44 protein-coding genes and 1 pseudogene are annotated in these 57,396 nt (G+C 70.4%); 29 read left to right on the top strand and 16 right to left on the bottom strand.

Annotated elements, in window-relative coordinates:
• The 12 genes and pseudogenes from V8688_RS13480 to V8688_RS13425 form a co-directional block, all read left to right on the top strand.
• A pseudogene (locus V8688_RS13480) lies at window positions 1-210 on the top strand (mammalian cell entry protein); the annotation flags it as partial.
• On the top strand, window positions 207-1,229 hold the full coding sequence (locus tag V8688_RS13475; protein ID WP_218717840.1) for an MlaD family protein: 1,023 nt from the start codon (window positions 207-209) through the stop codon (window positions 1,227-1,229). The pseudogene V8688_RS13480 and the gene V8688_RS13475, both read left to right, overlap by 4 nt.
• Window positions 1,226-2,239, top strand: a complete 1,014-nt coding sequence (locus V8688_RS13470; protein WP_218717839.1) for an MCE family protein — start codon at window positions 1,226-1,228, stop codon at window positions 2,237-2,239. The genes V8688_RS13475 and V8688_RS13470 overlap by 4 nt, the downstream gene beginning before the upstream one ends.
• A complete protein-coding gene (locus tag V8688_RS13465) occupies window positions 2,239-3,339 on the top strand; it encodes an MCE family protein (RefSeq protein ID WP_342800926.1) in 1,101 nt (366 codons plus the stop codon). Before V8688_RS13470 ends, V8688_RS13465 begins: the two co-directional genes overlap by 1 nt.
• A complete protein-coding gene (locus V8688_RS13460; RefSeq protein WP_218717837.1) occupies window positions 3,336-4,454 on the top strand; it encodes an MCE family protein in 1,119 nt (372 codons plus the stop codon). Before V8688_RS13465 ends, V8688_RS13460 begins: the two co-directional genes overlap by 4 nt.
• Window positions 4,451-5,635 carry an MCE family protein gene (locus V8688_RS13455; RefSeq protein WP_342800925.1) on the top strand — a complete coding sequence of 395 codons (1,185 nt, stop codon included), beginning with the start codon at window positions 4,451-4,453 and terminating at the stop codon, window positions 5,633-5,635. The genes V8688_RS13460 and V8688_RS13455 overlap by 4 nt, the downstream gene beginning before the upstream one ends.
• A gap of 12 nt (window positions 5,636-5,647) precedes the next feature.
• On the top strand, window positions 5,648-6,310 hold the full coding sequence (locus V8688_RS13450) for a hypothetical protein (RefSeq protein WP_342800924.1): 663 nt from the start codon (window positions 5,648-5,650) through the stop codon (window positions 6,308-6,310).
• A gap of 68 nt (window positions 6,311-6,378) precedes the next feature.
• On the top strand, window positions 6,379-7,578 hold the full coding sequence (locus V8688_RS13445) for a TetR family transcriptional regulator (RefSeq protein ID WP_342800923.1): 1,200 nt from the start codon (window positions 6,379-6,381) through the stop codon (window positions 7,576-7,578).
• Window positions 7,579-8,054: 476 nt separating this feature from the next.
• The gene (locus tag V8688_RS13440; RefSeq protein ID WP_342800922.1) at window positions 8,055-9,722 is read left to right on the top strand and encodes an FAD-dependent oxidoreductase; all 1,668 of its coding nucleotides are present in this window, start codon (window positions 8,055-8,057) and stop codon (window positions 9,720-9,722) included.
• 92 nt (window positions 9,723-9,814) lie between these two features.
• The gene (locus V8688_RS13435; RefSeq protein WP_342800921.1) at window positions 9,815-10,885 is read left to right on the top strand and encodes a lytic murein transglycosylase; all 1,071 of its coding nucleotides are present in this window, start codon (window positions 9,815-9,817) and stop codon (window positions 10,883-10,885) included.
• Between the two features lie 121 nt (window positions 10,886-11,006).
• Window positions 11,007-12,467 (top strand): alpha-L-fucosidase, encoded by a 1,461-nt coding sequence (locus V8688_RS13430; RefSeq protein WP_342800920.1) that lies wholly within the window; start codon window positions 11,007-11,009, stop codon window positions 12,465-12,467.
• Complete coding sequence (locus V8688_RS13425) at window positions 12,467-13,120, top strand: TetR/AcrR family transcriptional regulator (protein WP_342800919.1); 654 nt, start codon at window positions 12,467-12,469, stop codon at window positions 13,118-13,120. Before V8688_RS13430 ends, V8688_RS13425 begins: the two co-directional genes overlap by 1 nt.
• Here the strand turns inward: V8688_RS13425 and V8688_RS13420 are convergent.
• Window positions 13,068-13,667, bottom strand: coding sequence for a TetR/AcrR family transcriptional regulator (locus tag V8688_RS13420; RefSeq protein WP_342800918.1), 600 nt, complete (start codon window positions 13,665-13,667; stop codon window positions 13,068-13,070). The genes V8688_RS13425 and V8688_RS13420 overlap by 53 nt on opposite strands.
• 248 nt (window positions 13,668-13,915) lie before the next feature.
• Here V8688_RS13420 and V8688_RS13415 point away from each other — a divergent pair, with 248 nt between their 5' ends.
• Together V8688_RS13415 and V8688_RS13410 are read left to right on the top strand one after the other, a co-directional pair.
• Window positions 13,916-14,350 carry a hypothetical protein gene (locus V8688_RS13415; protein WP_342800917.1) on the top strand — a complete coding sequence of 145 codons (435 nt, stop codon included), beginning with the start codon at window positions 13,916-13,918 and terminating at the stop codon, window positions 14,348-14,350.
• Window positions 14,351-14,404: 54 nt separating this feature from the next.
• On the top strand, window positions 14,405-15,847 hold the full coding sequence (locus tag V8688_RS13410; protein ID WP_342800916.1) for an amidase: 1,443 nt from the start codon (window positions 14,405-14,407) through the stop codon (window positions 15,845-15,847).
• A gap of 6 nt (window positions 15,848-15,853) precedes the next feature.
• Here V8688_RS13410 and V8688_RS13405 read toward each other — a convergent pair whose 3' ends face one another.
• The 7 genes from V8688_RS13405 to V8688_RS13375 all read right to left on the bottom strand — a co-directional run bounded on the left by V8688_RS13405 (window position 15,854) and on the right by V8688_RS13375 (window position 22,802).
• Window positions 15,854-18,070 carry an acyl-CoA dehydrogenase gene (locus tag V8688_RS13405; RefSeq protein ID WP_342800915.1) on the bottom strand — a complete coding sequence of 739 codons (2,217 nt, stop codon included), beginning with the start codon at window positions 18,068-18,070 and terminating at the stop codon, window positions 15,854-15,856.
• Window positions 18,071-18,072: 2 nt separating this feature from the next.
• Entirely contained in the window at window positions 18,073-18,951 is an 879-nt protein-coding gene (locus V8688_RS13400) for an SDR family oxidoreductase (RefSeq protein WP_218717826.1), read from the bottom strand.
• Window positions 18,938-19,834 carry a MaoC/PaaZ C-terminal domain-containing protein gene (locus V8688_RS13395; protein WP_342800914.1) on the bottom strand — a complete coding sequence of 299 codons (897 nt, stop codon included), beginning with the start codon at window positions 19,832-19,834 and terminating at the stop codon, window positions 18,938-18,940. The genes V8688_RS13400 and V8688_RS13395 overlap by 14 nt, the downstream gene beginning before the upstream one ends.
• Window positions 19,831-20,271, bottom strand: coding sequence for an SRPBCC family protein (locus V8688_RS13390; protein WP_218717824.1), 441 nt, complete (start codon window positions 20,269-20,271; stop codon window positions 19,831-19,833). Before V8688_RS13390 ends, V8688_RS13395 begins: the two co-directional genes overlap by 4 nt.
• 31 nt (window positions 20,272-20,302) lie before the next feature.
• Window positions 20,303-21,493 (bottom strand): lipid-transfer protein, encoded by a 1,191-nt coding sequence (locus V8688_RS13385; RefSeq protein ID WP_316574576.1) that lies wholly within the window; start codon window positions 21,491-21,493, stop codon window positions 20,303-20,305.
• Window positions 21,494-21,718: 225 nt separating this feature from the next.
• Window positions 21,719-21,907, bottom strand: a complete 189-nt coding sequence (locus tag V8688_RS13380; protein WP_218717822.1) for a hypothetical protein — start codon at window positions 21,905-21,907, stop codon at window positions 21,719-21,721.
• Window positions 21,908-22,007: 100 nt separating this feature from the next.
• The gene (locus tag V8688_RS13375) at window positions 22,008-22,802 is read right to left on the bottom strand and encodes an MHYT domain-containing protein (protein WP_342800913.1); all 795 of its coding nucleotides are present in this window, start codon (window positions 22,800-22,802) and stop codon (window positions 22,008-22,010) included.
• A gap of 399 nt (window positions 22,803-23,201) precedes the next feature.
• On the opposite strand from V8688_RS13375, the gene V8688_RS13370 reads away from it, so the two are divergent.
• A complete protein-coding gene (locus V8688_RS13370) occupies window positions 23,202-24,083 on the top strand; it encodes an aminoglycoside phosphotransferase family protein (RefSeq protein ID WP_342800912.1) in 882 nt (293 codons plus the stop codon).
• A 76-nt stretch (window positions 24,084-24,159) separates the two neighbouring features.
• On the opposite strand, the gene V8688_RS13365 is transcribed toward V8688_RS13370, so the two are convergent.
• Complete coding sequence (locus V8688_RS13365) at window positions 24,160-24,378, bottom strand: hypothetical protein (protein WP_218717821.1); 219 nt, start codon at window positions 24,376-24,378, stop codon at window positions 24,160-24,162.
• A 148-nt stretch (window positions 24,379-24,526) separates the two neighbouring features.
• Here V8688_RS13365 and V8688_RS13360 point away from each other — a divergent pair, with 148 nt between their 5' ends.
• From V8688_RS13360 to V8688_RS13350, 3 genes are all read left to right on the top strand, one after another.
• The gene (locus V8688_RS13360) at window positions 24,527-25,201 is read left to right on the top strand and encodes a response regulator transcription factor (RefSeq protein ID WP_218717820.1); all 675 of its coding nucleotides are present in this window, start codon (window positions 24,527-24,529) and stop codon (window positions 25,199-25,201) included.
• Window positions 25,189-26,472, top strand: a complete 1,284-nt coding sequence (locus V8688_RS13355) for a HAMP domain-containing sensor histidine kinase (RefSeq protein WP_342800911.1) — start codon at window positions 25,189-25,191, stop codon at window positions 26,470-26,472. Before V8688_RS13360 ends, V8688_RS13355 begins: the two co-directional genes overlap by 13 nt.
• A gap of 81 nt (window positions 26,473-26,553) precedes the next feature.
• Window positions 26,554-27,198, top strand: coding sequence for a dihydrofolate reductase family protein (locus V8688_RS13350; RefSeq protein ID WP_218717818.1), 645 nt, complete (start codon window positions 26,554-26,556; stop codon window positions 27,196-27,198).
• Between the two features lie 43 nt (window positions 27,199-27,241).
• Here V8688_RS13350 and V8688_RS13345 read toward each other — a convergent pair whose 3' ends face one another.
• Entirely contained in the window at window positions 27,242-27,811 is a 570-nt protein-coding gene (locus V8688_RS13345; protein ID WP_218717817.1) for a TetR/AcrR family transcriptional regulator, read from the bottom strand.
• 123 nt (window positions 27,812-27,934) lie between these two features.
• Here V8688_RS13345 and V8688_RS13340 point away from each other — a divergent pair, with 123 nt between their 5' ends.
• Window positions 27,935-30,400, top strand: a complete 2,466-nt coding sequence (locus V8688_RS13340; RefSeq protein ID WP_342800910.1) for an FAD-dependent monooxygenase — start codon at window positions 27,935-27,937, stop codon at window positions 30,398-30,400.
• 6 nt (window positions 30,401-30,406) lie between these two features.
• Here V8688_RS13340 and V8688_RS13335 read toward each other — a convergent pair whose 3' ends face one another.
• Window positions 30,407-31,609, bottom strand: coding sequence for a glycosyltransferase (locus tag V8688_RS13335; RefSeq protein ID WP_342800909.1), 1,203 nt, complete (start codon window positions 31,607-31,609; stop codon window positions 30,407-30,409).
• Window positions 31,610-31,622: 13 nt separating this feature from the next.
• Window positions 31,623-32,912 carry a glycosyltransferase gene (locus V8688_RS13330; RefSeq protein ID WP_316574567.1) on the bottom strand — a complete coding sequence of 430 codons (1,290 nt, stop codon included), beginning with the start codon at window positions 32,910-32,912 and terminating at the stop codon, window positions 31,623-31,625.
• A 41-nt stretch (window positions 32,913-32,953) separates the two neighbouring features.
• Here V8688_RS13330 and V8688_RS13325 point away from each other — a divergent pair, with 41 nt between their 5' ends.
• A complete protein-coding gene (locus V8688_RS13325) occupies window positions 32,954-33,958 on the top strand; it encodes a Gfo/Idh/MocA family oxidoreductase (RefSeq protein ID WP_342800908.1) in 1,005 nt (334 codons plus the stop codon).
• Here V8688_RS13325 and V8688_RS13320 read toward each other — a convergent pair.
• From V8688_RS13320 to V8688_RS13310, 3 genes are read right to left on the bottom strand one after another with little or no spacing between them, the layout of a single operon-like run.
• A complete protein-coding gene (locus tag V8688_RS13320; protein ID WP_342800907.1) occupies window positions 33,941-35,005 on the bottom strand; it encodes an alpha/beta fold hydrolase in 1,065 nt (354 codons plus the stop codon). The genes V8688_RS13325 and V8688_RS13320 overlap by 18 nt on opposite strands.
• Window positions 35,002-37,527 carry a thioester reductase domain-containing protein gene (locus tag V8688_RS13315; RefSeq protein WP_342800906.1) on the bottom strand — a complete coding sequence of 842 codons (2,526 nt, stop codon included), beginning with the start codon at window positions 37,525-37,527 and terminating at the stop codon, window positions 35,002-35,004. Before V8688_RS13315 ends, V8688_RS13320 begins: the two co-directional genes overlap by 4 nt.
• Window positions 37,524-47,591: an HAD-IIIC family phosphatase gene (locus V8688_RS13310; protein WP_342800905.1), complete on the bottom strand. Its 10,068-nt coding sequence runs from the start codon at window positions 47,589-47,591 to the stop codon at window positions 37,524-37,526. Before V8688_RS13310 ends, V8688_RS13315 begins: the two co-directional genes overlap by 4 nt.
• A gap of 172 nt (window positions 47,592-47,763) precedes the next feature.
• Between V8688_RS13310 and V8688_RS13305 the strand changes: the two genes are divergently transcribed.
• The 5 genes from V8688_RS13305 to V8688_RS13285 all read left to right on the top strand — a co-directional run bounded on the left by V8688_RS13305 (window position 47,764) and on the right by V8688_RS13285 (window position 51,457).
• Complete coding sequence (locus tag V8688_RS13305) at window positions 47,764-49,092, top strand: cytochrome P450 (RefSeq protein ID WP_316574563.1); 1,329 nt, start codon at window positions 47,764-47,766, stop codon at window positions 49,090-49,092.
• A gap of 85 nt (window positions 49,093-49,177) precedes the next feature.
• A complete protein-coding gene (locus V8688_RS13300; RefSeq protein ID WP_218717809.1) occupies window positions 49,178-49,456 on the top strand; it encodes a hypothetical protein in 279 nt (92 codons plus the stop codon).
• A 50-nt stretch (window positions 49,457-49,506) separates the two neighbouring features.
• On the top strand, window positions 49,507-50,580 hold the full coding sequence (locus V8688_RS13295) for a magnesium and cobalt transport protein CorA (protein ID WP_342800904.1): 1,074 nt from the start codon (window positions 49,507-49,509) through the stop codon (window positions 50,578-50,580).
• Window positions 50,571-50,858 carry a hypothetical protein gene (locus V8688_RS13290; protein ID WP_342800903.1) on the top strand — a complete coding sequence of 96 codons (288 nt, stop codon included), beginning with the start codon at window positions 50,571-50,573 and terminating at the stop codon, window positions 50,856-50,858. The genes V8688_RS13295 and V8688_RS13290 overlap by 10 nt, the downstream gene beginning before the upstream one ends.
• Window positions 50,859-51,055: 197 nt before the next feature.
• Window positions 51,056-51,457, top strand: a complete 402-nt coding sequence (locus V8688_RS13285) for a hypothetical protein (protein WP_218717806.1) — start codon at window positions 51,056-51,058, stop codon at window positions 51,455-51,457.
• 186 nt (window positions 51,458-51,643) lie between these two features.
• Here the strand turns inward: V8688_RS13285 and V8688_RS13280 are convergent, their stop codons facing one another.
• Complete coding sequence (locus tag V8688_RS13280) at window positions 51,644-52,294, bottom strand: TetR/AcrR family transcriptional regulator (RefSeq protein ID WP_342800902.1); 651 nt, start codon at window positions 52,292-52,294, stop codon at window positions 51,644-51,646.
• A 98-nt stretch (window positions 52,295-52,392) separates the two neighbouring features.
• On the opposite strand from V8688_RS13280, the gene V8688_RS13275 reads away from it, so the two are divergent.
• From V8688_RS13275 to V8688_RS13260, 4 genes are all read left to right on the top strand, one after another.
• Window positions 52,393-53,787, top strand: a complete 1,395-nt coding sequence (locus V8688_RS13275; RefSeq protein WP_342800901.1) for an NAD(P)-binding domain-containing protein — start codon at window positions 52,393-52,395, stop codon at window positions 53,785-53,787.
• Window positions 53,784-54,701 (top strand): alpha/beta fold hydrolase, encoded by a 918-nt coding sequence (locus tag V8688_RS13270; RefSeq protein ID WP_342800900.1) that lies wholly within the window; start codon window positions 53,784-53,786, stop codon window positions 54,699-54,701. The genes V8688_RS13275 and V8688_RS13270 overlap by 4 nt, the downstream gene beginning before the upstream one ends.
• A 31-nt stretch (window positions 54,702-54,732) precedes the next feature.
• Entirely contained in the window at window positions 54,733-55,950 is a 1,218-nt protein-coding gene (locus V8688_RS13265; protein ID WP_342800899.1) for a helix-turn-helix domain-containing protein, read from the top strand.
• 219 nt (window positions 55,951-56,169) lie between these two features.
• Window positions 56,170-57,396, top strand: a 1,227-nt coding sequence (locus tag V8688_RS13260) for an acyl-CoA dehydrogenase family protein (protein ID WP_342800898.1), incomplete at its 3' end; no start/stop codon positions are given.

Raw genomic sequence — 57,396 nt, 5'->3', positions numbered from 1 at the left:
ATTCCCGGCCTGCCCGCCATCCCGGGAATCACCGCGCCCGCCGCGGCGACCGATCAGCCCCCGGCCGCGCAGCCGCGCAGCCTCACCGGCGTGGCCGCGGTGTCGGCGCTGGTCGGCGGGCGGCCGAACTTCACCCAGCTGCTGCTGCTCGGCTCGATCATCGGCACCGTTCCCCTCGTCCCCGACACCGAAGGTGGCCTGCGCCAGTGAAATACACCAAGCCACTGATCGGCTTCAGCTTCTTCGTGGTGCTGACCACCGTGCTCACCTACACCATCTGGTCCACCCTGCAACGCAGCGTCGCGGGCGAGACCAGCTCGTACTCCGCGGTGTTCACCGACGTCCTCGGGCTCCGGGTGGGTGACGACGTCCGCATGGCCGGCGTCCGCGTCGGCCGGGTCGACAAGATCGACTTCACCCCCGAGTACACGGCCGAGGTCGACTTCCGCATCGAAGCCCGCCAGCACCTGACCGACACGACGAAAGCCCTGGTCCGGTACCAGAACCTGATCGGGCAGCGCTATCTGGCCCTGGCCCCGGGCGAGGGCGCGGGCACGGTCGTCCCCGTGGGTGCGCAGATTCCGCTGGACCGCACCGAGCCCTCGTTCGACGTCTCGACGCTGCTGTCCGGATTCGAGCCGCTGTTCAGCGTCCTGCAACCCGACCAGATCAACTCGCTGTCGGAAACGCTCATCCAGGCGTTGCAGGGCAACGAGGTGTCGCTGGCGGCGCTGATCACCCAGGCCGCCCAACTGGCGAGCACCTTCGGTGAGCGCGACCAGATCCTCGGCGACGTCCTGAGCAACCTCAGCTCGGTCCTGGCCGGTCTGGCCAAGCGCAGTGGCGAACTGGAAACCCTGATCACCCAGACCCGCAGCCTGATGGACGGGTTGTACGCCGAAGGACAGTCGTTGAAGAGCTCCGTGGAACGCGTCGCGGGCGCGACGAACTCCCTGGTCTCGCTGATCGGCGAGGTCAAGCCCGGCCTGGGCGCCGCGCAGCGCGACGCCACCACCGGTGTGATGATGCTGCTCTACAACGGCGCGGCGCTGGACCGCGGCGCGGTCGAGCTGCCCGACTTCCTCAACGGCGTGGCCCGCTTCACCAGCTACGGCACCTACGGCAACGCCTACATCTGCCGGCTCGACGTCTCGCTGTGGGGTGTGGTGCTGCCCGAAGGCCTGTTCTCCCAGGTCGGCGGCAACTCGCAGTCGGGGGTGTGCCGATGATGCGGGCACGAGTTCCGGAGTTCTGGCGGCGCAACCGCTACCTGCGTCTCGGCCTGTCCGCGGCGCTGGCGGTGGTGCTGTTGCTCGGTGGGTCCAGCCTGCTCGCCCAGGTCCGCCTGGGCGACAAGACGATCGACGCCGAATTCGCGCAGGCGGCCGGCGTGCGGCCGGGCGCGACGGTCGACATCGCCGGCATCGAGGTCGGCGCCGTCCAGGCCGTGCGGCTGGTGAACGACCGGGTGGAAGTCGCGCTGCGAATCCGCGGCGACATCCGCCTCGGCCCCGACGCGCGCGCCGCGATCAAGATGTCGACGATCCTCGGCCGCCTGCACATCGAGCTGACCCCGGGCAACGGAAAAGGGCTGCCCGGCAACCGCATCGCGCTCGACCACACCTCGGTGCCGTACAACCTGAGCAAGGTCGTGCAGGATCCGAAGTACACCTCCTCGTTCGAGCGCATCGAACGGATCGACCCGACCAAGCTGCGCACGGCACTGGATGTGCTCAACACCCAGCTCGGCGACTCCCCCGCACTGGCGGTGCAGGCCCTCGACAGCATCGGCGCGCTGGCGCAGGTGATCAACAGCAGGCGCGACGAGGTCGACACACTGTTGAAGAGCATGGACCAGGTCTCCCAGCTGGTCTCGGACAATCGCAACAGCGTGCTCCTGCTGCTGACCAGGGGTGAGGCCATCGGCGCCGCCGTCCAGCAGCGCCAGACCCTGCTCACCCAATTGCTCGACAATGTCGCGGCCATGTCGAAACTGCTGCAGGACATGGGCATCGAGAACAACGGCGAGCTGGGTCCGTTGATCCAGAACCTCAACACCATGGCCGACGGGTTGACCAAGAACAAGGAGAACCTGGACCGGCTCTACGAGATCGCCCCGGTCGCGCTGCGCCAGTTCAACAACGTCGTCGGCAACGGGCCCTACGGCGAGATCTGGGCGCCGTGGATCTTCCCGGACAACTGGCTGTGCTTCGCGCAAGCCGTACAGGGGTGCAACTGATGAACACACGACACACGAGCAAGCTGGCGGCGGTGTGCCTGACCGCGCTGCTCGCCTCGGGCTGCGCACTGCTGCCCGACAGCGTGACCGGGCTGGGCGATCGGATGGTCAGCCAGCAGAAGCGGATCAGCGCCGACTTCGAGAACGTGGCCGGGCTGTACCCGGGCAACGAGGTCTCGGTGCTCGGCGTTCCGGTCGGCGTCGTCGATTCGGTGACCCCGCGGGGCGGCTACGTGGAGGTGGTGATGTCGGTCGACCGGGATGTACGGATCCCGGCCGAGGCGATGGCGGCACTGGTCTCCCCGCAGCTGATCACCAACCGGCACGTCGAACTGGCCCCCGCCTACACCGGCTCGGGTCCCGAACTCGCCGACGGCGCGCATCTGCCACTGGCGCGCACCAGGACACCGGTCGAGCTCGACCGCATCCTGGCCAATTTCGATCAGCTCGGCGAAGCGCTCAAAGGTGGGAACGAGACCGGCCCGATGGCGAGCCGGATCCTGTTCCCGCTGCTCGACGGCAACGGCGACCGGCTACGCGAAACCCTCGACGAGCTCTCCGCGGCGTTCGAGGTGACCTTCGCCAACAAGGACCAGATCGCCAACACCATCGTCGAGCTCAGCGAGATCACCCAGATCATCGCCGAGAACGACCAGACCGTCCGGGATTTCAGCGGCCGGATCACCGAGCTGATCGCGCTGTTCGGCCAGCAGTCCCCCGGCTTGCAGGCGGTGCTCACCCAGCTCGACGACTTCATCACCAACACCTCCTCGGTGCTGGGCCAGAACCAGGACCAGCTCGCGGGCGCGCTCACCAAGTTCGTGGCCATCGCCGCCCAGATGCGGGCCAACGCCCGCAATCTCACCGAGGTCGTCGATGTCGCGCCGCTGCTGTTCCAGAACGTCGACAACGCGGTCAGCCGGGAACGCCAGGCACTGCGCCTGCACGGTCTGCTCGACAAGATCGTCCTCGACAGCGAGGCACTGTCGCTGTTCTGCGAGCGCGTCCAGATGCGTCTCGACGGCTGCCGCACCGGAAAGATCGCCGATATGGGCCCGGATTTCGGGCTCACCGCCGCGCTGTTGGGACTGACGAAATGAACCTCCGCTCGGCACTGGCAGCCACCCTGTGCGCCGCCGCCGTCGCCTCGACGAGCACCGCGTGCTCGATGACCGTGGCCGACCTGCCCATGCCCGAACCCGGCATCGGCGGCCCCGGCTACACCCTGCACGCCACCTTCCGCGACGCGCTGAATCTGCCCGATCGCGCCCACGTCAAGATCGGTGGAACCGATATCGGTGTCGTCACCGGCATTTCGACGACCTCGTTCCTGGCCGATGTCCAGATGCAGATCCGCGCCGACATCCAACTGCCCCAGGGCACCACCGCGGAGCTGCGCCAGGCGACGCCGCTGGGCGACATCTTCGTCGCGATGACACTGCCCAGCGCCGAGGCCGCCGGGCCACCGCTGCGGGAGGGCGCGACCATCGGTGCCGAGTACACCGCCTCGGCGGCCTCGGTGGAACAGCTGATGATCTCGATCTCCATGCTGCTCAACGGTGGTGGGCTCAACCAGGCGGCGCGGGTCACCGCCGAGCTGGACTCGATCTTCGCGGGCAAGGCGCCGCAGCTGCGGCATCTGGTCGGCGAGATGACCTCGGTCATCTCCGCGCTCAACCAGCGCACCGGCGACCTCGACGCCACGCTCGGTGGCTTGTCGGTGCTGACCGGTGAATTGGCGAGGCGCAAGACCGAACTCGGTGCCGCCGCGGACAGTTTTCCGCAGCTGATCGGCCTGTTCGCCGAGAACAATCAGGCCATCGTCGATCTGATCAACCGGGTCGCGATCACCATGGACGCGCTCGGCGATTTCAGCGCGACCAACGGGCCGCAGTTCGTCAGTCTCTTCCAGAGCATCCAGAACCTCATGAACGGTTTCTCCCAGATGGGCGACGACCTCACCGGCACGCTGAACGGCTTCCACGCGCTGTACCCGTCGCTGACCGACAGCCTGCGCGGCCCGAGCCTGTCCGTTGCCGCCACCCTGTCCTACCTCGATGTCGGCGCGCTCACCGACCCCACCGGCAGCCGCTGGCCCGAGGCCGGCGACGTGCCCGCGTTCCTGGGCAGCCTCGCCGAGGTCATCGCCAAGGTGATCGGCCGGGTCACCAGTACACCGCAGGCTCCGCAGCCGCAGCAGGAGGGACCCCGATGAATCCACCGTTGTGGCAATGGCTGGTCCGCCGTCGCGTCGCGGTCGCCAACCTCGGGCTGGTCGTGGTGCTGATCATGGGCAGCCTGTACCTGGGCGGCGCGGTCCTGCGGTTCGATCCGACCCGCACCCGGTTCGACGTCACCGTGGAATTGGCGACCTCGGGCGGTCTGACCACCGGCAGCGACGTGACCTTCCGTGGCGTGCGTGTCGGGCGCGTCGGTGACGTCCGCGTCGCGGGCGACGGGATCGCCGCGGTCGCCGAGATCGACGGCAACACCCGGATTCCGGTGGGCGGCACCGTCGCCGTGGCCCGGTTGTCGGCGGCTGGTGAGCAGTACCTGGACTTCCGTCCCGCCGGCGAGTCCGGGCCGTTCCTGGTCGACGGCGCGGTCGTGCGCCGGGCCGACACCGCGGTGCCGGTCCAGATGCAGTCGGTGCTGGGCAATATGAGCGGGCTCGTCGCCGGGATGAATCCCCAACGGCTCACCGTCATCGTCGACGAGCTCGACAAGGCCCTGGCAGGCGGCCCGGACGGGTTGCGCAACATGATCTCCGGGCTCAGCCGCGCCATGGCGGGCCTCACCGATCTGCTCCCGCAGACCGAACAGCTCATCCGCAATCTCGAGGTCATCGCCGCGACCACCTCGCACGCGCAGCCCGATCTCGGCACGCTCACCGCCTCCGGTAGCGCGCTGTTTCGCCAGTTCACCGCCGCCGACGCCGAATTGCGGCACCTGCTCGAGCAGGGACCGGGCCAGCTCGCCACCTTGGGCGGCTTCGTCTCCCGCACGCAGAACCCGATCACCGATCTGGTGACGAACCTGGTCGCCATCACTCGGGCGGCCAAGCTGCGCCAGCCCGCCATCGAGGCGCTGTTCCCGTCGCTGAGCCGCTTCGCCGAGGCGGTCGGCGTTCCCGCCCACGACAACATGTACTTCACGATGGTCGATCCCTGGCCGCGCCCGACCTGCGACTACGACACCGTGCCCGTGGTGGCCACCACCCCGACCACCGACACCAGGGTGCGTCTCTACAACTACTGCGTCACCGACAATCCGGCGCTGCAGATCCGCGGCTCGGCCAACGCGCCGCGCCCCGCCGGTCCCGACAACGGCTCCGGTCCCCCGCCCGGCGCCACCGGTAACGAGCTGTCCCAGCCCTCGGTTCCGGCACCTCGATAAGGAGTCACCGCGATGAGCAACGAACCCACCCCCACCGACGAATCCCCCGTCGAGGACGCCACGACGACCGGCACCAGCACGGCCGCCACGGATACCGGCTCCGAAAAGCCCCCTGCCGAAGCGTCATCCACTCCGATGGCGGCCGGGTGGTCCTCGCGCTGGCGCGCGATCGACCGCAGGCAGCTCGGCCTGCGCGGTGCCGCGGCCGTGCTGCTGGGTGCCTCGCTGGCGGCCTCGGTGTTCCTGTTCTTCGAGAATCAGAGCAGCAAGGACCTGCTCGCGGCACAGCAGCAGGCCCGCGAAGCCGCCTGCCACTACGGACCGGTGCTGGCCGACTACGACAGCAAGAAACTCGACGCCTACTTCAAGGCGGTCCTCGACGGCTCGACCGGTGACTGGAAGAAGCAGTTCGAGGCCACCAGCGGCGAACTGCGCGAAGTGCTCACCCAGGGCGAGGTCACCTCGAAGGTCACCGACACCCAGTGCGCGATCCGCACCGGCGACGAGAACTCCGCCGAGGCGATCGTGGTGATCGGCCAGACCATCTCCAGTCTGGGCACCGAGCACAAGCCCAAACCGGGCCAGCTGTCCATGGTGCTGCGCCTGCACAACGACAACGGCCGATGGCTGGTCGAGAAGGTGAACTCCCCGCTGACGACAGCGCCCGCCCAGTGACCGAACCCGGCGCGCTATCCCCCCGGCACCGTGGCACGTCCGCGCGTGCCGGCGCCCCGTCCTCGGACGTGCCCGCGCGCGCCGTCCGGCGCAGGCCGAAGAACCGCCGGGCGCAGATCGCCGCGGAATCGGCGGCGGCGTTCGGCGCGCACGGTTACCACGGTGTGAGCATGGACGACATCGCCCGTCGCCTCGACATCAGTTCCACCGCTCTGTACCGGCACTTTCCGAGCAAGTACGCGCTGTTCCGCGCCGAGCTGCTGCGGCTGTCCGGCCTGGCGCTGCGGGCGGTCGAGCTCCCCGAGGAGGCGGCGGGCTGGTCGCCACGGCGGCGCCTCGAGCACGTGCTCGCCGCCATCGTCGCCGCGACCGTCGCCAACCGGCCCACCGCTGCCCTGACCCGCTGGGAACGCCGCTACCTGGAACCCGAGGACCACCGGGAATTCAGCGCTCAGTTCGCGGTGGCCATCGCGAGCCTGCGGGCACGCATCGGCGAGGTCAGGCCGGAACTGGACGGGCACGATCGCGCGGTGCGCGCGGTGTCGATCTTCGCCGTGATCAGCAGCATCGGCGACCACCACGCGACAGTGCCCGCGAAAACCCTCGCCGCTCTGCTCGGTGCGGTGAGCTGGGCGGTGATCGACGCCGACCTCACCGGTTCGCCGACCGGCACGCGCGTGCGCCGGGCCGCGGAACGGCCGCCGCTGTTCAAGCACGAGGTGCTGCTCCACCGGGCGGTCGAGTTGTTCCACGAGCACGGTTATCCGAATGTCAGCGTGGAGGACATCGCCGCTGCCGCCGATCTGTCGTCGGCGTCGGCGGTCTACCGTTACCACCGCAGCAAGAGCGATCTGCTGGTGGCGGCCTTTCGCCGCGCGGCCGATCGGGTGTCGGCGGCGATCCGGCCCGCGACCGCCGCCGCGACGTCGCCGGCCGCGGCGCTGGGCACGCTGATCGCGCTGTACGTCTCGGGGTCGTTCGACGAACGCGCGCTGACTTTCGTCTACTACGCGGAATTCCGGCACGTGGACCAGACCGACCAGGTGACGCTGCGCCATCTCCAGCAATTGATCGTCACCGAGTGGGCGCGCCTGGTGGTGGCGGCGCGACCGGAACTGTCGTTGGGCGAGGCGCGCATCCTGGTGCATGCGGCGTTCAGCCTGGTCGTCGATCTGGGACGGACCTTCGGCGACGACGGAATCTGCCCGCAGGACACCGTGATCGCACTGCTGGAGGCCGTCCTGCTCGGCCGGCCGCTGCCGCACTAGCCCGACCGCCTGTCCGGTGCGCGGCGTCCGGAGCTGCACATCGACTCCGAACGCCGCGCTACTCGATCACCCGTTCCCCGCGACAGTGAGTTCGCTGGGCTGTCGCGGACGACGCGTGAGGGAGGCACGACGCGCGAGCACGCTGTGGCGAGGGGTTGATTCCGCCACGCACGTCGTCGCCGAGCATCTCGAACGATACCTCGAGTTGTCAGAATTGTCAGCAACTTATGTTCCGACGTCAGGTGATCTGGACATTTGTTATATCGACCAATTCCGGCCTACAAAGCCAGAATCATCATTAACATAAGGAAGGGGTATCGACACCCGGCAACGGCGCGCACACGTCGAGGACGGCTGGGCAGACGACTGGACGAGACATGGGATTCAACTGGCAGTCCCCGCGACGCGGATTCCGGAAATCGACCGCCGTGGGCGACATCTCGACCGCCTGGACCGTACGGCCGACATGGCGCCGGGTGACCGCACCGAAGGGACGCACCGTCGCGGTCTTCGGCGCCGGGCTCGCCGGACTGACCGCCGCGCACGAACTCGCCGAACGCGGCTTCGCGGTCACCGTCTACGAACGGCTCGGCACGGCGGGCGGGCAGTGCCGCAGCGTCTACAGCGACCAGGCACTGCCGGGCGAACACGGCTTCCGCAGCTTCGTCGACCGCCACCGCGGCCTGGCCGACACCCTGCGCCGTATTCCGTTCCGCGGCAACCGCAACGGCGTCCACGACAATCTGGTCCGGCTCGAGGCGGCGATGATCGCGGGCGTGGGGCGCGGCAATCCAGCCGTCCCGCTGCCGGTTCCGGTGCCGTCCGGTCAGATCCCGATGACGCCACGGCACTTCGCGGATTCCTTCGCCTCGGTGTTCGGGACGCTGTTCCGGTTGCCCCCGCACGAGGCGCTCTTCGCCGCCGAGCGGCTGGCGGTCTACGTCTCGAGCTGCGAGGAACGCCGACTCGGCCAGTGGGAGCGGATGAGCTGGACCGATTTCGCCGGCCTGGACAACGCGTCGGCCGAGTACCGCCGCTTCCTCGGTGACGGTTTCCTCCGCGCGCCGGCGTCGACGATCTCCCGCGACTGCAGCGCGCATGCGGTGGGGCTGGTCGGCGAGGAGTACCTGTGGTCGCTGTCGAACCTCGCCGACGGCGGTGCGATCCGGGTGCTCGACGGGCCGACTTCGGAGACGTTCATCGATCCGTGGGTCACCCATCTGCGCTCCCTCGGTGTCACCTTCGCTTTCGGCGCCCGATTGTCGGGCTTCGAGACCGACGGCGCGCACCTGCGCGGCGCCACGGTGATCGACCACACCGGTGCCGGGCACCGCGTCGAGGCGGACTACTACCTCTGCGCGATTCCGCCGGACAAGGCGGCGGCGGTGTTCTCCGACGAGCTTCTCGCGATCGATCCCCGGCTCGCGAACGTGTCGCGGCTGCGGTCGGCGGCGATGGTCGGCATCCAGTTCTTCCTGCGCAGGCGGACCGATCTGGCGCGGGGACCCGTCACCTACCTCGACTCACCGTGGGGACTGACCTCGATCAGCCAGGCGCAGTTCTGGCGGACACCGGTCGGCCGCTACGGCGACGGCGGGGCGGCCGACGTGCTGTCGGCGATCATCGCCGACTGGACGGCCCCGGGCATGGTCAACCGCAAGAGCGCCGCCCAGTGCAGCCCCGCCGAGATCGCCGCGGAGACCTGGGCCCAGCTCACCGCCCACCTCGACGGGATCGGTGGCGAACCGCTCACCGACGACCTGCTGCATTCGTGGATGATCGATCCCGCGCTCCGCGATCCCGGCACACCGGACGTGGCCCACGACGGCACCGGGTTCGTCCCGACGCCCGGCTCGTGGGCCGACCGGCCCGACGCGACCACTGCCGTCGACAACCTGTTCCTGGCCGGCGACTGGATCCGGACCCAGCGCAATGTCGCGTGCATGGACGGCGCGAACGAAGGCGGGCGGCGGGCGGCGAACGCCGTGCTGCACGCCGGCGGTTCGGCGGCGAGCCGGGTCCCGATCACGCCGCGATTCCGGATGCCGCTGTGGGAACCGCTCGAACTGGCCGACAGCGCGCTGTACCACGCGGGTCGGCCCCATGCCTTCGACCTGATCGACCGCAGATACCCGGTGCGCTGATCACGTCAACCTCCGGCCGGCGACCGGCCGACTTCGCCCATTCCCGATTCCAGGCGGCCCGTTTCGCGGCCGCGAAAGGTGCCCTCCTCATCATGCGCTCCGCTCCTCTCGCCGCGACCACGATCCTCGCGGCCGGGCTGCTCGTCACCGGTTCGGCCCGCGTCGCCGCGCCGGTGGTTCCCGAATTCGTCGCCGCGCCGAGCACTGTCGAGTCCTCGCCGAGCGAGTCGACCGTCGTCGGACTGCTGGCGCCCACCCCACCCCCGCCCCGCAAGCTGCGGACCGCGACGCCGCCGCGCGAACCGATCGCTGTCGCGTCGACCGACGTCGCCGACGGGGTCGGCACCGCCGTCGGGCTCGGCATTCCCGAGATCGTCCTCGCCGCCTACCGCAATGCCGAACTGTCCCTGCAATCCTCGACGCCGGGATGTGGCGTCAGCTGGCATCTGCTGGCCGGGATCGGCAAGATCGAGTCCGACCACGCCGACCGGGGAAACACCGACACCGCGGGCACCACGCTGCGCCCGATCCTCGGACCGGCCCTCGACGGCACCCTGCCCGGCAACGAGGTGATCCCCGCCGCCGACGGCGGATTCGTGCGGGCGCTCGGCCCGATGCAGTTCCTGCCGAGCACCTGGAGCCGCTACGCCACCGACGGCAACGGCGACGGAACGGCGGACCCGCACAATGTCTTCGACGCCACGGTGGCCGCGGCCCGCTACCTGTGCGCCGACGGCACCGATCTGCGTGATGCCGTGGCGCGGCAGCGAGCGGTGCTGCGCTACAACTATTCGGCGGCCTACGCGGCCGACGTCCTGGGCTGGTCGGAGCGATACCGCACCGGCGGGGCTGCGGTGCGTGTCGAGGTCGTTCTCGACCCGGTCACACCCACGCGGCCACCGGTGGATCCGGCTCCCGAAACACCCTCCCCCGCAGCGGAATCCCCACTGGCACTCGAACCGATGACACCGGCCCCGGCCCCGCCGCCTGAGCCGGTGATCCTCGTGTCGCTCCCGGTGATCGGCGCGATCGAATGCGGGATCCTGTGCGGCCCGCAGCCCGCCGACACCGACCGTCCACCGGCCGACCCCGACCCGACCCCGGGTCCGCAGCTCACCCTGCCGCTGGGCGTGGTGATCCCGCTGCCGATGCCGCAGGGCTGAGTGGGAAGCCGCGATGAACGCGAGCCCCCGAGCCGAGCGAACGAGGATTTCCTGCTCGGGTATGCTGATTTTTGCTTACCTGAGCAAGGCCGAGCGCACCGCGCGACACCGAGGAGTGCCGATGAGCTACGCACCGCCCAGGCACTCCCTGGCGCCGCGCCCGGTCCCGCCGTGGTTCCGCGACGCCGAACTCGGCATCTTCGTGCACTGGGGTCCGTACTCGGTTCCGGCCTTCGCGGCGCCAGGGACCGCGGACTACACCTCGTTCATGCGTGATCTCACCACCGGCGCGACAACCGCGGACCGGATCCCGTACGCCGAGTGGTATCTCAATTCGATGCGGGTTCCCGGGTCCCCCACCGCGATGCATCACGCCGCCACCTATGGTGCGGACTTCGGCTACACCGACTTCCAGCCCCGGTTCGACGCGGCCGCGCGAGCGGTCGACGTCACCGACTGGGCCGACCTGTTCACCGAAGCGGGTGCCCGATACGTCGTGCTCGTAGCACGCCATCTCGACGGATATCCCCTGTGGCCGACAGCTATCGGCAATCCGCACATGCCGTCGGACTACCGTTGCTCCCGCGATCTCGTCGGCGAACTGTCTGTGGCCGTGCGGCAGCGGGGTCTGCGGATGGGCCTCTACTATTGCGGCGGCATGAACTGGACCTTCCGGACCACGCCGCTGCGGACCATGACCGACCTCATTCGCCATCAGGCCCTGGGCCCCGGCTACGCGCGCTACGCCACCGCGCAGTGGCGCGAGCTCATCGACACCTACGCGCCCTCGATCCTCTGGAACGACATGGGCTGGCCGGCGCAGGTGGATCCGCACGAGATCATGGCGCACTACTACGACACGGTGCCCGACGGTGTGGTGAACGATCGCTGGATGCGCCCGAAGCTGCCGGGAAACCGGTTCGCCCGTGCCGCGTACCTGCGCTTCCTCGAGCTGGCGCTGCGGGCGATGGGCGCGCTCGGTAGGCCGATTCCCGACCCGCCCAAGGACTTTCACTACGACTTCGCGACCCACGAATACGCCGTCCCCGCCGCGGCGCCCTCGGGTGCGTGGGAACTGACCCGGGGCCTGGGCCGGTCCTTCGGGTACAACGCCGCGGAGACCGCCGCCGATACACTCACCGGGGTCCAGGCGATCCACCTGCTCGTGGACGTGGTCGCCGCCGGCGCCAATCTCCTGCTGAATGTCGGCCCCGACGGCGAGGGACGGATTCCCGAGCTCCAGCGCGAGCCGCTGCGCGCCCTCGGCACCTGGCTCGGGCGCAACGCGGAGGCGATCTACGACACGGTCGCCGGGGACCGGACCGCCACCACCACGACCGACGGGCACGCGGTGCGCTTCACCCGTCGCGGCGACACGGTGCACGCGATCGTGCTCGCCGACCAGCCCGTCGGCCCGATCACCCTGCGCGAGCTGACAATCCCCGACAGCGCCACGGTCGGCCTGGTGGGCGGGCCACCGGCGTTGACCTGGAAGCGACGCGAGGGCGACCTGCTCGTCGAACTGCCGGCCGGGGCCGCGCCGCAACAGCACGCCTTCACGCTCGCGATCACGGGGTGGTGATGACCGGGTCGGGACGTCGCGACGTGCGCACCGTCACCGAGCAGGCCCGGCGCGCCCAGATCGTGCGCGCGGCCATCGATACCATCGCCGAAACGGATTACGCGCGTTCTTCTTTCGCGGCGATCGCCCGCCGGGCCGGACTCAGCAGCACCGGGATGATCTCCTACCACTTCCGGGACAGACAGGACTTGATCACCGAGGTGATGCGAACCATCCTGGCCGACTTCACCGCCTTCGTGGTGGCCCGCACGGAGCCGGGCACCGCCGCCGACCAGCTCGCCGGGTTCCTCGCCGCGAACAGCGCGTTCCTGCGCGAGCACCGTCACCATCTGGTCGCGATGCTGCGCATCCAGTCCGCCTCCACCGACAGCGCGATCCTGGGCGAGCTCGCGGCCGCGGATCGGGCGAAGCTGGCCGACCTGCTGGCCCGTGGTCAGCGCGACGGCGAATTCCGGGCCTTCGACACCGACATGATGGCCGGGTTCGTGCTGTCCCTGCGCAACGGCGTGATCGCCCGCGTCGCCGCCGAACCCGACTTCGACCTCGCGAGCTGCACCAGCGAACTGCTCGCCGCGGTCCGGGCTGCCACCACGGCGGTTGTCAGTCCTCGGCCGGCGGCGCCACCAGATCGGCCATCGGCGTCAGCGGATTGAGCATCACACCGACCTGGCGCAGACTGCTGTCCACGATCGCCCAGATGGCCCCCTGCAGGTAGGACGACAGTTCGGCGGCGTCCATCGGTTGCATGGAGCGGCTCAGCCAGCGGTTCACACTGCCGTCGACGAAGCCGACCAGGCCGAAGGCCATCGGCTCGGCGATCGTCACCGGCGCGGACTGGGCCCGCAGCGCGTTCTCGAACACCTCACGGACGGTGCCCGCGATCGCGATCTTGGTGCCGGAGACGATCGGTGAATTCGGCCGCTTCTCCGCCGCCGACCCGGCGCCGAGGAAGTAGTGCAGCCGGGGGTTGGCGGCGATCCAGCCCACGTAGGTGTCGACCGAGCGCGCGATGGCCTCGGCCACGGTGCCTTCGGGATTGAGAGTCGGGGCGAGCACCGCCATCAGGTCGTCGACGATGCGGGCCCGCAACTGTTCGTCGAGGTCCTGGCGGTCCTTGAACAGCCGGTACAGCACCGACCTCGGCACCTCCGCGAGATCGGCGATCTCCTGCACGCCCACCGAGGCGCCCTGCCTCTGCACGGCCGTCAGCGCCGCCGTGAGAATCCGGTCCCGACGCTCGGCGCGGTGCCGGTCCCACCGACTGGCCCGGCCATCAGCGCGCTGTGCGGTCACATTCCTCCCATCGGGCACCGGATCGGGGCGATCCGGCCCGGACAGTATCCCAGCCGGGTCCGGTACCCGGCCGAGGCGGACTCGGGACAGATCCGTGGCCATCGGCGATCCTGGTGTGGTCGGGGACGAACGCCGACGGAGAGGACCCGATCGATATGACGACCGCGTCGGCCGTGATCGCCGCAGCGACGTTCTGCTGGCTGGGCATGGTGCTGGCCATCTCGTTCCTGGAGGCACCACTGAAATTCCGGGCGCCGGGGGTGACCGTGCCGATCGGGCTCGGCATCGGCCGGCTGGTCTTCCGCGCGCTCAATATCGCCGAACTCGTCCTCGCCATCACGATTCTCGTCGCCATCCTCCTCGACACCCCCGGCACGGCGGCGACCCGGACGCTCACGGTGGCGATGGTCGTGTTCGCCGTCCAGGTCGCGATCGTGCGCCCGCGCCTGACCCGCCGCAGCGACGCCGTGCTCGCCGGCCTCGACGCACCGCGATCGCACAGCCATCACGCCTATATCGCGCTCGAGGTCGCGAAGGTCATCGCCCTGCTGATCGGCGGCATCCTGGTCTTCGCCCACAGCGTGCCCTGAACGGCCACCCGACAACAGACAGTCGAGTTGACATCGTGCGTAATACTGTAACGCATGAGTTCCAGTCCGGTCGAGACGACGATCACCGACGAGTCCGCCCTCGGCCTGGCTGCCGCGATCCGCACGGGTGCGGTGCGCGCCCGCGCTGTGGTCGATGCCCACATCGCCGTGCTCGAACGGTTCGCTCCCGCGACGAACGCCGTCGTCGTCGAGCGCTACGCGGCCGCGCGCGCCCAGGCCGACGCGGCCGACGCGCACCTCGCGACCGGCCCCGCGACGCTGCCGCCGCTGTTCGGTGTGCCGATCACCGTCAAGGAGTCGCTGGCCGTGGCCGGGCTGCCCAATACGGCGGGGGTCCTGGCCCGCAGGCACGTCCGGCCGACCGCGAATGCCACTGTGGTGCACCGTGTTCTGGACGCCGGTGCGATCGTGCTCGGGTTGACCAACACCGCCGAGGGCTGCATGTGGATCGAGACCGACAACCGCGTGTACGGACGCACCAGCAATGTCCACGACCGGACCCGCACGGCGGGCGGGTCCTCCGGCGGCGAGGGCGCGGCGGTCGGCAGCGGTGGATCGCCGCTGGGCCTGGCCACCGATACGCTCGGGTCCATCCGCATTCCGGCGTTCTGCAACGGCGTCTTCGGGCATCGTCCGTCGACCGGCCTGCTGCCGACCACCGGCGCCTGGCCCCCGCCCTACGGCGTCGCCGCGCTGTGCGCGAACGGCCTGATCGCCCGCCGCGCCGACGATCTGCTGCCGCTGCTGCGCATCATGGCCGGACCGGACGGTATCGACCCGCTGGCGCGGGACATGGCACTCGGCGACCCCGCGACCACCTCGCTGCGCGGGGTGCGGGTCGTGCTGCTCGACGGGGCGTTCGCGCCCGGCGTCGGCCGCGAAGTGCTCGCCGCCCGCGATCGCGCGGCCGCCGCGCTGGACAACGCCGGCGCCGAGATCGTCCGGGTCCGGATGCGATCGCTGCGCATGATCGGACTGTTCACCGCGATGGTGCTGGCGAAGGAGACCGGCATCAGCTTCGCCGAGATCATGCGCGGTGAGGGTGCCGACATCCTGGCTCCCCGACAACTCGTCGACCCACGCGGCGACCACACCCTGCCCACCCGGCTGCTCGCGCTCGGCGAACTCCTCGCCGCCCGCGTGCCCGCCGGCCCCGCGCGCCGGATCACCGGCGCCGCTCACGAGGCCGCCGCCGAGATCGCCGAGACCATCGGTGACGGTCTGCTCCTGCATCCCACGCTCACCTCCGTAGCGCCGCGCCACGGCCACACCACCGGCCGGCCGTGGCACACCGACGCGGTCGCCCCCTTCAGCCTCGCCGGGCTGCCGGTGACGCAGGTGCCGCTGGGCCGGGGCGCCCACGGTCTGCCGCTGGGTGTACAGGTGGTCGCGGGTGCGGGCCGCGACCACCTGTCGATCGCCGCGGCGCTCACCCTCCAGGACGCCTTCGGCGGGTGGGTGCGGCCACGGCTGTGACCGCGCTCAGGCGGTCACCGACGCGTCCCGGGGCAGGCCGAGCATCCGCTCACCGATGACATTGAGCTGCACCTCGGTCGTGCCGCCGTAGATCGTGGTGGCGCGACCGGCGATCAGCTGTTCCATCGCGTGGTCGCTGCGCTCGCCCGGCACCGACACGACACCCGCGACCCCGAGTTCGGCGACGACGAACTCCGAGATCGCCTGTCCCAGGCCCATTCCCAGCAGCTTGCCGACGCTGGACGTGGTGGACACGTCGATGCCGGAGAGCTGTTTGAGCACCACCCGCGACCCGATCACGTCGACCGCCCGGCTCTCGGCCATCAGCTCGCCGACGTGGTAGCGCGCCACCGGCGAGAGCTCCCGGCCGATCGCGAACCGCAGCAGGTCGGTATCGGTGGCGTAGGCCTCCATCTTCTGACTCAGCGCCACCCGCTCGCCGGCCAGCGTCGTGCGGGCCACGTGCCAGCCGTCGTCGACCGCGCCGACCACGTTCTCGTCGGGGATGAACACATCATCGAGGAACACCTCGTTGAACAGCGCCGAACCGGTCATCTCCCGCAGCGGTCGGACGGTGATGCCCGGTGTCGACATGTCCAGCACGAAATAGGTGATGCCCTCGTGCTTGGGCTTGTCCGGGCTGGTGCGGGCGATCAGCATCGCCCAGTCCGCGAACTGCGCGACCGTGGTCCAGATCTTCTGACCGCAGATGCGCCAGCCGCCGTCGACCTTGGTCGCCTTGGTGGTCAGGCTCGCCAGGTCCGACCCCGCGCCGGGCTCGCTGAACAGCTGGCACCACACCAGTTCGCCGCGCAGCGTCGGCACGACGAGTTCCCGCTTCTGCCGTTCGTCACCGTGCGGGACGATCGCGCCGACCGCCCAGGTGCCCATCAGCAGCTGCGGCATCGGGATGCCCGAGGCCTTGATCTCCTGCGAGATCACCACCTGCTCGAGCGGGGTGGCCGACCGGCCGTAGGGGCGCGGCAGATGCGGCAGGTTCCAGCCGCCGTCACCGAGGGCGACCAGTTGCTCGTCCTCGTCGTCGATCGCGGCGATCACCGCCAGTTCCGCGCGGATCGCGGACCGGATCTGTTCGGCCTCGGCGGGCAGTTCCAGATCGCTGGACAACGTCGCACCCGCCAGCGCGTACCCGGCGACGGTCTCCGCCCGGACGTCGCGCGCGCCGAGCTGTCCCCGCAGTGCGAGCGCGCGCCGGTAGTACAGGTGCGCGTCGTGCTCCCAGGTGAACCCGATGCCGCCGTGGACCTGGATGCAGTCCTGGGCGACCTGGACCGCGGCGTCGGGCACGATCAGCGCGGCGACCGCGGCCGCGTAGTCGGCGTTCGCGTCGTCCCGGTCGAGAGCGAACGCGGCGTCCCACAGCACCGCCCGCGCCTTCTCCAGCGCGATGCCCATGTGGGCGCACTTGTGCTTGACACCTTGGAACTGCCCGATCGGCCTGCCGAACTGCACGCGGGTCTTGGCGTACTCCGCCGCGGTCGAGACACACCACGACATCACCCCGACCGCCTCGGCGCCGAGCACCACCGCCGCCACCGACCGCACCCGCGCCGAGGACACCGTGAGCACGCGCTCGGCGGGCACCTCGACCGAATCCGCCTGCAGCCGAGCCGCTCCGCGCAGCACGTCGACGGAGTCCTGCGCACTCACCGTCAGGTCGACGTTCTCGAACGCCACCCACCGCTGCGCGCCGTCGACGGCGACCGGCGCGAGGACCACATCCGCCGACACCGCTGCGGTCACGCCGTCGGCGGTCCCGTCCACGACCAGCGCACCGTCGTCCCGCAGGACACCGGTCAGCCCCGGGGACAGGGCGACCGCGCCGGTGCGCGAACCGTCGGCCAGTCCGGGCAGCTGCGCCCGCGCCCATGTCCCGCCGTCCTGGGCGAGCACCGCGCTGGTCAGCACGGTCGGCACGAACGGACCGGTGTGCAGCCCGCGCCCGAGCGGCTCGAGTGCGACGGCCAGGGTCAGCAGACCCGCGCCCTGTCCACCCAGTTCCTCCGAGACGTGCAGGCTCAGCAGATCCTGGGCGACGAGCGCGTCCCAATACGGCAGCTGCTTGCCCGACTCGGTGGATTCGACTGCCGCGCGGATGATCTCGGTGGTGACGGTGCGCTCGACGAAGCCGCGGACCGCGTCGGCCAGCGCCAGATGGTCCGCGCTGACGCCGACGCCGAGCTCATAGCTGGTGCGTGCCATGGCTAGTTCGTCTCCTTCAGCCGAGCGGCGACCTCGTCGATGGTCCACGGACCATCGGTCTCGACCGTGCGCACGTCGTGCCAGCCGGCCAGTTCGACGATCGCGCCGCCCTGCACTGCGAACACCTTGCCGGTGAGCGGGCAGTCGGCCTCGGCCAGGTGCGCGACCAGCGGCGAGATGTTGGCGGGGGCGAACGCGTCGAACTCGCCCTCGGGGACCTCGGCGGCGAACAGCGCGCCCATGCCCGGGGTCGCCAGGGTCAGCCGGGTGCGCGCGATCGGGGCGATCGCGTTGACCCGCACGCCGTAGCGTTCGAGCTCGTCGGCGGCCACCAGCGTCAGCGCGGCGATGCCTGCCTTGGCCGCGCCGTAGTTGGCCTGCCCCGCGTTGGGCATGAAGGTGCCCGAGGCCGAGGCGGTGTTGATCACCGACGCCGCGACCGCGGTACCGGCCTTGGACTGCGCCTTCCAGTACGCCGCGGCGTGGTGCAGGGTGGCGGCGTGACCCTTGAGGTGCACGGCGATGACCGCGTCCCACTGGGATTCCGCCATCCCCGCGATAAACGCGTCGCGCAGGATGCCGGCGTTGTTGACCAGCACGTCGAGCGAGCCGTACTCGCCGACCGCCTGGTCGACGAGGGCTTTCGCGCCCGCCCAGGTGGCGATGTCGTCGGTGTTGGCGACCGCCCGGCCACCGGCGGCGACGATCTCGTCGACCACCTGCTGGGCGGGCCCGGCGTCGCTGCCCGAGCCGTCGTTGGCGCCGCCGAGGTCGTTGACCACGACCTGCGCACCCTCGCGGGCGAACAGCAGTGCGTGTTCGCGGCCGATTCCGCGTCCGGCGCCGGTGACGACGGCGACGCGACCGTCAAGCTTTCCCATGAGTCTGTGTCTCCTCGTTGAATTCGACGCGGCCGTCGGTGATGGCGATCTGTCCGGCGGCTTCGGTCTCGAAGGCGTAGGCGGTGACCCCCGGCGCGGAGTCGGCGCGCCACAGGGTCGTGGTGATGTCCTGGCCCGGCAGCACCGGTTTGGCGAAACGCACGGCGAGACGGCGCAACCGCGCGGTGTCACCCTCGGCGAGCTCGGTCAGCGCCGCCCAGGAGGTGAACGCCATGGTGCACAGACCGTGGTTGATGATGCCGGGAAGTCCTGCCATGCGGGCGATCTCGTCGTCGAGGTGGATCGGCATGGGATCACCGGAGGCGGGCGAGTAGCGGAAGGTCTGGTCCTGATCGATGTGCGCGGTGACCCGCGCGACCGGCTCCCCGGCCCGGTCGGCCTCGGTGATCCGGTGATCGGGAGCGAGCTCCCCGGCACCGGCGCCGGCGTCGACCTTGCGGAAGAACGCGGTCATCCACTGCTCGTTGACGAGTTCTCCTGCCGCGTCCCGGGTTTCGGCGTAGACGACCACGGTCGACCCGTTGGGCTTGCCCGCGTAGCCGATCGGCTTGGCCCGCACCACCAGGTCGTCACCGGCCCGGATGGGGCGATGGAACCGGAAGTCCTGTTCGCCGTGGACCAGCTTCATCAGCAGTTCCACCGGCGCCACCGACAGGGCGGCGGGCGCCATCGAGGTGAACACCGGGACCACCGCGAACACCGGTGGGGCGATCTCGCCGGCCAAGTGCGCCGCGATCGGGTCGTTGGTCGCCGCGGCGTATTCCGCGATCCGCTCGGCGGTGACCGTGAACCGCTCCTCGTCGGTCCACTCCCCCAGGCCGGAGCCGTCGAAGACGACTCCGGCCGATTCCGCGGTGGTCACGCGGCCGAGCCGACGAGCTCGGTGAACTTCGCCATCGACTCCTTCAAGTCGGCCTCGGCGTGCTTGGCGACGGCCTTGCCGATCGGGCCGACGATCATCGTGCCCTTGAAGCTCGCGTCGAACGCGGCGCTCGAGCCGGTGGCGGTCGGTTCCACCTTCAACGCGAATTCGACGGTGACACCGGCCATGCCGGTGCCGGTGATCTTGAGGTAGGTGTTCGGGTCGACCTCGGCCACGGTCCATTCGATCTTGTTGGCCATGTTCATCACCGACACGACCTCGATGAACCGCGCGCCCGCGGTCAGCTCGGCGGGGAGCTCGCTGCGCCAGCCCTGGTGGATGGTCAGCCAGTCCTCCCAATTGGCCAGATCGCTCAGGCGTGCCCACGCCTGCTCGGGGGTGACAGGGAGATCGGTGGAAACGGTCACAGATGCCATGGGGTTACTCCTCGATGATTTCGTGGGGGGATCAGCGGACGGCCGGGCGGTAGGCGGTCACCACGACCGCGCCGCCGAGACCGATGTTGTGCTGCAAGGCGATGCGCGCGCCGTCGACCTGGCGGGCGTCGGCGGTGCCGCGCAGCTGCCAGGTGAGCTCGCTGCACTGGGCCAGGCCGGTCGCGCCGAGCGGGTGGCCCTTCGAGATCAGGCCACCGGACGGGTTGACGACCCAGGTGCCGCCGTAGGTGGTGGCGTCGTCGTCGACGAGACGGCCGCCCTCGCCCGGCGCGCACAGGCCCAGCGCCTCATAGGTCAGCAGTTCGTTGGTGGAGAAGCAGTCGTGCAGTTCGATGACGTCGATGTCCGCGGGGCCGATACCGGCCTGCTCGTAGACCTTCAGCGCCGCGGTGCGCGACATGTCGGCCCCGACCAGATTGATCGCGGTCGGATCGGTGAAGGTGGACTGCAGGTCGGTGACCATGGCCTGCCCGACCATCTCCACCGCGCGATCGGCCAGCCCGTGCCGGTCGACGAAGTCCTCGCTCGCCAGGATCACCGCGCCGGAGCCGTCGGAGGTGGGCGAGCACTGCAGTTTGGTGAGCGGGCCGTAGATCGGCTTGGCCGCGAGGACTTCCTCGAGACTGTATTCCTTCTGGAACTGGGCGTACGGGTTGTTCACCGAGTGCTTGTGGTTCTTCACCCCGATTTTCGCGAACTGCTCGGCGGTGGTGCCGTAGCGCTGCATGTGCTCCTTGCCCGCGGCGCCGAACATGTACGGCGCGGGCGGCATCGCGAACTCCTGTAGTTCGGCCAGCGCCAGCAGGTGCCGCATCATCGGCTGCTCACGGTCGTCGAAAGTCGAACCCAGCGAGCCCTTCTGCATCTTCTCGAAGCCCAGCGCGAGGGTGCATTCGGCCAGCCCGCCGCGGATCGCCTGCGCCGCGAGGTATAGCGCGGTCGATCCGGTCGAACAGTTGTTGTTGACGTTCACCACCGGGATACCGGTGAGGCCGAGCTCGTAGACCGCGCGCTGACCCGAGGTGGACTCGCCGTACACATAGCCGACATAGGCCTGCTCGACCTGGTGGTAGTCGATCCCGGCGTCGGCGAGCGCCTTCGTGCCCGCCTCCCTGGCCATGTCGGGATAGTCCCACTCCAGTTCGCCGGGCTTCTCGAACTTCGTCATGCCGACGCCGACGACGAACACCTTCTGTGTCATGTACGCACTCCTGTGTGCCGCGCGCCCCCGGTATGTGGGACACGATGTCCCTGTATTTAGGTTGGACACGACGTCCAGGTCAATACCTGGGTGACACCAGTATCCGGACAGCACACAGCCCCAGATCACGCGCGAACAACGCTGACCTGCACAGATTTAGTGAGTCATATGTCCCGAATACTTGGACACAGTGCGACAAGCCCCCGAGAGCGAGGGTGAGACGAGCTAGTCGACCAGCGGGTCGACGGGGATGCCTTCGACGGCGCGCAAGCGCTCGGCGAAGCCGATCAGAATCTCGTGCGACTCGACCGACAGACCATCGGCCAGCGCGATGAAGCGCTCGAAACCGGGATCGGAGAACGGCCTGCGCCGACCGACGACGACCCGAGCACCGACCGGAACACTCGACGACATCCGCACTCCCTGGACACTGCAGCGAACCTCACGCGACCGCCCGCTGCCCCGACGGTCGAGTTCGAAGGAAAACTAACATAGCTGAACGTTTGCGGATACTTCAGCGGCGGGTGCGCGATGTCGCGCTCCACCGCATCCTGGGCAGCGCGTCCTCGTTCTCGATCTCCGACAGACTCACGCTGATCAGCACGAGCATGGTCACCATGCTGATGATCCCGATCAGGGGCCCCAGCAGCTGCATCGCCTCCACACCCGGCGGCGGCGCCGAGCTGTGATGCCCTTCGTGCGCACGCATCGCGGCCATCCCGGTGTAGTGCATCCCGCATACCGCGACACCCATGATCATCGCGGCGCCGACCGTCGCCAGGAACCCCTTGACGCGCAGCGTGAACCACAGCGCCACGATCGAGGCGACCACCGCGATCACCATCGATGCCGCGACGAGCCGAGGGTCATAGGACAGGGCGGCATGGGACTTCATCGCGGACATGCCGGTGTAGTGCATGGCGCCGACACCGAGGCCGGTGATGGTGCCGCCGCCGATCAGCGACACGAGCGTGGGTTGCGGCTTGTTCACCATGAACAGGCCGATCCCGACGACGATCATCGCCGTCGCCGCGCTGAGCAGCGTGCGCGGAACGTCGTAGCGGATCTCCGAGCCAGCGATGGAGAAACCGAGCATTGCGATGAAATGCATGACCCAGATGCCGGTCCCGCCGATGGCGACCGCGGCACTGATCAACCAGCCCGCGCGCCCCTTACCGGCATTGCGTCCGCGCGCCGCGCACTGCAACCCGAGCAGGCAACCGAGGAAGGACATGAAGTAGGCGAGAACGGGGATGATCCAGCCGTAGGAGAAGTGATAGATGTCGAGCACGCCGTGCAACCCTCGCATCGGTGCCACAGCCCTGCTGTGGCACAACGAAATCCGACCTGCGGCGAGAATACTGAACTACCGGCAAATTTCCAGCATTTGGACACTAGTCCAGATGGTAGTTTTGATCACAGAAGACTTCTCTCAGTGCGTATGTGACGGATTGCATCGTTACCCCCAATAACTACCGTCGAGATTTCACCACCGATTCGCCGGAGTACCCTCCCATGGAAGCCCTTCGGCATTCGGTCAGCAATTCCGGTCTCGATACGTCGGACAACTGGGCAGGTACGCATATTCAGCTGCCGCGAAACATGTTTCGCGCCTCCGTCCGATAGATTGCGGAGATTCGAATTCGGGCGATCATCGGAGGACCGTGCAACAGGTCGCAGTGGCGATCGGCGCCGCCGGGTGATCGCCGTGCCTGCGGCGTTCGCCCGCAACTACCTCGACGGCCCGGGGCGGGTCTGGCTCGCGGAACTGCCGGGCACGGTCGCCGAGCTTCTCGGCCGATGGTCGTGCACCCCCGACGGGCCGACGATGCACGGCGAAGTGGGCATCGTGGTGCCGGTCCGGCATCGGGAGCTGACCCCCGCGGTCATCAAGGTCTCGTACCCGCACCCCGGTATCCGCCACGAACCCGACGCCTTCACCGCGTGGCAGGGTCGCGGGGCGGTCCGGCTCCACGAACGCGACGACGGCCGGTACGCGATGCTGCTCGAGCGCGCGGGCGCCACCCTGGCGACCGTCACCGATCCGGAGCGGGCCGTCACGATCCAGGGCGCGCTCACCCGCAGGCTGGCCGTCGAAGCGCCCGCGGGCCTCCCCCGGCTCGCCGATCAGGCGGTGGACTGGGAACGCGATATCCGCGCCACCGCACCGGCGCTCGGCGAACCACTGCCCCGCCGGGTGATCGACGCGGCCCTCGCTACGCTCCGCGAACTCGGCCCCGACCAGCCGAACCTGCTCGTCCACGGCGACCTGCACGATGCCAATGTGCTGGCGTCCGAGCGGGAACCCTGGCTGGCGATCGGCCCCAAGTGCATGGTCGGCGATCCCGCCTGCGATGCCCTCAACGTGATCCGCAGCCCCCGGTTCGATCGCGACCTCCGCGCGGCGCACCCGAAGGCGAGAATCCTGCGCCTGCTCGACATCTACTGCGACGCAGCCGAGATCGACCCGGCCCGCGCACGTCGCTGGACACAGGCCGGCGCGGTGCGGGAGGCGCTGTGGGGCCGCGTCCACGGCGATCCCGAGTGGCTGGTCTTCGCAACCGATCAGCTCGCCACCGCCCTGACGTGAAGCCCGGCGAGACAGATCGGCCCTCGATGTCTCGGGGAGTCGACATCGAGGGCCGCCGCGAGCGGGTCTACCCGGGTCAGTAGGTGTACAGATCCCAGCCGCCGATGACCTCGACGCACTCCCACTGCGCGCCACCGGTGCTCGGCGAGGCGCCGTCGGCGGCGCAGGCTTCGTAGGTGGCGTAGTTGCCGACGAAGCCACTCAGCATCGGCGCGGGCGCGGCCGAGGCCAGGCCCGCGCCGGCCACGGAGGCGGCGGCGATCACGGTGGCGGCGATCACGGACTTGATGGTCATGGTGTTCCTTTCGTCCCGACCCGGTCGTCTCCGGGCCGGGACCAGAGAACCAAAGCGCGCGTGAGGATTTCATGAGCAGCGACGATGAGCTTTTCGTGATGCCGCGATGACGCGGCGCCCCTCGGGGCTTGCCTTACGCTCGCTTCTCGTGCGTGTGCTGGTGGTGGAGGACGACGAGGGTCTGGGCCGGGAGATCGCGACGGGGCTGCGGGCCGCCGGTTTCGCGGTCGACCTGGCGCTGCTGCTCGTCGACGCCGATGTCGACATCTCGGTGAACAGCTACGACGTGCTCGTGCTCGACCGCGGCATGCCCGACGGTGACGGCCTGCTGTTGCTGGCGGCCCTGCGCTCGCGCGGGTGCCGGATACCCGCGCTGGTTCTGACCGCGCGCGACGGCCTGTCCGACCGCATCGCCGGCTTCGAGCACGGTGCCGACGACTATCTGAGCAAGCCCTTCGCGCTCGCCGAACTGGCCGCGCGGGTGCGGGCGCTGTGCCGCCGCCGCGACCAGCCGCTGCCCGCCCTGCTCCGGCTGGGCGATATCGAGATCGATCTGCCGCGGCGCCGGGTCCAGCGGGCCGGCATCCTGCGCTCGCTGACGCCCAAGGAGTTCGCGGTGCTGGAACTGCTGGCGACGCGGGCGGGCTCGGTGGTGTCGCGCTCGGACCTGATCGAGGCGTGCTGGGACGAGATGGCCGAACCGAATTCGAACGTGGTCGACGCGGTGATGGCCGGTTTGCGCCGCAAACTCGGACCGCCCCCGGTGATCGACACCGTGCGCGGCGCGGGCTTCGTCCTCGGTGGCGCCGCGTGCGTGTCCTGATCCCCATCTCCGACGCCCGTCCCGCGGTGGCCCGGCTGCGCCGTACCCGTGTGCAGCTCACCGTGCTCATCACCGCGATCACCACGCTGTGCCTGATCGTGCTCGGGCTGGTGGCCGCGGTGATCGATGCGAGGTCCCGTGACCAAGCCCTCGACAGCGCCCTCGACCGGGTCCTGACCGGGCTGGGGCCACGGATCTACCTCGACGACGACGATGCGGTCGACACCTCCGAGCTACCGAGCGATCAGCTCGTCGGCGGTGAGATCGCCATTCTGGTGCTGACGCCGGACGGCACCGGCGGCTGGACCGTGCACTACGGCCATCTGCGTTCCCACATGCCCGCCGAGTCCGGGATCGCGGCCACCGCCGATGCCGCGACGCGCGCGCCCGGCGACACGGTCTACTGGGATTCGATCGACAGCGCCGGGCGTCGGGTTCGCCTGGCGGCGGCCGTGTTCGGCTGGGCGGACTCCGACCGCGAAGCCGTGCTGATCACCGGTGCCGACCCCGACGGCTGGGATCGGGGGCGGGCACTGCTGCTGTGGGCGCTGATCGTCGGCGGCGCGGTGATGGTGGCGGCCTCGGCGGTCGGCGGGCATCTGCTCTCGGGTCGGAGCATGCGCCAGGCGCTGGTGCTGCTCGACGATCAGGAACGCTTCCTGTCCGACGCCGCGCACGAACTGCGCACCCCGCTGGCCACCCACCGGCTGGTGACCGCGCCGGGGCGGCACACCCCGGCCGAGGCCGAGCAGGTGCTCGCCGATGTGCACGCGCTCGGCGCCAAGATGGAGCGGGTGGTGACCGGCCTGCTCGCCCGGGCCCGCATGCGGTCCGGGGTCACCACGATGGAGCGGGCGCAACTGCTGCTCGACCAGCTCACCGAGTCGGTCGTCGACGAATTCGACAATCCACGCCTGGTCCTGCACTCGAATCCGACTGTGGTAGTGGGTGATCCGCACCTGCTCGGGCTCGCGATCCGGAATCTGATCGAGAACGCGATCACCCACGGTGCGGTCGATCCGCGGGCGCCGGTGGAGATCTACGTCGGCGAGGGCCGGGTCTGCGTCCGCGACCACGGCACCGGTCTGGGGCCGCGGCTGTCGTCGAACCCTTTCGATCGCGGCGTCACCGCGGGCCGGGGCAGCGGCATCGGCCTGGCGTTGGTGGCCTGGATCGCCGAACTGCACGGCGGCACCGCCACCATCGAACCGGTGGCGGGTGGCGGAACCCTCGCGACGCTGGTCCTACCGCCGCCCAGCGCGACGCTCTGACGGCTCCGCGGTCGCGGCCGAGTGTCACCGGGGCGCGCTAGATTCGACACCGCACACCCATCGCCACCGGAGAGGGTTTCGATGACACCGCTGGTCCGCGTTCAGAACTTCTCGATCTCCCGCGACGGCTACGGCGCGGGTGCGGGGCAGAGCCTCGAGCACCCGTTCGGCCACGCCGACCCCGCCGACTTCATGTCCTGGGCGGGTGCCACCGCGCACTGGGTCAATCGGACCGCCCCCGGCGGCACCTATGGCCTCGACGACTACATCATCCGCGATTACGCGATCAATATCGGCGCCGAGATCATGGGGCGCAACAAGTTCGGTCCGCAGCGCGGCCCGTGGGAGAACCAGGACTGGCAGGGCTGGTGGGGCGACGAACCGCCGTTCCACACCCCGGTCTTCGTGCTGACCCACCATCCTCGACCGTCGTTCACCCTGTCCGACACCACGTTCCACTTCGTCGACGCGTCGCCGAAGGACGCCCTCGCACAGGCCATGGCGGCCGCCGACGGCAAGGACGTCCGGATCGGGGGCGGAGTCGCGACCATCCGGGCGTTCCTCGAGGCCGATCTGATCGACACCATGCACGTGGTCGTCGCCCCGGTCGAACTCGGTCGTGGAGAACGATTCTGGACCGGCCCCGAGGAGTACACCGGCCGCTTCCACCTCGAGCGGGTGCCGAGTCCGAGCGGAGTGGTGCACCACTTCTTCTGGCGGCGCTGACCCCCTGCGACATATTCCTGTACTGGTATCAGCGAGTTCGCGGCTATCGGCCACCCACGGTGACGGCCCGGGTCGCCGTGTCGGCGATCTGCTCGTCGGTCAGCCCGCTGTGCTGGATCAGCGCGTGGGAGAGCACGATGCGCACCACGACCTCGGCCGCCGCCGCCGGCGGCAGGGCCAGGCCCTCGCCCGACCGCGCGGCGACGATCGGCGCGGCGAGCGCGGCGACCGTCTCGACCAGATTCAGTTCGGCGTCGCCGTGCTGGATGGCGACGTCGAGCAGCCAGGCGGGCTCGTGGGTCCGGAGGTAGCGGAATGCCGGATGCTGTCGCAGGTAGGCCAGTGCGAACAGGGTGGCCGAGCGCACGACCTCGGGTAGCGGCGCGAACAGATCGATCGCGCCGTAGGCGGCCGCGACCATCGCCGCGACCTCGCTGCGCCCGACCGCCGCCACGAGCCCGTCCTTGTCACCGAACTCCCGATAGGCGGTCGCACGCGAGACCCCGGCCCGTTCGGCGACCGCGAGCAGGGTCAGCGAATCGAGTCCGCTCTCGGCGATCAGCTCGAGCGCCGCCACGCGCAGCGCGTCCGATGATCTGGTCGTGGAAGCCATGCCTCTTTCTACACCGACGGTTGCCACGCCTCATCGACTGAGACTAATCTTCATTTGAGTCTCAGTTCGTGACGGCGACGACGCCGGTGTTCGCTGAGATCTGACAACGGAGTCGGAGGACAGATGAACCCCAGGACAGACATCGGGCGGGGCCGACGCGGCCATGCCGTGGTGTTGGGAGCGAGCATGGCCGGGCTGTTGACCGCCCGGATCCTGAGCGAGGCCTTCGACAGCGTCACCGTGCTCGAACGCGACGATCTGTCGGCACCCGGCGATCGGCGGGGCGTCCCGCAGGGCAGGCATGTGCACGCACTGCTCGCCCGGGGCAAGCAGAACATCGAAAGCCTGTTTCCCGGCATCACCGCGGAACTGCTCGCCGACGGCGCGGTCGAGTGCCGGTCGCTGAGCGAGATGCGGATGACCATCTCCGGGCACACCCTGCGTCGGTCCGACAGCGGATACTCGCTGCTCCAGGCCAGTCGGCCGTTCCTGGAACGGCGGGTGCGCCGCCGCGTGCGCGCGCTGCCGAACGTCGAGATCCGGGACCGCACGACCGTTCACGGGCTGATCGCCGACGCGGCGAACGCGCGTGTCACCGGAGTCGACGCCGAGGACGGCGGCGGTCGCCGCGCGCTCGGCGCCGACCTGGTGGTGAGCTGCCTCGGCCGCCACGGCCCGATCGACGACTGGCTCGCCGAGCTGGGCTATCAGCGGCCCGCCGAGGAGGGCCTGCGGATCGACATGATGTATGCCAGCCGGTATCTGCGGCTGCCCGCGGGGGCGATCGGCGGCGACAAGGAAATCGTGATCGCGGGCCGGGATCCCGCCCGCGGACTCGCCTTGTTCGCGATCGAGGACGGTCTGCACCTCCTCACGCTGATCGGCTACGGCGGGGACCATCCGCCGACCGACGCCGACGGGTTCTGGCGTTTCGCCGCCTCGGTCGCGCCGCCGGACGTGCGTCGCGCGCTGGTGGACGCGCAACCCCTCGGCGAGGTCAGCACCTACCGTTACCTGGCCAATCTGCGTCGCCGCTATGAGCGTCTGCGCCGGTTCCCGGACGGCCTGCTCGTGCTGGGCGACGCGGTGTGCAGCTTCAGCCCCGCGTTCGGTCAGGGCATGACGGTGTCCTCGCTGCAGGCGCTGGAACTGCGCCGAGTGCTCGCCGCGGGCGACCACGCGCTGGCCGCCCGTTTCTTCCGCGCCGCGGCCGCCGCCGTCGACGACGCCTGGATGATCACCCGCCTGTTCGACCTGGCCATGCCGCACGTGGACGCACAGGGCGAGCCTCGACTGCGCGCCATCGGTTCGCTGGCGCAGGTCGCCGTCGCCATCGGAGCCCGCGATGCGACAGTGGGACAACGTATCTCACGCATCGCGGGTCTGCTGGACCGCCCGTCGGCCGTGTTCGCGCCGAGCGTCCTGCTCGGCGCGGCCGGGGCCACCGTCGGACTGGGGATCGACTGGCTGCGATCCGCCCGAGCCACCGCCGAACCGCGGCCTCGGCCGAGTGCCTTCGATCCGCTGCCGACCGGGCCCGCGCGGGGCTTCCATCTGCTCCCGGTCGCCTCGGTGCGCCGGGACACGCCGGACAGCACCCTCATCGAATTCTCGGTCCCCGATCACCTGGCGAACCGGTACTCCTACCTCGCCGGGCAGCACGTCGTGATCCGCGGCCTCCAGCACGGCCGACCGGTACGCCGCAGCTATTCCCTGTGCGATGCGCCCGGCGACGGGCGGTTACGTATCGCGGTCAAACACCAGGACGGCGGGGCCTTTTCGGACTTCGCCCGCGAACATCTCACCGTGGGCACCCCGCTACACGTCTCGGAGCCGACCGGAACATTCACCGCCACAACGTGTCCCGATCGGGCCGACCACTACGCGGCGGTCGCGGCGGGCAGCGGCATCACCCCCGTCGTCTCGATCATCGCGTCGGTGCTCGCCCACGAGCCCGGGAGCCGGGTCACGCTGCACTACGGCAGCCGCGACCGAACCAGCACCATGCTGGCCGACGCGTTGACCGCGTTGAGCACCCGTTTCCCGGAGCGGTTGCGCATCGTCCACCACCTGTCCCGCCAACACCCGCCGACCGGTGCCGGGAACGTCCGCTATCGGCACGGTCGCATCGACGCGGCGGCGCTCGCTGCCGTCGACGCCGATCACTGGTTCGTCTGCGGGCCCGCCGAACTCACCCGCTCGACCGTGTCGGCGCTGTCCGAGCGTGGGATCGCCGCCGACCGGGTGCACGTGGAGATGTTCGCGACATCCTCACCGGAACCCGCTGCGGCCCAGGCGCCTACACCGCCCTGCGAGGTGACGCTCACCGGCCACGGGGACGATCTGGTGTTCACCATGCCGCAGGGCCGCCCGATTCTCGGCGACGCCGTCCGGTGTCGCGACGACCTTCCCTATTCCTGTCTCGGCGGCTCCTGCGGCACCTGCCTGGCCTCGGTGCGCTCGGGCAGGGTCGTGATGGATCACGATCCCCTGCTGGCGATCAGCGCCGCCGACCTCGCCGCGGGCAAGGTGCTGGCCTGCCGGGCCCACGCCGAAGACGACGCGGTCACCCTCCGGTTCGGCGGCTGACGGCGATCAGCGCGGCGCCACCGCACGGTAGACCGACAGGAGGCGGTCCAGATGACGGGATTGGCGTGGCTCGTCCCCGTGCGCGGCCACTACCCGCCGCATCGCCTCCAGGCGCGTGCGGTCCCCGGCGAGGGCGGTCAGCACCTCGGCGAACGCGGCCGCGGTCGGATCGGCTGCGCGCACGCCGCCGCCCGCGGGCACGGTCTCGGACAGTTCGGGATCGCAGTACACGATCGGCAGTCCCATCGCGACGGCTTCCAGCAGCACCATGCCCTGGGTGTCGCAATCGGAGGTGAGCAGCAGGACGTCGTGCGTGCGCATGGCGGCCAGGCAGGCGGCCTGGTCCACCTCACCGTGCAGACGCACCCGCTCCCCCACCGCCCCCCTCGCCGCACCGACCCGGTCGGCGAGGGGGCCGCTACCGTAGACATCGAGCGTGCAGTGTTCGGCCAGACCGACCGCCGCGATCGCCGCGAGGGGGCGCTTCTCGGCCGACAGCCGTCCACACCACAGGGCCCGCAGCGGCGCCGCGGGGTCGGCCGCCGGCGAATCGGCACGGCGGAGGCGGTCGAGCATCGCGTCGTCGATGCCGTTGGACACCACCTGAATCGGGCGGTCGACGCCACGGGCGGCCAGCCTGCGGGCGAAGTGGTCGGTCGGCACCACCACCCGATCGGCCGCCTGCGCCTGGGCGAGCAGAGGACGCCAGGCCAGGCGCGTGGTCCGGCTGTCGCCGTCGTGGCGCGGTGTGCCGCGCAGAGGCACGAACCAGCCGTGCACCAGTCGCATGCTCAGTGCGGCGAGATACGGTGACGGCGAGTACTTCTCGATCATCGCGTCGTCGCGGCTCTGCATGCTCTGCACGACCGGGAGACCGTGCCTGCGGGCGGCGCGCACGCCGGCGATGCCGACACCGTAGGTGGTCAGCGCGTGGACGACGTCGATCGGCCCGCGCGCGGCGAACGCCGCGTCGAGCAGACGCCGGTTGGCCGGGGTCGGCAGGACCACGGGCAGACCGTTGTTCATCGACAGCGGCACCGTGCGCAGCAGCACCGTGTCGTCGTCGGGGTGCCCGGAACCCGGTGCGGGCGCGGTGAAGACGGTCACCCGGTGACCGAGACCGCGCAGCCCGTCGCACAGTGCGCGCTGGGCGGTCTGCACACCGCCGAGGGTGTCCGGGTGGAAGTCGGTGAAGATCGCGACGTGCACGCGCTCGCCCGGCTCAGGCCGTCGCCGCGACGGCGAGCCGTTCCACCGCGTCCGCGGCCGCCCCGACACCGTTCTCGGCGGCGACCAGGCGCCCGAGTTCGGCTGCCCGGTCGCGGGCTTCGGGTGTCAGCGTGCGCACCAGGGCGTCGTGGAGCCGGTCCGCGGTGAGCGCGGGATACGGGAAGTCCGCGCCGATGCCGAGCTCGGCGATCCGCCAGCCGTAGAAGAACTGGTCGCTGTGCACCCCGATGACCACCGCGGGTAGACCGGCGCGCAGCACATCATGGGTGTTGCCGCTGCCGCCGTGGTGGACGACCGCTCGGCAGCGCGGTAGCACCCGGTCGTAGTCGAAGGAGTCCAGTACGAACAGGTTCCGGTCATAGCCGATTCCGCGTGGGTATCTCTCGCCCTTGACCGTCACCAGGGCGCGGACGCCGAGACGACGGCACACCTCGGCGATCAGATCACAGCTGCCGACGGGGTCCAGGATCGGCATGCCGGTCAGGCAGAAGTAGACCGGGGGCTCACCCTCGTCGAGCCACGCGGTCAGGACCGGGTCTAGGTCGGCTTCCCCCCAGGCGCCGCGCAGCCGGGGCGGCAGGATCGGCGCGCCGACGACGGTCGAACGCTCGGGCCAGTCCGCGGGCTTGGGCAGCAGCACGGGACTGACCATGTGCACCAGGGGAATCCGGTCCTCGCGCATGCGGCGGAACGGATTGCGCGGCGCGCCCGGCAGTTCCATCAGTTCCCTGACCCGCCGGTCCACCCGCCGATAGGCCACCCCGTAGGCGAACTCGAACCCCGCGTAGCTGGCCAGCCGTAACCACCGCGACGCGAACATCTTCTTGACCATGAACGACGACGGGAATTCGCGCGTCCGCTCGAGCGGGTACGGCAGACAGCCGACCACCCGCTGGCCGGTCTTCTCGCCGCGCTCCATCGCCCACGGCAGCGTGGAGGCGCACGACACGATCACCTCGGCGCCCTCGCACGCCTCGGTGAGCACCTGGTGCATCCGCTCACCGCGCTCGCCCGCCATGATCTCGACCGTGTCGAGCATGATGCGCACGAACGGCAGTGTCTTGCCCGAGGACAAGGCCCGTTTGGCTGCGGGCGATTCCAGCAGTTCGGCGGAGTTGAACGGGATGACGTGCGGGGTGAAGCCAGACCGCCGCACCACGTCGGCGTAGTTCTCGGTGGCGGTGATCGTCACCGCGTGGCCGCGTGCGGCGAATTCGTCGGCCAGGGCGAGATAGGGCTGGTGATCGCCCCGGGTTCCCGCTGTCAGCAAGGCGATACGCATACTCTCGACTTCCGTTCCTGATCTGTTGTTACCGTCTGCTCGTGACCGAAGTTTCGCGCCCCGCGCTCCGTCTCGGCATTCTCGGCGCCGCCGCCATCGCCCCCGCGGCGATCGTGGGTCCGGCCGAGCGCAATCCGGAGGTCGCCGTCACGGCGGTGGCCGCCCGCGATCGCGCCCGGGCGGTGCGGTTCGCCGGCAAGCACCGGATCGCGCGCGTCTACGGCGACTATCAGGAACTGGTGGAGGCTCCCGAGATCGACGCCGTCTACATTCCGCTGCCGAACGGTCTGCACGGTCGCTGGACCCGCGCCGCGGTGGCGGCGGGCAAGCACGTGCTGTGCGAGAAGCCGTTCACCGCCAACGCCGACGAGGCCCGCGAAATCGCCGCGCTGGCAGGGGATTCCGGTCGCGTGGTGATGGAGGCGTTCCACTATCGCTATCACCCGCTGATCCGGGCCGCCGAGGACATCGTCGCCTCGGGCGAACTCGGCACGCTGCGGCGGGTGGAGACCGCGCTGTCGTTCCCGCTGCCGAAGTTCTCCGACATCCGCTACGACTACGACCTCGCCGGCGGCGCGCTGATGGATGCGGGCTGCTACGCCGTGCACATGGCCCGCGTCCTCGGTGGCCCGGACCCCGAGGTCGTCGACGCGCGGGCCAAGCTGCACGACGACCCCCGGATCGACCGGGCGATGACGGCCGAACTGCGGTTCCCGGCCGGGCACACCGGGCGCATCAGCTGCTCGATGTGGTCCTCGGACGTGCTGCGCATCAGCGCGACGGTCGTCGGCGACCGCGGCCGGATGCGCCTGCTCAACCCGGTGCTGCCGCACTACGGACATCTGCTCCTGGTCCGCTCCGACCAGGGCAGGCGCGTGCGCCGCTTCCCGCACCGCCCGTCCTACGACTACCAACTCGACGCCTTCGCCGACGCGGTCTTGCGCGGGACGCCGGTGGCCACCACCGCGGACGACGCGATCACCACCATGTCCGTCCTCGATGCCATCTACCGCTGCGCCGGGCTGCCACTACGCCTGCCCAGCTGAGCGCTCGTCGAGGAAATCGACGATGTGCCCGAACACGTCCAGTGCCGCGCCACGGCCGATGAACGTGTCCAGGTGCCCGTACGACGGGATCTCGGTGTAGCGCACATCGAGCCCGGGATTGCGCACCGCCAGTACCTCGTGACAGAGCCGGTTGGAATCGAGCCAGGCCGCGTTGCGGCTGCCCGCCAGCAGCAGTACCGGGCAGTCGATGCGGTCGGCGTGGTCGAGCGCGTTCTCGGGCAGTGCCCGGTAGCGGTCGTCGGACAGGTTCCAGCGCACGACCGCGTGGGCGAGTTCCATCTGCCGCAGGTGCGGCAGCACCGACAGCGGAATCGCGCCGAACAGCTCGGCCAGCCGGTCGTGGGTACGCGGGTCGAGGTGATCGTGCGCGAACAACTCGGCGCCCATTCCCCAGCCGTGGTGGACCATCCGGCAGGTCGGATCGGGACAGTCCCCCTTGCGTGAGAGGGCCGCGTAGAGCAGGGTGCGCCGCGACCACAGCCCGACCTTGCGGAAGTCGGATTCGAGGTGGCCGACGCGGGAGCCGAGCAGTTCACTGCCGACCAGCACCCGGACCCGGGTCGATGCGCTCACCTTCGGGGTGAGGAAGACACCCTGGGCGACGACACCGGCCAATCCGGGCAGCAGGCCGGCGGTCAGGCTCTGCGCCAGCGCCAGCGCGCCGACGCAGTGCGCCACCGCGAACAGCGGTCGATCGCCGATGTGATCCCGGATCCGGGCGACCGCGGCGGGCAGGTCGTAGAGCGCGACATCGTCGAGGGTGTACGGCGGGCCGGAGACGTTGTAGGGCAGGCGGCTGCTGCCGCGCCAGTCGAGCAGCCACGACTGGTAGCCCGCGTCGGCGAGAACGTCGACGAGATTGCGGATCTCGGTCAGCGCGAACATCTCCGAGGACACCCCGTGGCCGTGCACCAGCAGCGCCGCGGGCGCGCCGTCGGGGCCGACGCGGCGCAATCGCAGGTCCAGGCCGTCGGCGGTGCGGACCGTGATCGTCTCGGGTTCGGTGGTCACCGGGGACTCGGTCATCGGCGGCGCTCCTTCCGCAGGGCGCGTCGCAGGTCGAGCAGGTCGATGCCGACGCGCAGCATGGGCTCCATAACGCTCTTGCCGAGCTGCCCGCCGAACCAGCTCAGCCACAGCAGCTTCGCCAGCCGCCGTTGCCGTTCGGGCAGTCGCGGGTCGATCTCGATGCCGTCGATCTGGTCGGGCAGGTAGGTGTGCATCGGCACGGCGACCTCGCCGGTGTAGGCGCCGGGTTCGCCGATGCGGCCGATCTCGACGACCTGGATGCCGAGCTGACGGACGAATCGGCGCCGGGCGGCGGCGAACTTGTAGCCGGTCCACCACCAGGTGCTGCCCGCCGCGTCACGCAGGGTCAAGTCGTACCGCATGATCGGGTGCCGCAGGTCGTCGGCCAGCGGGATCCCATCGTGCGGGCGGACCGTGGCGGTGCCCTCGATGCGCAGCGGTTCGGCGTGCAGGGCGGGGCAGGTGAGCTCGCCGGTGACGTCGAGCGTGCGCGCCGCGAAGACCTGCGCGCTGTCGGCCACCGACAGTGTCAGCCGCAGGTCGCACGGAAACGGCGCCGATTCGCCTGTGCGGGTGACGGTTCCACTGAGCGTCTCGTGGAAGCGCAGGTAGGGGTGCTCGCTGTCCGGGGCCATGGCCGCCATGGCGGTGAGCATCCGGGCGCGCGCCGGGCCCGCGGCGGCGGGTGCGGGCAATCCGTGGGCGGCGACGAAAGCCGCGGTCCGGGTCGCGATCGCGGGCGGGGTGTTCACCATGGCCGCCAGCTGTCGCCGGGCCACGGGGCTGCCCAACACCTGGGCCAGTGGCGCCAGTTCCGCCACACCCTCGTCCTCGACCGCGCGCACCACGTCCGCGCACCACTGCGCCCAGTCCTGCACGCGCACACCCAGGCCGCCCAGCGTGGTCTCGGCCATGATCTGGTCGAGCGAGGTGGGCGGACCGGTGAGATGGTAGGTCTGACCCCACGCGTCCGGGGTGAGGACGATCTGCGCGGCGACGCGGCTGACCCAGTCCACCGGCGCCGCGTTCAGATACCGGAAGCCGGGCACGGTCCGCAAGCGCAGCAGGGCCGCGGTGATTCCGGTGTTGAGGTCGCGGGGATTGTGGGCACCGGTCTCGGGATGACCGCCGATTCCGCCCGGACGCAGCACGGTCACCGTCAGCCCGTGCTCGCCCGCCCGCCGCAGCAGCGCCTCGGCCGCCCACTTCGACCGGTCGTAGCCGATGGGCAGGGCGGCGACATTCGCGGTGGGCGCGTCCTCGGCCAGCGTCGTGGCGGTCGCGCCGTTGAACACCGCCAGCGACGAGATGTGGTGCACCGGTTTGGACCGCGTGGTGCAGGCCAGCTCGGCCAGGGTGAGCGGACCGTGGACGTTCGTGCCGCGCAGCGACGGATAGCCGCGCAGGAAGTCGACCGCGGCGCCCGCGTTGACGATCGCGTCGACCTCGGCGGCCAGCGATTCCCAGCGCGCGTCGGTCAGGCCGAGCCGGGACGCGCGCAGGTCCCCGGCCAGTGGGGTGACCCGGCGCAGGATCTCCCGCGACCACGGCAGGGCGTAGCGCCGCAGCGCGTGTTCGAGCCGCTGCGTCGCGGCCGCGTCGTCGTCGGCCCGGACCAGGCACACGACATGGGCGTCGCTGTGCCGCAACAGGTCCAGCAGCAGGTGACTGCCGAGGAATCCGGTCGCGCCGGTCAGCAGGATCCGGCGCGGGACCACCCGCTCCGGCGCGGCGACCACCGGAAGGCGATCGGCCCCGGCCAGATCCGCGAAAAGCAGGGCCAGGTCATCGGTGTCGGGGATATCCGGGGATGTGGGCGGCGCCACCTTCGACGGTGCGACGGATTCGGTGGCTGTCGCGGTCCGGTCGGCTGTTTCGGCCAGCCACCGCTGGGCCAGCCGACGCGGTCGCGCATCGAAGAACACCGTGTCCAGGTCGAGCTGGACATCCAGCTCGCGCGCCAAGGCCGCGACCAGTTCGACGGCCGCGATGGATGTGCCGCCCGCGTCGAAGAAGTCGGTATCGACGCCGACCGGCGAATCGGCGAAACGAGCGGCCAGGGCGGCGATCGCGAGGGCCAACTCGTCGGCGTCGGTGCCGGTCACCAGGGCACTGCGCCCCGAGGCGATCCCCTCCGGTGTCTCGCGGCCGGTCGACCCCGAGGCACCGGACCCCGTCGCGCCGACGCTACTGCCGGACCCCGCTATGCCGGGCTCGGTCACCCCGCTACCGCTGGACTTCGCAGCGCCAGGCGCGGTCCCGTGCCCACCGCCGGACTCCGCAACGCCCAGCTCCGTCGCGCCACTACCGCCCGACTCCGCGATACCGGGCACGGGACCACTGCCCGACTCGGCGGTCTGCGGGCGGCCGGTCGCCACCCCGGCACCACCGCGGACGCCGACACGAGCCAGCAGCGCGGCGACATCCATTCCCGCTGCGCCACTGTCGATCGACTCGCCGAGGGCGCGGCGGTCGACGGCGGGATTGCGGGGACCGGTCACTGCGTCCTGACTCGTCATTCGGGCACCTCTCCGGCGGGCACCGGGGTGTGCCAGGAACGGAACGCGCGCAGCCGTTCCGGTGTCGTCGACACCTTCTGCGCGTCGTCGTGGATGTCGTGCCCGTGCAGGCGCGCGGCCAGGCGGCGGGCGGGGGTGTTGCGGGCGGTGTTGTCGACCGTCATGCGGACAGTCGCACAGCCCAGCGCCTCGGCCCGGTCGGCGACCCAATGCAGCAGCCGCTCCTCCACACCGCGACCCAGGGCCCGGCAGCTGAGCTGCCAGCCGGTGACGCGCAGACTGTCACCGTCCACGCGCAGCGCGAGCACGGAGATCAAGCCGTAGTCACCGAACCGGTCGCGCGCGGTGGCGGTCCACACCTCACCCTCGGTGCGCCAGCGATCCAGGTCGTCGACGGTGACGGCGGCGAGGGTGAACTGGGTGGTCCGGCGCACGAGCTGGTGGGCCCGGGGGGCGGAGTCGTCGGTGAGCGCCTCGATGTTCACCACCAGGTCGAGCTCGTCGAGGAACTGCTCGAACTCGACCCCCGCGCGCGCGATGTCGCGGGCGGACTCCTGACGGTAGAACTCGGCCCGGCTCCGGTCCTCGGCGGTCGTGGCGAGCGGAACGAGTGGCCACAGGCGGGTGAGCAACGACGGGAGTTCGTCGGCGGGCGGGCAGGTCACGGCGAGGACTTCCGGGAGTTCGGCGCGCATCCGCGCGATCTCCACGGGGTTGTCGTCGAGATAGCAGAAGGTGTCCAGCCCCAGTCGCAGCGAGTCGGCGACGGCGGCCAAGCGCCCCGGCTTGGCGTCCCATCCCGTCGAGACCACGGCGAAATCCGCAGGGCGCAAAGGACTGTCCGGACGCTCGAGGATCGCGCGGACGATGTCGTCGTCGTTGTTGGTCACCAGTACCAGCAGGGTGCCCGCGTCGCGCCAGTGCCGCAGCCTGGCGGCCAAGGCCAGCCGAGGCGCATCGAAACGCACTCCCGCGGCACCGCTTTCGCCTGCCGTTCCGCTCCACAGCGTGTCGTCGCCGTCGACGGCGATCACTTTCGGCGCGGGTTCGCCTACTGCCGTGACGGTCGCGGCCAGGGTCAGCGCCACCGCGGCCTGGAACTCCGGCGTGAACGGCAGGTGCGCGAGGATCTCGGTGCGCTCGTCGAAGGGTGCCTCGACCGCGTGGAATCGACTCCAGTCCGAAGGCTCGAGCAGGGCGACGCCGGGCGCCTCCCGCAGCCGTTCGGTGACATCACGCTCCCAGCCCGAGAACCGCGGAGCGGGCCGAGACGAGGGCAGGATGCCGACGATGATCGGCCGACGCGTCCGCGCGACGACATCGGTGATCGCCGACGGGAACGCGGTGGCCAACTCGTGCAGCACATCGTCGCCGAGATCGCCGAAACGTTCCAGGTCCGTGGCACGGACCAGCACGATGCCGATCTCGGTCGACTGCTGCGCGAACACGCCCGACGGGTCACGCAGACACAACAGCACCTGGTGATAGGGCGCCTCGGCGACGGTGAGCGCCGTGTCCGCGGCGGCCGCGAGCAGTTCGGGCAGCCGCCCCAGCGCGAAGGTCGCGCCGAGCGCGACCCGCGGACCGGACTCCGACTGCGGCCCGGCACTTTCCGTCCCGGCGGGCGCGCCGGGATCGGCGACCGCCGCAGCGACGACATCGAGGTAGTACCTGCCGAACTCGGCACAGGTCGGCGCGTCGATGATGTCGGTGTTGTAGGTGAACCACACCTGATCGGTATCCGGCAGCACCGCGATCATCAGATCGAGGTCCGAGAAGCCGGTGCTCACCGGGACGATCTCCGCGGTGGCCACCGCGGAGTTGGCGCGCAGATAGTTGAAGTAGACCTCGACCATCGGTGCGTTGTCCCGGTACAGCCCTTCCCCGGCCAGGGCGGCCAGCACCTCGGCGAAGCCGGCGCCCGGCGCGAGGAGGGTGCGGAGCCGGTCGGCGGTGCGGCGCAGGACATCGGCGACGCGATCGCCGTCGGCCACCTCCGCCGGGAACGGCACGGGCACCCCGAAATATCCGACCGCGTCGGTCGCGTCCGCGTGCATACGGGTGTCGACCGGCACCGCGAGCGCGAACCGCTCGACCTGTTGCCGCCGTGCCAGGGCGACGGTCAGCGCGCCGAGGAACAGCGCGGCCGGGGTGATCCCGAGCTCGCGTGCCCGATCGGCCACCCGGTCGTGCAGTCCGTCCGGCAGGTCCAGGGCCACAGCTGCGGCGCCGTAGGTGCGCTCGGTCGGTCGGGGCCGGGCGAGCGTCAGCTCGAGTCGCCGCGCCCCGGCGAAGGCAGCGCCCCAGCGGGCCACGGCGGTGTCGTCGCGTCGGCTCGGCTGTGCGGTGAGCAGCTGGTGCAGGTCCCGGTTGGTGACGGTGTCGTCGAGCGGGACACCGGACAGCTCGGTCGCGAGTTCGCCCGCGACCAGCAGCATCGACTGCACATCGCTCATGCCGTGGTGCGCGCCGAACAGCAGCACCTGACCGGCCGATCCGGCGTCGAGCAGTTCGAAACGCCACAGCGGGCCGGTCGCCGGATCGAACGGCAGCGCCATCAGGGCGCGGAAGTGTTGTTCGACGACGGCGTCCTCGAGTCGTTCCAGCGCGCGCCACCCCACCGACAGCTCGGCCTCGCGACGGATGGCCAGCTCGCGGCCGTGGGCCTCGCTGGGCCGGATGGTGGTACGCAAGGCGGCATGGCGCCGGGCGAGCCTGCCGACAGCGGACTCCAGCTGCGCCCGGGTGACCGGTACCGGCACCCGGACGGCGACGCCACCGGTCTGCGCGGCGCTCGGAATGCCGAGCTGTTCGGTGCGCAGCAGCCGCATCATGTCCCGGGTCACCGGCAGTACCTCGACCTCGGGGACCTCGACCGCCACGGCGGCGGTGCTGTCGCCGTGGCGACGGCCGACTTCGTCCACGAGATACCCCGCGAGATCGGTCAGGCTCTGCTCGGCGAGGATCGTGCCCAGGGGCACCGCGATTCCGGTGTGCTCGCGCACCTTGTTCCGCAGTTCCACCGCCATCAGCGAATCCAGGCCGAGGCTCTGGAACGACGTCGCGACCTCGACCGTCTCGGTGCCGCTGTGGCCGAGGACTTCGCCCGTCCACCCGGCCAGCGCGGCCGTGGCGGTGGCGATCGCTTCGGCGCGGGGGGCGGTGCGCAGTTCGTCGGCGAAACGCGAGCTCACCGCCGCGTCGATGGTCGCGCGCTCGGCCACGGCACGGCGGGGCGCCCGCCGGACCAGCCCGTGCAGCAACGGAGGGACCGCCGCCGACCCGCGAAGCACGGCGGTGTCCAGCAGCAGCGGTACCAGTAGCGAATCACCCTGTGCGAGTGCGGCATCGAAACACGCCATCCCGTCGGGGACGGCGAACGCGCGGACACCGGCGCGGGCGATGCGCGCGATATCGGCACGAGCCAGGTGGTCGTGCATGTCGACTTCCCAAGCGCCCCAGGCCAGGGCCTGCGCGGGAAGACCGAGCGACCGGCGATGCGCGGCGAGCGCGTCGAGATAGGCGTTGGCAGCCGCGTAGTTGGCCTGGCCCGGGGTGCCGAACAGGCCGCCCGCCGCGGAGAACAGGACGAACATCCACAGCGGACGATCCGCGGTGAGCTCGTGCAGATGATGCGCCGCGTCGACTTTCGGGCGTAGGACCGCGGCCAGCCGCTCCGGGGTGAGCGAGCCGATCGTGGCGTCGTCGAGAACGCATGCCGCGTGCACGACACCGGCCAGTGGCAGCCCGTCGAGCAGATCGGCCAGCGCGGACCGGTCGGTGATGTCAGCGGCGGCGAACCGCACCCGCGCACCCCGCTGCTCGAGGTCGGCCCGCAGCTGCCCCCCGCCGGGGCCGTCGAGGCCGCGCCGGCTGACCAGGACCAGGTTCCGTGCACCGTAGGCGTCGACCAGGTGGCGCGCGAGCGCCGAGCCGAGGCGGCCCGGCGCACCGGTGATCAGCACCGCGCCGTCGTCCAGGGCGATCCGGCGTGGCGGCGTGGTCTCGGCGACCTCCGACAGCCGGGTCAGCCTCGGCACGAACGCGCGACCGTCGCGCACGAGGAGCTGCTGCTCGCCGGTGGTCAGCAGCGCCGGGTAGTCGAGGCCGGGGTCGGTCGAGTCGACCAGGACGATCCGGCCGGGGTTCTCCGACTGGGCCGAACGCACCAGGCCCCACACGACCGCACCGGCGGGGTCCGGGCTGATCGAGGACGCGGGCAGCGCCGAGGAATCGCTCCGGGCGAGCTCCGGCGGATTCTCGGCCACCGCGCCGCGCGTGCGCACCACGAGGGTGGATCGCTCGAAACGGTGGTCGCCGAGGAAGGTCTGGAGCTGAGCCAGCACCTCCCGGGCAGTGGCGTGCACCGCGCTGGGTGATCGCCCTTCGGGAACGCCGAGCACGACCGTCGCGCCGGGGGCGGGCCACTCGACCACCTCCGACGACCCCGCCGCGGTCGGCAGTACCACCGGCGTCCAGGTCAGGCGGTACAGCCGACGCAGTGCCGCCGCCGGTGACGCCCCCTGCCACCGGGTGATGTCGACCGGACGCGACAGCAGCGACCCCACCGACACGACCGGACGGCCGGTCCGATCCGTCGCCGTCAGCGTGACCGCGTCCGGTCCGGACCGGGTGAGCCGCACCCGCAGCGCGGTCGCGCCGGTCGCCGACAGCACGACATCGGACCAGACGAACGGCAGCAGCGCGTGCTCGCCGTCGCTCGCGAACAGCGCGGTGGCGTGCAGGGCGGCGTCGAGCAGGGCGGGGTGGATGCCGAAGGCGGCCGCGTCGTCGTGTGCCTGCTCGGGCAGTTCGACGTCGACGAACAGGTCGTCGTCACCTCGCCAGGCGGCACGCATCGCCCGGAACACCGGCCCGTACCGATGACCTCGGGCGAACAGCCGATCGTAGAGTTCGCCGACATCGACGGACTCCGCACCGGTCGGAGGCCACACCGACGAATCCAGCTGTGCCGGTGCGACTCCCGGTTCCTCCGCGAGCAGCCCGTCGGCGTGCACTGTCCACTGCGCGTCCGGATCGTGCTCGTCGCGGGCGTAGACGCGCACGGTGCGCCGGTGCTCGGCGTCGGCGCCACCGACGACCACCTGGATCTGCACGGCGGCGCGCTCGGGGACCAGCAGCGGGGCCCGCAACACCAGTTCCCGCACGACCGGGCAGTCCACCTCGTCACCGGCGCGGATCGCCCATTCGACCAGTGCCGCGCCGGGCACCAGAACGGCAGAGGGTCCCGCGTGATCGGCGACCCAGGGATGCCGGGCCCGGGACAGTCGTCCGGTGAGGGTGACCCCACCAGACTCCGGGTGCGCGACCACGGCGCCGAGCAGCGGATGCGTGATGTCGTCGAGGCCGCTCGCGCCCGTGGCGCGGTGGCCGCTGTCGGTCCAGAATCGCCGCTCGTCGAACGCGTAGGTGGGCAGGTCGATCCGGCCGGGGCCGGGGGCCAGCCTGGTCCAGTCCAGATCGTGGCCGGCCGCGTACAGCACCGCCTGCGATCGGGCCAGCGCTTTCGGCCCGTCCTGATCCCGTACCAGCGAACCGACGGCGATCACGTCGCGCCCGAGCTCCTCCGACACCGTGCGCACGGCGGCCGTCAACGACGGATGCGCGCCGAGTTCCACGAAGTAGCGGAAGCCGTCGCCGACCATCCGCTCGACGGTGGCCGCGAAGCGCACGGTCTCGCGAGCGTTGCGGTACCAGTAGTCCGGTCCCGTCGGCGCGGTCGTCACCGGTTCGCCGGTCACCGTCGAATACCACGGGGTGGTGGGCACGTGCGCGGTCGTCTCGGCCAACTGCGTGGTCAGGTCCGAACGGATCTCCTCGATGATCCGGCAGTGCCCGGCGAGACCGGGACCCGAGGCGCCGAGCCGGGTGTAGATACCCGCGCCGTCGAGTTCGGCGAGCAGTTCGGCCACGGCGGCCTGCTCACCGGCGACGATGGTCGAGCGCCGGATATTGACCGCCGCGATCGACACCCGGCCGTCGTAGGCGAGCAGCCGCGCGGCGACCTCGGCCTCGGGCAGGCCGATCATCGCCATGGCCGCGGGCTCGTCGATGGCCTGCATCAGGCGGCTGCGGGTGACGACGATCCGCGCGGCATCGTCGAGGGCCAGCGCGCCCGCGCAGTACGCGGCCGCGATCTCGCCCTGGCTGTGCCCGAGCACGGCATCCGGGACGACGCCCGCCGCCCGCCAAGTGGCGGCCAGCGCGGCCATGGTCGCGAACAGCAGTGGCTGGACGACAGGGAAATCGACGAGGTCGGCGGGGGTCGAGCTGGCCAGCCGGTCGGTCAGCGACCAGCCGAGATGCGCACCGAACGCCTTGTCGCACAGGTCGAATTCCGTGCGGAACGCCACCGAGGCCGCCAGCATGTCCAGGGCCATGCCGACCCACTGCATGCCCTGCCCGGGGAAGACGAAGGCGGTCTTGGCGGTGGTCAGCACCGGCCCGTCGCCCACCACCACATTCGCCGAAGCCCGCCTCTCGACCAGGTCGCGCAGCGCGCCGACCATCTCGTCCCGATCGGTGGCCACCAGGACGGCGCGGCGCTCGAACTGCGTGCGTTCTGTGGCCAGCGCACGCGACACGGCCCACGGTTCGGCACCGGGATCGGCCAGCACGAACTCCAGCAGCCGCTCGGCCTGCCCGTGCAGTGATCGTTCGCTGCGCGCCGAGATCGGCAGCAGCGCCACCGACGCCGCCGGGCCGGATTCCGCGGGTGCGGGGACCGGCGCGGGTTCCTCGAGGATCAGGTGCGCGTTCGTGCCGCTCAACCCGAAGGCGCTCACTCCGGCCCGGCGCGGCCGGTCGCCGCGTCGCCACGGCGCCGTCTGTCCGTGGACGGCGACCCCGCTGCGCTCCCAATCGACATGGGGCGAGGGCACATCCACGTTCACGGTGGCCGGAATGCGCTGGTGTTCGAGCGCGAGCACCAACTTGATGACGCCGGCCACGCCCGCCGCGGCCTGGGTGTGACCGAGGTTCGACTTCAGCGACCCGACCCCCAGCGGCCGCCCCGGATCACGCCCGGGTCCGTACACCCGCGCCAGGGCCCGAGCCTCGATCGGATCGCCCAGCGCGGTCCCCGTACCGTGCGCCTCCACATAGTCGATGTCGTGCGGCGCCAGCCCCGATGCGCGCAACGCCGCGCGCAGGACCTGCTCCTGCGCAGCGCCATTGGGTGCGCTCAGCCCCTGACTGCGGCCGTCCTGGTTGACCGCGGACCCCCGCACGACCGCCAGCACCCGATCACCGTCGCGGTGCGCGTCGCTCAGCCGCTTCAGCAGGACCATGCCCGCGCCTTCGGCCCACACGGTTCCGTCGGCGTCGGCCGAGAACGGCGCGCACCGGCCGGTCGGCGACAGCACACCCAACCGGCACAGCTCGATATGGGCGACCGGTGACATGAGCAGGGTGGCGCCGCCCGCCAGGGCGAGATCGCACTCCCCCGCTCGCAGCGCCTGCATCGCCAGGTGCATCGCCACGATCGAGGACGAGCACGCCGTGTCCAGGGTGACGGCCGGACCGTGCAACCCCAGCGTGTAGGAGATCCGCCCCGAGGCGACGCTGGGCGAAAGCCCCGTCCCCACTTGACCGTTCAGCTGTTCGGGCGCGGGATCGGCCAGATACCCGGTGCTGTACACACCCAGGTACACGCCGGTGGCGCTGCCGTGCAGGGTCCGGGGATCACGCCCCGACCGCTCGATGGCCTCCCAGGCCAGCTGCAGCATCATCCGCTGCTGCGGGTCCATGACCGCCGCTTCGCGCGGGCCGATGCCGAAGAACGCGGCGTCGAAGCGGTCGATCCCGTCGACGTACCCACCACGGAACGTATACGCCGTGCCGGTCGCGGAGGTGTCCGGGTTGTACAGGCCGTCGATGTCCCAGCGGCCCGGCGGCACCTCGCCCAGCCCGTCGGCCTCGCTGTCGAGCAGCCGCCACAGCGCCTCGGGGGAATCGGCGGCGCCCGGGAACCGGCAGGACATGGCGATGATCGCGATCCCGTCGTCGTCGCTGTCCTCGCTCGCCGCCGCGTCGACTACCGGGGACGGCGCGGGCGCGTCCTGCGTCGGTGCCGTCAGCACGGTGGCGACACCGTCGATCGTGGGATGGTCGAAGAACAGATTGGTGTCGATGAAGCGGCCGGCGAAGTCCGACAGGTCCACCACCAGCTCCACCAGATCGGCCGAGCCCAAACCGAATTCGACGAGCGGGCGGTGCACGTCGATCCGCTCGGGGTCCAGCAGCGACTGCCGGGCGATCGCGGCAACGAGCCAGTCCCGCACGGCCTCCGCCGAGAGCTCCGAGGCCGGCTCGCCTGCCGCGGGCTCGGCGGCGATGTCGGCGGACTCGTCCTCCGGCGAGCGCACTGGACCGGCCTGCAGTGTCAGCAGTTCGCCGGACAGATAGGCCGACCGGCACGCCGAGCGCTGGATCTTCCCGCTGCTGGTCTTGAAGATCGTGCCCGAACGGATCAACAGCACCGCGGCCACCGTGAGCCCGTGCTCGGTCGCCACCGCGGCCCGCACGGCGCCTTCGATCGCGGACAGTTCGGCGGGATCGGTCTCGCGCACCTCCGCCACGACCACCGGCTGCTCGCCGTCGAGATCGACGGCGATGGCCGCCACGCACCCCGCGCGCACCCCGCGGTGCGCCGCCTCGACGGTGACCTCGATGTCCTGCGGATAGTGGTTGCGCCCATCCACGATCACCAGATCCTTGCGCCTGCCCGTGACGAAAAGCTCACCGGCGGAGAGAAATCCCAGATCGCCGGTACGCAAGAACTTCTCGTCGCGTCCGGGTAGCGCGGCCCCGAAGACCTCGGCGGTGGCCGCCGCGTCCCGGAAGTAGCCCGCCGAGACGCTGCCGCCCGCCACCCAGATCTCGCCTTCCTCCCCCTCGCCGCGCTCGGTTCCGCGCTCCGGATCGACGACGGCCACCGAGATTCCCGGCACCGCGCTCCCGACGCCGACGAGTTCGCCACCGCGCGTAGGACTTCCGGTGATGGGCACGATCGTCGGCGCGGCGGTGGTGGCCGGCGCGGTGACGATCAGGGTGGCCTCGGCCAGGCCGTAGACCGGCTGCTGGGCCGTCGCGCGGAATCCGGCGCGCGCGAAAGTGTCGGCGAAGCGGCGTACAGTGCCCGCCCGCACGGGTTCGGAGCCGTTGAACGCGACCCGCCACGAGCTCAGGTCCAGGTCGTCGAGCTGCTCGGGCGCGATCCGGCGCAGGCACAGCTCGTAGGCGAAATTCGGTCCGCCGCTGGTGTGCGCGCGATAGGTGGAGATCGCGCGCAGCCACCGTTGCGGCCGCTGCAAGAAGTGCAGCGGCGACATCAGCACCGAATGCGCCCCGCGATACACCGTGTGCAGTAGCGGCGCGATGAGTCCCATGTCGTGGTACATCGGCAGCCAGCTGGCGAACAGCGCGCCGTCGTGGTCGGCGATCCGGTCGTGCCCGAGTCCGGCGGTCAGCGCCGCCTGGTTGTGCAGCAGGTTGGCGTGGGTGAGCACCACGCCGCGTGGCGCGCTGGTCGAGCCGGAGGTGTATTGCAGGAACGCCACCGAGTCGGGTCGCAGCTCGGGTTCGCGCCAGCGCAGGGCGGCCGCGCTGGGCAGGTCGTCGGTCGACAGCCACGGCACCCCGGCCAATTCCGGGATCTCCACGCCCAGCGCCGCCGCGTCCGCGAGGATCCGGCGCGGCGCCAGGACGATGTCGACCTCGGCGTGGGCCACCATCCGCCGCAAGCGCCGCAGCGACCGGTTCTCCCACTCCGGCAGCGGTGCGGGCACCGCCACCACACCGGCGGCCAGACAACCGAAGAACGCCTCGGCGAACTCGGGCCCGGCCGGGTAGAGCAGCAGCGCGCGCCGCGGCGCGCGATCCTGCAGGACCGCTCCGATGGCGCGTGCTCGCCGCCCCAGTTCGGCATAGGACAATTTGCGCACGACACCATCGACGTCACCATTGTCCAAGAACCGATACACCACCTCGGCCGGTCGATTCTCGACCTGGGCGAACAATGTGTCGACGAAAGTGTTGAGCACGAACTACTTCCTCTGACCGTGGAACCCACTGACTGCGCCCACAATAGCGGCCGCGCGAGCATGCAGCGGGAGTCGTGAACATCGACCACGGCATGGTGAGCCCCGATAATTGGGGGCATCGAATTTCCGACACCGCATGGCACAACGGCAATTTCGCGGTGAGGATGGCGGAGTGTCACAGACCCCGATCTCGCTGCGCGACCTGCCCCGACTACCCCTGCGCCGGCTCGGCGAGCTGGGCACACTGCTGCGCCCGGGCACCCAGAGTTCCCCGCTGCGGGAATTCGGCGAGCGGTTCGTCGTCGATCCGCCGGGATTTCCCACGATGCTGGTCACCCACGAACCCGGCGATGTGCGCGCGCTGTTCGCCAATCACGACGACTTCTCCATCGGTCAGGTGCTGAGCCGCTTCTCGAGTCACGACGTGATGTTCGGCAAGCAGACGATGATCTTCCTCGACGGTGACGAGCACCGTCGCGAGCGCAAGCATTTCGCGCCGCCGTTCCAAACCGCCGCACTGCGTTCCTACGAGGACCTGATGGTCGAGGTGGTCGAACGAGAACTGCCGAAGTGGCCGGTGGGTGAGTCCTTCGAATTCCTGACCGCCGGCTACGACCTCGCCATCGGCGTGCTGCTCGGTGTCGTCTTCGGCGAGGTCGCGCCCGAGCGCCGGGACCGGCTGAAGAACGCGGTCGGCGCGTGGTTCGGCGAGATCGAGAGCCGCGGATTCCTCGCCGTCACCCTGATCACCCCGTTCCTCGGCGGCCTGACCATCCCCTATCCGCCGCTGCGCCGTGCCCAGCGCGAGGTCGACGCCGTCATCGTCGAGGAGATCACCGCCCGCCGGGCCGCCCCCGAGCGCGCGACCGAGCGCCGCGACGTGCTCTCGCGCTACATCGGCACCGATCTCGACCAGCACGACGATCCCGCGCTGGCCCGCAATATGCGCGGAATCCTGCTGGGCGCCTACGAGACCACCGCCATCACCCTCGGCTGGATCGCCGCCATGCTGGCCGCCCATCCCGGCGCCATGGCCGAGGTCGACACCGCTGTCGACACCGGTGACGGCGCGCGCCTGGACGCCTACCTCGACGCGGTAGTCGCCGAAGTCATGCGCCTGCGTCCCGTCTCGCCGTTCACCGGCCGACGGGCGTTGCGCGACACCGAGATCAACGGCATCACCATCCCGCAGGGCGCGATCGTCATCGTGCCGATCCTGCTGATCCACGAATCCGAGCACCACTACCCGGACCCGATGACCTTCCGCCCCGAGCGCTTCCTCGACCAGCGGCCGAGCACCAGCACCTGGCTCACCTTCGGCGCGGGCGCGCACCGCTGCCTCGGCGCGCAGTTCGCCCTGGCCGAGGCGCGCATCCTGTTCCGCACAGTGCTCGAACATCGCCGCATCGCCCCGATCGAGGGCCCCATCGAGCCGCCGCGGCGCTATCACACCGGTTTGAGTCCGGCCGACAACGCGCGCATCACCCTGCTGCCCCGCTGACGAGAGCGACGGCCGGCCACAGTAGTGTTGCCGGAAGTGTGCTGGCCGTTCATCGGCGGCGGCGATCTCCGAGGAAGGGACTGTTGTGAACCGCACCCTGCTCGTCACTTCCGTGCTCGCCTTCGCGCTGCTCGGGGCCGGTTGCTCGCGCGCTTCCGACCCGGTGCCGACCAGCACGACGACCCCACCCACCACCACCCCCACCGGCTCCACCAGCACCGTCCCGCTGCCGACCGGCAACCGCCGAGAGGGCGATTCCTACGATCCGACCGACCCGAACAGCGTGTGCTTCGGCGCCAAGCCCGACCTGCCCCGCCCGTACCCCGGCTGCCCCGGCTACGACCCGGGTCAGCCGCACGGATAGCCGATTCGTCGCCCGCCGGACAGCCCTGGCGACTCCGTAGGATCGGTGCGGTGTCATCAGCTCCGCAGTTCCGTTTTCGACGTTCCCGACGCGCTCCGGCGCGGATCGTGCCGAAACCGGCCGTACCGACGGCGCGGGCGATCGTCGATTGCGGTGTCTATGTGGACGGGCGGCGCCTGCCCGCCCGGTGCACCCCGGCCGCGGCGCTGGCGGAGGTACGGCGTCGAGGCGAGGGGTTCGTCTGGGTGGGTTTGTTCGAACCCGATGCCCGGCAGATGAGTGAGATCGCGGGGACGTTCGGGCTGCACTCGCTGGCGGTCGAGGACGCAGTGAGGGGCAACCAGCGGCCGAAGCTGGAGCGCTACGACGACACGTTGGTCACGGTGATGCGCACGGTCGCCTATGTCGAGCACGACATGGCGACGGTGAGCGAGATCGTGCAGACCGGGGAGATCATGGTGTTCACCGCACCCGATTTCGTGGTCGCGGTCCGGCGCGGTGAACATTCCGGGCTCGCCGATGTCCGGCAGCGGTTGGAAGCGGACCCGCAGCGTCTCGCGCGGGGGTCGGGTGCGGTGCTGCACGCGATCACCGATCACGTGGTCGACTCCTACATCGCCGTCGCCCAGTCGGTGGAATACGACGTCGACCAGATCGAGGAGGAGTTGTTCACCCCGCGCAGCCGGTTGCCGATCGAATCGATCTATCAGCTCAAGCGCGAGATCGTGGAATTGCGGCGGGCGGTGAGCCCCTTGGGGCAACCGTTGCAGCTGCTGACCCGCCCCGAGGCGCCGTTGCCGAAGGAGATTCGCCGCTACCTGCGCGACGTGGCCGATCACCACACCGGTGTCACCGAGCGGATCAACGACCTCGACGAGTCGCTGACCGCGTTGGTGAACGCGGCGGTGGCCAAGATCGCCGTCCAGCAGAACGCCGACATGCGCCGGATCTCGGCGTTCGTGGCGATCCTGGCGGTGCCCACGATGATCGCCGGCATCTACGGAATGAACTTCGACTACATGCCGGAGCTGAAACAGGGCTGGGGCTATCCCGTGGTCTTGGCGACCATGGCGATCGTGTGCTCGGCACTGGTAGTGGTGTTCCGCCGGATCAGGTGGCTCTGACGGGACTACGAGTCGCCGAGTTCGACCGATTCTTCGCCGAGCACGTCGAGAGCGGGCGGCGTCCGGCGCCGACGCGGCTCGAGCTGTCGCTGTCGGCCGGGGCCGAAACCACGGCGCGTGAGCTCGCCGCGCGGGAATCGAGCTGCTGCTCGTTCTTCGTGTTCACCTTCGACGGCGACGCGATCATGCGGATCGAGGTTCCCGCCGCTCAGGTCGCGGTGCTGGACGCCCTGGCCGCGCGCGTCGATCTCGCCATCGAGTCGCGCTCCGACAGGTGACGAGTTCGCGCACGGGCACGACGGCGAACGTCGACACCTGAGCCTCGGCCGGGCCGATCGCCTCCTCGCGGTGTCAGCGGCGGTGTCAGGTGGACGTCAGCTCGGTATCAGGCGGTCCGGCGACAGTTGTGCACATCGAACACACCGACCGGCACCGTTTCGATCGGCGCCACCACCGATTTCGAGGAGCACCCGACATGTCCATCATCACGCTGACCGACCAGGACAACAGCACCCTGCGCACCGCGGCCTACGGCGCCGTGTCGCTGCTGGCGGCCGCGGGCGCGCCGCACAAGGCGATCTCGCACGGCACGATCGCACTCACCTCGGCGACCGGACTGGTCGGGCATGTGCTCGCGGCCAAGTCCGCAGACATTCACCTGCACGGCAAGTCCGTCGCCGAACTCGCCGACCAGGTGCTGCCGAGCCTCACGGCGGCCATGCGCCTGCTCGGCGCGCACCACCCGGCCGAAGCCGAGAACTTCCGCGACACCGTGCTGACCGCGACCGAATCCGCCACCCAGTTCACCAACGGCCGGCCCAGCCCTGCCGTGACCGCGATGCTCCACAAGATCACCGCCGCCCTCGACGCGGCCTGACCCCGCCGAGGCCAGATCGGCCCTGCCCGGCGAAGCGCCCACCTGGCAGATTGCCTGCGGGCGCTTCGCCCATTGCCGTCGAGCGGTCAGGTGGTGACGTCCCGCGACATCGAACCGGCTGAGGAGACTGCGGCGGTGTCCCGGCTCGACCCGATCCACCGCCCCTCGGCCCCACCCGCGAGAGACTCACGTCGGGTTGATCCGAAATGGCTCGAGAACCGTCGTGACCAGCGTCAACGCGACGCTCACCGCATGATCGGCGCCGCCATCGGCCAGGCCGAGTAGCGGATCCAGCCCCTGGACGTGCGGGGCCAGGGCCAGATGCGGAAGCATCAGCAGCAGCAGCGCCAGCAGGGCATCGGTGTCGGCATCGCGGCGGATCACCCCGGTGTCCACCGCGCGTTCGATGAGGGGACGCAGGACCGCCAGGTAATGCCGGTTGACGGCCTCACGAACCGCCGTACGGGCGACCGGGTCGGGTTCGAGGTTGGTGGCGGCGGTCATGGCTCGCTCGAGCGGATGCCCGTAGAAATACCGCACCCAGGTCTCCACCAGTTTCTCGAACGAGCCGACGAAATCGGTGTCCCACGGCAGTTCGGCCGCGGCCGCCTCGATGGTCGAGCGGATCCGTTCACTGGACTGTTCGGCCAGGTAGACATACATGTCCGCCTTGTCGGTGAAGTACTGGAACAGGCTGCCCTTGGCGACGCCCGCCTCCCGGCAGATCGTGTTGAGACTGCCGCCGCTGAACCCCCGCGCGGCGAACTCGGCCTCGGCGGCCGCCACCACGGCGGCGCGGCGGGCGGGCGCGAGCCGGTCCCATGTCCCTGTCGGCATCACTGCTCTCCTCTGCCCGCGGGCTCTTGACGGTGCGACCACTCGATCGTACAGTGACCAGTGGTCATATGACCACTGGTCACAAAGGAGTGTGCAATATGTTCGACCCCTCCAAGGGCGCCCGGGTGTGCGTGATCGGCGCGGGCTCGGCCGGCATCGCCGCGGTGAAGGTGCTGGCCGAACGCGGCCTGGACGTGGACTGTTACGAGCTGTCCGACCGGGTCGGCGGCAACTGGGTGTGGGGCAACAGCAACGGCGTCTCGGCGGCGTACAAGTCACTGCACATCAACACCTCGCGGCAACGGATGGAGTTCAGCGACTTCCCGATGCCCGCTCACCTGCCCGACTTCGCCCGCCACGATCAGATCGCGCAGTACTTCGCCGACTACGTCACGCATTTCGGATTCGGCGAGCGGATCCGGTTCCGCACCGGCGTCACCCATGTCGCCCCACAAACCGACGGCACCTTCGACGTCACCCTGTCGACCGGCGAGATCGTCTGCTACGACGCGGTTCTCGTCGCCAACGGCCACCACTGGGATCCCCGCCTGCCCGAGCCGATGTTTCCCGGCGCGAGTGAATTCCGCGGACAGATCATGCACTCCCACGCATATACCGACGAAGCGCAGCTGGCAGGCAAGCGCGTCGTCGTACTCGGCATGGGTAACTCGGCGATGGATATCGCCGTCGACGCCTCGTATCACGCGGCACAGACCTATCTCTCGGCCCGCAGCGGCGTCCACGTCATCCCGAAATACGTCTGGGGGCGACCCTATGACCAGATCGGCGGAGCGGAATGGATCCCCTCCTTCCTGCGCTGGCCCTTGGCCCGGCGACTGATGGCCGCCGCCACCGGACCGATGACGCGATACGGCCTGCCCGCACCGGATCACAAATTCGCCCAGGCACATCCGACGATGTCGAGCCGCATCCTGGATCGGCTGGCGCACGGCGCGATCACACCGGTACCCACCATCGAGCGGTTCGACGGCGACGAGGTCGTCTTCGCCGACGGCCGCCGCGTCGCCGCGGATCTGGTGGTGTTCTGCACCGGCTACAAGATCAGCTTCCCGTTCTTCGACCCCGGTTTCCTCGACCCCTCCGGCGACAACCGGATCGGCCTGTACCGCAGGCTCTTCCATCCGGACGTCCCCGGTCTGTACTTCCTCGGCCTGATCCAGCCGTTGGGCGCCATCATGCCGATCGCCGAACGCCAGGCCCATCTCGTGGCCGATCACCTGCACGGCGTCTACCACCTGCCCGACCGCCGGGCGATGGAGCGGGAGATCACCGCGCATCGTCGGGGACTGGAACGTCGCTACGTGGCGTCCAAGCGGCACACCATCCAGGTCGATTTCGACGATTACATGCGCGATCTGCGCCTGGAGCGCCGCCGCGGCGCCGCCCGCCCCGCCGGGATGTCGAGTGCCGATTACCCGACCGCGTCCGTGTCGGCGCGCCGCGAACGCGAGCTCGAGGTGACGCCGCGATGAGCAGCGAAATCCTGCGATTTCCCTCCGTGGCCGGCGAACGCTGCGCCGCGACGCTGTACCTGCCCGAGGGCGAGCGGCCGCCCGTGATCGTGATGGCGCACGGCCTCGGCGCGGTCCGGGCAATGGGTCTGGCCGCCTATGCCGAACGGTTCACGGCCGCGGGCTACGCGTGTCTGGTGTTCGACTACCGGTATTTCGGCGACAGCGACGGCACACCCCGGCACCTGCTCTCGACCACCGAACAACGCGCCGACTGGGCCGCCGCACTCACCTTCGCACGGCAGCTGCCTCAGGTGGACGGTGAGCGAATCATCGCCTGGGGCACCTCCTTCGGCGGCGGGCATGTCATCTACACCGCCGCGCAACGTCCCCCCGGTCTCGTGGCCGCGATCGCGCAGTGCCCGTTCACCGACGGCGTGGCCTCCACCCTGGCGGTCCCTGCGATCAGCTCGGTGAAGGCGACCGTCGCCTGGCTGCGCGATGTCGTCGGCACCCGACTCGGACGCGCGCCACACATGATCGCCACCGCCGGGCCCGTCCACAGCACGGCGCTGATGAGCGCTCCCGACGCCGAACCCGGCTATCTGGGCCTGGTCCCGCCCGGCATGGACTTCCGTAACGAGGTCGCCGCGCGCGTGGTGCTCGATATCCTCACCGACCGGCCCGGTCGTCTCACCCCCGATGTCCAGGTCCCGATCCTGTTCTCGGTGTGCGAGACCGACTCGGTCGCCCCGGCCGGGCCCACTCTGCGCTACGCCGCCCGCGCGCCTCGAGGCGAGATCCGCACCTATCGGGACGGACACTTCGACATCTACCGCGGTGCGGCCTTCGATCGCGTCGTCGCCGATCAGCTCGACTTCCTGCGGCGGCATGTGCCGACGGCCCCGCTCGGCGAAGGAGTATCCCTTCCCTAGCCGGACCCATCGTGCGGGCACACTGAGGGGGATGAGATCCGAGGTGACCACCCGCCGCACGCGACCGCGCAATCGTCGCACGATCATCCTCGCCGCCGCGTTCGACGCGTTCGCGCACGACGGGTATCACGACACGTCGATGGCGATGGTCGCCGCGCGGGTGGGCATTTCTCCCGGCGCGCTCTACCGGCACTTCGACAGCAAGCAGCATCTGCTCGGACAGTGTCTGCTCGCCGGATTGGACGACGCGCTGGCCCGGCTCGAGGGTACCTACCGGCGGTGCCCCGCCGGTGACACGGTGGTCGTCGAACTGGTCCAGGTGGCGCTGGACCGGCGTGGCCTGCCCCGGCTGTGGCAGCTCGAGTTCCGCCATCTGCACCCGACCGACCGGATCGCGGTACTCCTGCGGGCCGCCCGGATCACGGAGTTCCTGCGCCGGACCCTGCGGGCGCAACGACCGGATCTGCGGCCCGCCGACGTGGAACTGCTGAGCTGGGCGGCCTTCTCGGTCGCGGCGAGCCCGGCCTATCACCGGCTCGAGCTGCCCCCGCCGGTCGCGGCGCGAATTCTCGTCGCGACCGTGCGGGCGGTTCTGGCCGTGGAGCTCCCCGCGTCCGGGGCAGGCGCGGCGCACGTTCGCGCGCACTGGGCGGCCAGCGACCGTCCCGGACTCGACCGCACGGTGCGTCGCGAACGCCTGCTCGCCGCGGCCGCGCACCTGTTCACCGCCCGCGGCTACCCCGGGGTGAGCATCGACGACATCGGTGCGGCCGTCGGCATCACCGGCCCCGCCGTCTATCACTACTTCGACAGCAAGGCTCAGCTGCTCGACGAGATCGTGCGCCGACACGACGAGTGGGTGCACCTGATGGTCTCGCGCGCGCTGTCGCACGGCTGCGATCCCGGGGAAGCGCTGCGGACCCTGACCCGCAACTTCGCCCGGTTCGGCGTCGACGAACCCGACCTGCTCGCCATCACGGTCAGCCAGACCCGGTATCTGCCGACGGCGGCCGAACGCCGGTACCGGCAGGTGCGTCAGGACGGGATCGGCCGCTGGGCCCGGATGCTGCGGACCCAGCGTCCGGAAGTGGCACCACCGGTGGCGCGCATGCTCATCCGCGCGGCGACCACGGTGGTCATCGAAGCGGTCCGCAACCCACGGCTGGCCGCGCGCCCGGATCTGGTCGACGTCCTGGTCACGGTGGCCGAACGGATCCAGGCCGTCCCGCTCGACCTCACCCGGCCCTGATAGTGATTCACGCCACTCCCGGGCCCCGTCCTCCCGGCCATCGACGGCCGATCACCAGCCGCTGGACCCGGCCACCTCGCCCGACCTCGTTTTAGGCTCCGTTCACTTATCGTTGCCGACCGCCGAGCCGTGCCGCACAGTGTGCCGCGGGAGCCGCACCGCCGCTCCCCTGTTCCCCCGGACGCGGCGCGTCCCCGGCCCACCGAGAAGGCAACGTTCGTGAGTCATTACAAGAGCAACGTGCGAGACCTCGAGTTCAACCTGTTCGAGGTGTACGGACTCGACACCATCCTCGCCGCAGGCACTTTCGGTGATATGGATGCCGACACCGCGCGCTCGGTGCTCAGCGAGGCGGCCCGGCTCGCCGAGGGCCCGGTCGCGGCACCGTACGCCGACGCCGACCGCAACCCGCCCACGTTCGACCCGGCCACACACACGGTCTCGCTGCCGGAATCGTTCAAGCGCGCCGTCCGCGCCTGGTACGACGCGGAGTGGTGGCGGCTGGGTAAGGCCGAGTCGCTCGGCGGTGTCGCCGCCCCGGCCATCCTGGAATGGGCGGTCACCGAGTTCGTCCTCGGCGCCCAGCCTGCCGCGCACATGTACAGCATGGGTCCGGTGATGGCCGACATCCTCGACCGCGTCGGCAACGACCTGCAACGCGAATGGGCCCGCATCATCGTCGAGCGCGGCTGGGGCGCCACCATGGTGCTGACCGAACCCGACGCAGGCTCCGACGTCGGCGCGGGCCGCACCAAGGCGATCGCGCAGGAGGACGGTTCCTGGCACATCGACGGTGTGAAGCGGTTCATCACCTCCGCCGACTCCGACGATCTGTTCGGCAACATCGTGCACCTGGTGCTCGCCCGTCCGGAAGGCGCCGGCCCCGGCACCAAGGGCCTGTCGCTGTTCTTCGTGCCGAAGTTCCATTTCGACTCCGCCACCGGCGAACTCGGCGACCGCAACGGCGTGTTCGTCACCAACGTCGAGCACAAGATGGGTCTGAAGGCCTCGGCCACCTGTGAGCTCACCTTCGGCGGCCACGGCGTGCCCGCCAAGGGCTGGCTCGTCGGTGACGCGCACAACGGCATCGCGCAGATGTTCGAGGTCATCGAGAACGCTCGCATGATGGTCGGCACCAAGGCCATCGCGACGCTGTCGACGGGGTACCTCAACGCGCTCGAGTACGCCAAGACCCGCGTCCAGGGCGCCGACCTGACCCGGATGGCCGACAAGACCGCGCCCCGCGTCACGATCCTGCACCACCCCGACGTGCGCCGTTCGCTGCTCATGCAGAAGGCCTACGCCGAGGGCCTGCGTTCGGTGTACCTGTTCACCGCCGCGCATCAGGATCCCGAAGTCGCCCAGCACGTTTCGGGCGCCGACGCCGAACTGGCCGCGCGGGTGAACGACCTGCTGCTGCCGATCGTCAAGGGTGTCGGCTCCGAG

It is taken from the genome of Nocardia sp. No.11, assembly GCF_038752175.1.
GTDB lineage: Bacteria > Actinomycetota > Actinomycetes > Mycobacteriales > Mycobacteriaceae > Nocardia > Nocardia canadensis.
Note: the sequence above shows the minus strand (reverse complement) of the source record. Positions and strands in the feature narration are given on the sequence as shown.

Excerpts from the sequence above, each read along its gene's own strand:
- V8688_RS13470 (WP_218717839.1), top strand. The coding sequence starts at position 1,226 with ATGATGCGGGCACGAGTTCCGGAGTTCTGGCGGCGCAACCGCTACCTG.
- V8688_RS13330 (WP_316574567.1), bottom strand. The coding sequence starts at position 32,912 with ATGCGTATCGCCTTGCTGACAGCGGGAACCCGGGGCGATCACCAGCCC.
- V8688_RS13465 (WP_342800926.1), top strand. The coding sequence starts at position 2,239 with ATGAACACACGACACACGAGCAAGCTGGCGGCGGTGTGCCTGACCGCG.
- V8688_RS13450 (WP_342800924.1), top strand. The coding sequence starts at position 5,648 with ATGAGCAACGAACCCACCCCCACCGACGAATCCCCCGTCGAGGACGCC.
- V8688_RS13380 (WP_218717822.1), bottom strand. The coding sequence starts at position 21,907 with ATGTCGTCGAGTGTTCCGGTCGGTGCTCGGGTCGTCGTCGGTCGGCGC.
- V8688_RS13340 (WP_342800910.1), top strand. The coding sequence starts at position 27,935 with ATGAACCCCAGGACAGACATCGGGCGGGGCCGACGCGGCCATGCCGTG.
- V8688_RS13320 (WP_342800907.1), bottom strand. The coding sequence starts at position 35,005 with ATGACCGAGTCCCCGGTGACCACCGAACCCGAGACGATCACGGTCCGC.
- V8688_RS13315 (WP_342800906.1), bottom strand. The coding sequence starts at position 37,527 with ATGACGAGTCAGGACGCAGTGACCGGTCCCCGCAATCCCGCCGTCGAC.
- V8688_RS13415 (WP_342800917.1), top strand. The coding sequence starts at position 13,916 with ATGACGACCGCGTCGGCCGTGATCGCCGCAGCGACGTTCTGCTGGCTG.
- V8688_RS13275 (WP_342800901.1), top strand. The coding sequence starts at position 52,393 with ATGTTCGACCCCTCCAAGGGCGCCCGGGTGTGCGTGATCGGCGCGGGC.
- V8688_RS13350 (WP_218717818.1), top strand. The coding sequence starts at position 26,554 with ATGACACCGCTGGTCCGCGTTCAGAACTTCTCGATCTCCCGCGACGGC.
- V8688_RS13280 (WP_342800902.1), bottom strand. The coding sequence starts at position 52,294 with ATGCCGACAGGGACATGGGACCGGCTCGCGCCCGCCCGCCGCGCCGCC.
- V8688_RS13410 (WP_342800916.1), top strand. The coding sequence starts at position 14,405 with ATGAGTTCCAGTCCGGTCGAGACGACGATCACCGACGAGTCCGCCCTC.
- V8688_RS13270 (WP_342800900.1), top strand. The coding sequence starts at position 53,784 with ATGAGCAGCGAAATCCTGCGATTTCCCTCCGTGGCCGGCGAACGCTGC.
- V8688_RS13400 (WP_218717826.1), bottom strand. The coding sequence starts at position 18,951 with ATGGGAAAGCTTGACGGTCGCGTCGCCGTCGTCACCGGCGCCGGACGC.
- V8688_RS13455 (WP_342800925.1), top strand. The coding sequence starts at position 4,451 with ATGAATCCACCGTTGTGGCAATGGCTGGTCCGCCGTCGCGTCGCGGTC.
- V8688_RS13375 (WP_342800913.1), bottom strand. The coding sequence starts at position 22,802 with ATGCGAGGGTTGCACGGCGTGCTCGACATCTATCACTTCTCCTACGGC.
- V8688_RS13435 (WP_342800921.1), top strand. The coding sequence starts at position 9,815 with ATGCGCTCCGCTCCTCTCGCCGCGACCACGATCCTCGCGGCCGGGCTG.
- V8688_RS13385 (WP_316574576.1), bottom strand. The coding sequence starts at position 21,493 with ATGACACAGAAGGTGTTCGTCGTCGGCGTCGGCATGACGAAGTTCGAG.
- V8688_RS13405 (WP_342800915.1), bottom strand. The coding sequence starts at position 18,070 with ATGGCACGCACCAGCTATGAGCTCGGCGTCGGCGTCAGCGCGGACCAT.
- V8688_RS13425 (WP_342800919.1), top strand. The coding sequence starts at position 12,467 with ATGACCGGGTCGGGACGTCGCGACGTGCGCACCGTCACCGAGCAGGCC.
- V8688_RS13265 (WP_342800899.1), top strand. The coding sequence starts at position 54,733 with ATGAGATCCGAGGTGACCACCCGCCGCACGCGACCGCGCAATCGTCGC.
- V8688_RS13285 (WP_218717806.1), top strand. The coding sequence starts at position 51,056 with ATGTCCATCATCACGCTGACCGACCAGGACAACAGCACCCTGCGCACC.
- V8688_RS13430 (WP_342800920.1), top strand. The coding sequence starts at position 11,007 with ATGAGCTACGCACCGCCCAGGCACTCCCTGGCGCCGCGCCCGGTCCCG.
- V8688_RS13345 (WP_218717817.1), bottom strand. The coding sequence starts at position 27,811 with ATGGCTTCCACGACCAGATCATCGGACGCGCTGCGCGTGGCGGCGCTC.
- V8688_RS13365 (WP_218717821.1), bottom strand. The coding sequence starts at position 24,378 with ATGACCATCAAGTCCGTGATCGCCGCCACCGTGATCGCCGCCGCCTCC.
- V8688_RS13460 (WP_218717837.1), top strand. The coding sequence starts at position 3,336 with ATGAACCTCCGCTCGGCACTGGCAGCCACCCTGTGCGCCGCCGCCGTC.
- V8688_RS13390 (WP_218717824.1), bottom strand. The coding sequence starts at position 20,271 with ATGGCATCTGTGACCGTTTCCACCGATCTCCCTGTCACCCCCGAGCAG.